General features: G+C 73.5%; 48 protein-coding genes (1 of these 48 cut by a window edge). 27 read left to right on the top strand and 21 right to left on the bottom strand.

What is annotated here, in order from left to right:
• The 4 genes from ACFW3D_RS31185 to ACFW3D_RS31170 all read left to right on the top strand — a co-directional run.
• Window positions 1-606, top strand: partial view of a GTP-binding protein gene (locus ACFW3D_RS31185; protein WP_500509789.1) — the 3' portion only. It extends 39 nt beyond the left edge of the window; 606 of the gene's 645 nt are visible here — the last part of the coding sequence; its start codon lies beyond the left edge, outside the window; it ends in the stop codon at window positions 604-606.
• Window positions 603-1,856, top strand: coding sequence for a cytochrome P450 (locus tag ACFW3D_RS31180; protein ID WP_500509786.1), 1,254 nt, complete (start codon window positions 603-605; stop codon window positions 1,854-1,856). The genes ACFW3D_RS31185 and ACFW3D_RS31180 overlap by 4 nt, the downstream gene beginning before the upstream one ends.
• On the top strand, window positions 1,856-3,100 hold the full coding sequence (locus ACFW3D_RS31175) for a cytochrome P450 family protein (RefSeq protein ID WP_500509783.1): 1,245 nt from the start codon (window positions 1,856-1,858) through the stop codon (window positions 3,098-3,100). Before ACFW3D_RS31180 ends, ACFW3D_RS31175 begins: the two co-directional genes overlap by 1 nt.
• Before the next feature lie 87 nt (window positions 3,101-3,187).
• Window positions 3,188-4,213 carry an LLM class flavin-dependent oxidoreductase gene (locus tag ACFW3D_RS31170; RefSeq protein WP_500509780.1) on the top strand — a complete coding sequence of 342 codons (1,026 nt, stop codon included), beginning with the start codon at window positions 3,188-3,190 and terminating at the stop codon, window positions 4,211-4,213.
• 54 nt (window positions 4,214-4,267) lie between these two features.
• Here ACFW3D_RS31170 and ACFW3D_RS31165 read toward each other — a convergent pair whose 3' ends face one another.
• The 3 genes from ACFW3D_RS31165 to ACFW3D_RS31155 all read right to left on the bottom strand — a co-directional run bounded on the left by ACFW3D_RS31165 (window position 4,268) and on the right by ACFW3D_RS31155 (window position 9,258).
• Window positions 4,268-6,367, bottom strand: coding sequence for a PhoX family protein (locus ACFW3D_RS31165; protein ID WP_500509777.1), 2,100 nt, complete (start codon window positions 6,365-6,367; stop codon window positions 4,268-4,270).
• 705 nt (window positions 6,368-7,072) lie between these two features.
• Window positions 7,073-8,011, bottom strand: a complete 939-nt coding sequence (locus ACFW3D_RS31160; protein WP_500509774.1) for a GNAT family N-acetyltransferase — start codon at window positions 8,009-8,011, stop codon at window positions 7,073-7,075.
• Window positions 8,012-8,091: 80 nt separating this feature from the next.
• On the bottom strand, window positions 8,092-9,258 hold the full coding sequence (locus ACFW3D_RS31155; RefSeq protein WP_500509771.1) for a hypothetical protein: 1,167 nt from the start codon (window positions 9,256-9,258) through the stop codon (window positions 8,092-8,094).
• A 404-nt stretch (window positions 9,259-9,662) separates the two neighbouring features.
• Between ACFW3D_RS31155 and ACFW3D_RS31150 the strand changes: the two genes are divergently transcribed.
• On the top strand, window positions 9,663-9,929 hold the full coding sequence (locus ACFW3D_RS31150) for a hypothetical protein (protein WP_500509768.1): 267 nt from the start codon (window positions 9,663-9,665) through the stop codon (window positions 9,927-9,929).
• 10 nt (window positions 9,930-9,939) lie between these two features.
• Here ACFW3D_RS31150 and ACFW3D_RS31145 read toward each other — a convergent pair whose 3' ends face one another.
• The 3 genes from ACFW3D_RS31145 to ACFW3D_RS31135 all read right to left on the bottom strand — a co-directional run bounded on the left by ACFW3D_RS31145 (window position 9,940) and on the right by ACFW3D_RS31135 (window position 12,322).
• A complete protein-coding gene (locus ACFW3D_RS31145) occupies window positions 9,940-10,899 on the bottom strand; it encodes a GNAT family N-acetyltransferase (RefSeq protein ID WP_500509765.1) in 960 nt (319 codons plus the stop codon).
• Between the two features lie 23 nt (window positions 10,900-10,922).
• The gene (locus ACFW3D_RS31140; protein WP_500509762.1) at window positions 10,923-11,702 is read right to left on the bottom strand and encodes a class I SAM-dependent methyltransferase; all 780 of its coding nucleotides are present in this window, start codon (window positions 11,700-11,702) and stop codon (window positions 10,923-10,925) included.
• Between the two features lie 77 nt (window positions 11,703-11,779).
• A complete protein-coding gene (locus ACFW3D_RS31135) occupies window positions 11,780-12,322 on the bottom strand; it encodes a hypothetical protein (protein WP_500509760.1) in 543 nt (180 codons plus the stop codon).
• Window positions 12,323-12,580: 258 nt separating this feature from the next.
• Between ACFW3D_RS31135 and ACFW3D_RS31130 the strand changes: the two genes are divergently transcribed.
• Together ACFW3D_RS31130 and ACFW3D_RS31125 are read left to right on the top strand one after the other, a co-directional pair.
• A complete protein-coding gene (locus ACFW3D_RS31130; RefSeq protein WP_500509758.1) occupies window positions 12,581-13,606 on the top strand; it encodes a terpene synthase family protein in 1,026 nt (341 codons plus the stop codon).
• Between the two features lie 60 nt (window positions 13,607-13,666).
• Entirely contained in the window at window positions 13,667-16,315 is a 2,649-nt protein-coding gene (locus ACFW3D_RS31125) for a tetratricopeptide repeat protein (protein WP_500509756.1), read from the top strand.
• Window positions 16,316-16,364: 49 nt separating this feature from the next.
• Here ACFW3D_RS31125 and ACFW3D_RS31120 read toward each other — a convergent pair whose 3' ends face one another.
• Together ACFW3D_RS31120 and ACFW3D_RS31115 are read right to left on the bottom strand one after the other, a co-directional pair.
• A complete protein-coding gene (locus ACFW3D_RS31120; RefSeq protein ID WP_500509754.1) occupies window positions 16,365-17,942 on the bottom strand; it encodes an aldehyde dehydrogenase (NADP(+)) in 1,578 nt (525 codons plus the stop codon).
• A 1-nt stretch (window position 17,943) separates the two neighbouring features.
• Window positions 17,944-18,573, bottom strand: coding sequence for a cysteine hydrolase family protein (locus ACFW3D_RS31115; RefSeq protein WP_500509750.1), 630 nt, complete (start codon window positions 18,571-18,573; stop codon window positions 17,944-17,946).
• An 89-nt stretch (window positions 18,574-18,662) separates the two neighbouring features.
• On the opposite strand from ACFW3D_RS31115, the gene ACFW3D_RS31110 reads away from it, so the two are divergent.
• Window positions 18,663-19,121 carry a lipocalin-like domain-containing protein gene (locus tag ACFW3D_RS31110; protein ID WP_500509748.1) on the top strand — a complete coding sequence of 153 codons (459 nt, stop codon included), beginning with the start codon at window positions 18,663-18,665 and terminating at the stop codon, window positions 19,119-19,121.
• Between the two features lie 64 nt (window positions 19,122-19,185).
• Here ACFW3D_RS31110 and ACFW3D_RS31105 read toward each other — a convergent pair whose 3' ends face one another.
• Entirely contained in the window at window positions 19,186-20,466 is a 1,281-nt protein-coding gene (locus tag ACFW3D_RS31105; RefSeq protein ID WP_500509745.1) for an MFS transporter, read from the bottom strand.
• 435 nt (window positions 20,467-20,901) lie between these two features.
• Here ACFW3D_RS31105 and ACFW3D_RS31100 point away from each other — a divergent pair, with 435 nt between their 5' ends.
• On the top strand, window positions 20,902-21,495 hold the full coding sequence (locus ACFW3D_RS31100) for a TetR/AcrR family transcriptional regulator (protein ID WP_500509743.1): 594 nt from the start codon (window positions 20,902-20,904) through the stop codon (window positions 21,493-21,495).
• Window positions 21,496-21,626: 131 nt separating this feature from the next.
• Window positions 21,627-24,380, top strand: coding sequence for a helix-turn-helix transcriptional regulator (locus tag ACFW3D_RS31095; RefSeq protein WP_500509740.1), 2,754 nt, complete (start codon window positions 21,627-21,629; stop codon window positions 24,378-24,380).
• 15 nt (window positions 24,381-24,395) lie between these two features.
• Here the strand turns inward: ACFW3D_RS31095 and ACFW3D_RS31090 are convergent, their stop codons facing one another.
• Window positions 24,396-25,961 (bottom strand): GMC family oxidoreductase, encoded by a 1,566-nt coding sequence (locus ACFW3D_RS31090; RefSeq protein WP_500509737.1) that lies wholly within the window; start codon window positions 25,959-25,961, stop codon window positions 24,396-24,398.
• A gap of 310 nt (window positions 25,962-26,271) precedes the next feature.
• Here ACFW3D_RS31090 and ACFW3D_RS31085 point away from each other — a divergent pair, with 310 nt between their 5' ends.
• The 3 genes from ACFW3D_RS31085 (at window position 26,272) to ACFW3D_RS31075 (ending at window position 28,653) form a co-directional block, all read left to right on the top strand.
• Entirely contained in the window at window positions 26,272-27,627 is a 1,356-nt protein-coding gene (locus ACFW3D_RS31085; RefSeq protein ID WP_500509734.1) for a PP2C family protein-serine/threonine phosphatase, read from the top strand.
• A 93-nt stretch (window positions 27,628-27,720) separates the two neighbouring features.
• Window positions 27,721-28,044 (top strand): hypothetical protein, encoded by a 324-nt coding sequence (locus ACFW3D_RS31080; RefSeq protein ID WP_500509731.1) that lies wholly within the window; start codon window positions 27,721-27,723, stop codon window positions 28,042-28,044.
• A 207-nt stretch (window positions 28,045-28,251) separates the two neighbouring features.
• Entirely contained in the window at window positions 28,252-28,653 is a 402-nt protein-coding gene (locus ACFW3D_RS31075; protein WP_500509729.1) for an SsgA family sporulation/cell division regulator, read from the top strand.
• Between the two features lie 9 nt (window positions 28,654-28,662).
• On the opposite strand, the gene ACFW3D_RS31070 is transcribed toward ACFW3D_RS31075, so the two are convergent.
• Window positions 28,663-29,481, bottom strand: a complete 819-nt coding sequence (locus tag ACFW3D_RS31070) for an SCO6745 family protein (RefSeq protein ID WP_500509810.1) — start codon at window positions 29,479-29,481, stop codon at window positions 28,663-28,665.
• A gap of 44 nt (window positions 29,482-29,525) precedes the next feature.
• Window positions 29,526-30,446 carry an NAD(P)-dependent oxidoreductase gene (locus tag ACFW3D_RS31065; RefSeq protein ID WP_500509727.1) on the bottom strand — a complete coding sequence of 307 codons (921 nt, stop codon included), beginning with the start codon at window positions 30,444-30,446 and terminating at the stop codon, window positions 29,526-29,528.
• Window positions 30,447-30,586: 140 nt separating this feature from the next.
• Between ACFW3D_RS31065 and ACFW3D_RS31060 the strand changes: the two genes are divergently transcribed.
• Window positions 30,587-31,183: a TetR/AcrR family transcriptional regulator gene (locus tag ACFW3D_RS31060; RefSeq protein ID WP_500509724.1), complete on the top strand. Its 597-nt coding sequence runs from the start codon at window positions 30,587-30,589 to the stop codon at window positions 31,181-31,183.
• Between the two features lie 196 nt (window positions 31,184-31,379).
• On the opposite strand, the gene ACFW3D_RS31055 is transcribed toward ACFW3D_RS31060, so the two are convergent.
• The gene (locus tag ACFW3D_RS31055; protein WP_500509722.1) at window positions 31,380-32,222 is read right to left on the bottom strand and encodes an SDR family NAD(P)-dependent oxidoreductase; all 843 of its coding nucleotides are present in this window, start codon (window positions 32,220-32,222) and stop codon (window positions 31,380-31,382) included.
• A gap of 97 nt (window positions 32,223-32,319) precedes the next feature.
• On the opposite strand from ACFW3D_RS31055, the gene ACFW3D_RS31050 reads away from it, so the two are divergent.
• Both ACFW3D_RS31050 and ACFW3D_RS31045 read left to right on the top strand, forming a co-directional pair.
• On the top strand, window positions 32,320-33,054 hold the full coding sequence (locus tag ACFW3D_RS31050) for an SOS response-associated peptidase (RefSeq protein ID WP_500509808.1): 735 nt from the start codon (window positions 32,320-32,322) through the stop codon (window positions 33,052-33,054).
• A gap of 181 nt (window positions 33,055-33,235) precedes the next feature.
• Entirely contained in the window at window positions 33,236-34,063 is an 828-nt protein-coding gene (locus ACFW3D_RS31045) for an alpha/beta fold hydrolase (protein ID WP_500509720.1), read from the top strand.
• A 208-nt stretch (window positions 34,064-34,271) separates the two neighbouring features.
• Here ACFW3D_RS31045 and ACFW3D_RS31040 read toward each other — a convergent pair whose 3' ends face one another.
• From ACFW3D_RS31040 to ACFW3D_RS31030, 3 genes are all read right to left on the bottom strand, one after another.
• Window positions 34,272-34,811 (bottom strand): hypothetical protein, encoded by a 540-nt coding sequence (locus ACFW3D_RS31040; protein WP_500509718.1) that lies wholly within the window; start codon window positions 34,809-34,811, stop codon window positions 34,272-34,274.
• 178 nt (window positions 34,812-34,989) lie between these two features.
• Entirely contained in the window at window positions 34,990-35,550 is a 561-nt protein-coding gene (locus ACFW3D_RS31035) for a hemerythrin domain-containing protein (RefSeq protein WP_500509716.1), read from the bottom strand.
• A 125-nt stretch (window positions 35,551-35,675) separates the two neighbouring features.
• Window positions 35,676-37,769, bottom strand: a complete 2,094-nt coding sequence (locus tag ACFW3D_RS31030) for a SpoIIE family protein phosphatase (protein ID WP_500509714.1) — start codon at window positions 37,767-37,769, stop codon at window positions 35,676-35,678.
• 269 nt (window positions 37,770-38,038) lie between these two features.
• Between ACFW3D_RS31030 and ACFW3D_RS31025 the strand changes: the two genes are divergently transcribed.
• Window positions 38,039-39,295 (top strand): DUF6777 domain-containing protein, encoded by a 1,257-nt coding sequence (locus ACFW3D_RS31025; protein ID WP_500509712.1) that lies wholly within the window; start codon window positions 38,039-38,041, stop codon window positions 39,293-39,295.
• Between the two features lie 33 nt (window positions 39,296-39,328).
• Here the strand turns inward: ACFW3D_RS31025 and ACFW3D_RS31020 are convergent, their stop codons facing one another.
• Both ACFW3D_RS31020 and ACFW3D_RS31015 read right to left on the bottom strand, forming a co-directional pair.
• A complete protein-coding gene (locus ACFW3D_RS31020) occupies window positions 39,329-40,909 on the bottom strand; it encodes a multicopper oxidase family protein (protein WP_500509710.1) in 1,581 nt (526 codons plus the stop codon).
• Window positions 40,910-41,068: 159 nt separating this feature from the next.
• Window positions 41,069-41,350: a DUF3040 domain-containing protein gene (locus ACFW3D_RS31015; RefSeq protein ID WP_500509708.1), complete on the bottom strand. Its 282-nt coding sequence runs from the start codon at window positions 41,348-41,350 to the stop codon at window positions 41,069-41,071.
• Between the two features lie 261 nt (window positions 41,351-41,611).
• Here ACFW3D_RS31015 and ACFW3D_RS31010 point away from each other — a divergent pair, with 261 nt between their 5' ends.
• Both ACFW3D_RS31010 and ACFW3D_RS31005 read left to right on the top strand, forming a co-directional pair.
• A complete protein-coding gene (locus ACFW3D_RS31010; protein ID WP_500509706.1) occupies window positions 41,612-42,610 on the top strand; it encodes a sensor histidine kinase in 999 nt (332 codons plus the stop codon).
• Window positions 42,607-43,266, top strand: a complete 660-nt coding sequence (locus ACFW3D_RS31005; RefSeq protein ID WP_500509704.1) for a response regulator — start codon at window positions 42,607-42,609, stop codon at window positions 43,264-43,266. Before ACFW3D_RS31010 ends, ACFW3D_RS31005 begins: the two co-directional genes overlap by 4 nt.
• 12 nt (window positions 43,267-43,278) lie before the next feature.
• Here the strand turns inward: ACFW3D_RS31005 and ACFW3D_RS31000 are convergent, their stop codons facing one another.
• A complete protein-coding gene (locus ACFW3D_RS31000; protein WP_500509702.1) occupies window positions 43,279-43,845 on the bottom strand; it encodes a type 1 glutamine amidotransferase domain-containing protein in 567 nt (188 codons plus the stop codon).
• A 188-nt stretch (window positions 43,846-44,033) separates the two neighbouring features.
• Here ACFW3D_RS31000 and ACFW3D_RS30995 point away from each other — a divergent pair, with 188 nt between their 5' ends.
• Both ACFW3D_RS30995 and ACFW3D_RS30990 read left to right on the top strand, forming a co-directional pair.
• Window positions 44,034-46,106: a SpoIIE family protein phosphatase gene (locus ACFW3D_RS30995; RefSeq protein WP_500509700.1), complete on the top strand. Its 2,073-nt coding sequence runs from the start codon at window positions 44,034-44,036 to the stop codon at window positions 46,104-46,106.
• A 53-nt stretch (window positions 46,107-46,159) separates the two neighbouring features.
• On the top strand, window positions 46,160-46,948 hold the full coding sequence (locus ACFW3D_RS30990; protein WP_500509698.1) for a hypothetical protein: 789 nt from the start codon (window positions 46,160-46,162) through the stop codon (window positions 46,946-46,948).
• A gap of 63 nt (window positions 46,949-47,011) precedes the next feature.
• On the opposite strand, the gene ACFW3D_RS30985 is transcribed toward ACFW3D_RS30990, so the two are convergent.
• Window positions 47,012-47,713 carry an alpha/beta hydrolase gene (locus tag ACFW3D_RS30985; RefSeq protein WP_500509696.1) on the bottom strand — a complete coding sequence of 234 codons (702 nt, stop codon included), beginning with the start codon at window positions 47,711-47,713 and terminating at the stop codon, window positions 47,012-47,014.
• A 121-nt stretch (window positions 47,714-47,834) separates the two neighbouring features.
• Between ACFW3D_RS30985 and ACFW3D_RS30980 the strand changes: the two genes are divergently transcribed.
• The 3 genes from ACFW3D_RS30980 (at window position 47,835) to ACFW3D_RS30970 (ending at window position 50,992) form a co-directional block, all read left to right on the top strand.
• The gene (locus ACFW3D_RS30980; protein WP_500509693.1) at window positions 47,835-48,722 is read left to right on the top strand and encodes a GNAT family N-acetyltransferase; all 888 of its coding nucleotides are present in this window, start codon (window positions 47,835-47,837) and stop codon (window positions 48,720-48,722) included.
• 255 nt (window positions 48,723-48,977) lie between these two features.
• Window positions 48,978-50,183 (top strand): MFS transporter, encoded by a 1,206-nt coding sequence (locus ACFW3D_RS30975; protein WP_500509690.1) that lies wholly within the window; start codon window positions 48,978-48,980, stop codon window positions 50,181-50,183.
• Window positions 50,184-50,425: 242 nt separating this feature from the next.
• Window positions 50,426-50,992 carry a dihydrofolate reductase family protein gene (locus ACFW3D_RS30970; RefSeq protein WP_500509688.1) on the top strand — a complete coding sequence of 189 codons (567 nt, stop codon included), beginning with the start codon at window positions 50,426-50,428 and terminating at the stop codon, window positions 50,990-50,992.
• 204 nt (window positions 50,993-51,196) lie between these two features.
• Here ACFW3D_RS30970 and ACFW3D_RS30965 read toward each other — a convergent pair whose 3' ends face one another.
• Window positions 51,197-52,558, bottom strand: coding sequence for a glycoside hydrolase family 16 protein (locus ACFW3D_RS30965; RefSeq protein ID WP_500509805.1), 1,362 nt, complete (start codon window positions 52,556-52,558; stop codon window positions 51,197-51,199).
• 646 nt (window positions 52,559-53,204) lie between these two features.
• Between ACFW3D_RS30965 and ACFW3D_RS30960 the strand changes: the two genes are divergently transcribed.
• From ACFW3D_RS30960 to ACFW3D_RS30950, 3 genes are all read left to right on the top strand, one after another.
• Window positions 53,205-53,360 (top strand): DUF6131 family protein, encoded by a 156-nt coding sequence (locus ACFW3D_RS30960; RefSeq protein ID WP_018557825.1) that lies wholly within the window; start codon window positions 53,205-53,207, stop codon window positions 53,358-53,360.
• A gap of 213 nt (window positions 53,361-53,573) precedes the next feature.
• A complete protein-coding gene (locus ACFW3D_RS30955; RefSeq protein WP_500509685.1) occupies window positions 53,574-54,779 on the top strand; it encodes a cytochrome P450 in 1,206 nt (401 codons plus the stop codon).
• Between the two features lie 362 nt (window positions 54,780-55,141).
• Entirely contained in the window at window positions 55,142-56,248 is a 1,107-nt protein-coding gene (locus ACFW3D_RS30950; RefSeq protein WP_500509683.1) for a type III polyketide synthase, read from the top strand.
• The last annotated feature ends 87 nt before the right edge of the window (window positions 56,249-56,335 follow it).

Raw genomic sequence — 56,335 nt, 5'->3', positions numbered from 1 at the left:
CCGCCGGGGCCGCGGGCGCCGCTCGACCCGAGCGCCGACAACGGGCTGAAGATCGTCATCACCGGTGGGTTCGGCGTCGGGAAGACGACCATGGTCCGCTCGGTCAGCGAGATCCGCCCGCTGAACACCGAGGAGACCATGACGCAGGCCGGCGCCGGGGTCGACGACCTCGCGGGTGTGGGGACCAAGACCTCCACCACCGTGGCCTTCGACTTCGGCCGGATCAGCATCAACGCGCGCACCGTGCTCTACCTGTTCGGCGCGCCCGGCCAGGAGCGCTTCTGGTTCCTGTGGGACCGGCTGTTCTCCGGCACCCTCGGCGCGGTGGTGCTGGTCGACACCCGTCGCCTGGACGACTCCTGGTACGCCATCGACCGCCTGGAGCACCACGGCACCCCGTTCGTGGTGGCCCGCAACGACTTCGGCGGGCCCAAGCACTCCGAGGAACAGGTCCGCGACGCCCTGTCGCTGGCGGACGGCGTGCCGCTGGTGGACTGCGACGCGCGGTCCCGGCAGTCCTCCAAGGACGTCCTCATCACCCTCGTCCAGCACCTGCAGACCCTGTCCGCCGCCAACCCGCGCGCCCGGGAGATGACCGCCCCGTGACCAGCCAGCCCTCCGCGGCCGCCGGCACCGACCCGTTCGCCGGGGCGGTGCCGTTCAGCGGTCCCCGCTTCCACGTCGAACCCGCCGCCCTCTACCGGGAACTGCGGCGCGACCACGGCGCCCTGGCCCCCGTGATGCTCGACGGCGGCGTACCGGCCTGGCTCGTGCTGGGCTACCGGGAACTGCTGCACGTCACCGGCGACCCGGTGCTCTTCAGCCGCGACTCGGACCTGTGGAACCAGTGGGACCGCATCCCGGACGACTGGCCGCTCCTGCCCATGATCGGCCGCAAGCAGCCGTCGATCCTCTACACCGTCGGCGAACGCCACCGGCAGCGCGCCGCGATGATGGGCAACGCCATGGAGGCCACCGACCCGGTCGAACTGCGCCGTTACGCCGAGCGCTACGCCGACGCACTCGTCGACACCTTCTGCGGCAGCGGCACGGCCGACATCCTCGAAGAGTTCGCGATGCTGCTCCCGGTCCGCGTGCTGGCCCGGCTGTACGGCTTCCCCGAGGAGCAGGGCCCCCTCCTGGTGAAGGCGGTCAAGGACCTCGTCGACGGAGGCCCGGAAGCCATCGCCGGCCAGACGCACGTCTACTCCGCGATGACCGAACTGCTCCGGGCGAAGAAGGAGCAGCCCGGTGCGGACGTCGTCTCGCGGATGCTCGCCGACCGGTACGACTTCTCCGACGAGGAGATCGTGCAGGACCTGATGGTGATGACGGTGGCCGGGCACCAGCCCACCGCGGACTGGATCGGCAACTCGCTGCGGCTGATGCTCACCGACGACCGCTTCGCCGCCTCGTTCACCGGCGGCCGGCACAGCGTCGGGCAGGCCATGAACGAGGTCCTGTGGGAGGACACCCCCAGCCAGAACATCGCCGGGCGGTGGGCCAGCCGCGACACCCGGCTCGGCGGACGCCAGATCGCCTCCGGTGACCTGCTGATCCTCGGCTTCGCCGCGGCCAACGCCGACCCCCAGGTGCACCTGGAGGCCGGGGCCTCCACCAACGGCAACAACGCCTGGTTCTCCTTCGGGCACGGCGAGCACCGCTGCCCGTTCCCGGCGCAGGAGATCGCCGAGGCCATCGCCCGCACCGGCATCGAGGTGCTGCTGGACCGGCTGCCCGACCTCGAACTGGCCGTCGACCCCACCGGGCTGACGCGCCGTCCGTCCCCGTGGCTGCGGGGCATGACCAAGCTCCCCGTGCGCTTCACACCCACCCCCGTGCTAGGAGAACACTGATGGAATGCCCGGTCACCGGCCACCGCGCGGCCTCCCCGATCGTGCTGGACCCGATGGTGGGCGACCTGGTCGCCGAGAGCACCGCGCTGCGCGAGGCGGGCCCGCTGGCCGCGGTCGTCCTGCCCGGCGGGGTGCCGGTGTGGGCCGTCACGCACCACGCCGAGGCCCGCGCGCTGCTGACCGACCAGCGGCTGGTGAAGGACATCGCCCACTGGGACGCCTTCACGCGTGGTGACATACCCGCCGACTGGGCGCTGATCGGCCTGGCCAACCCCGGCCGCTCGATGCTCACCGTGGACGGTGCCGACCACCGCCGGCTGCGCGCCCTGGTCGCCCAGGCGCTCACACCGCGCCGTGTGGAGCAGATGCGCGCCCGGATCGAGGAGCTGACGGCCGGTCTCCTGGACCGCGTCGAGGAGGCGGCACACGAGGGCGGGACGCTCGACCTCAAGGCCACCTTCGCCTACCCGCTGCCGATGTACGTCGTGCAGGAGCTGATGGGCATCGACGAGGCCCACCTGCCCCGGCTGAAGGTGCTGTTCGAGAAGTTCTTCTCCACCCAGACCCCGCCCGACGAGGTCATCGCGACCCTCGGCGAGCTCGCGGGCCTGATGGCCAAGACCGTCGCCGACCGGCGCGCCGAGCCCGGCGACGACCTCACCAGCGCGCTCATCGCGGCCTCCGAGGACGGTGACCACCTCACCGACGAGGAGATCCAGAGCACCCTGCAGCTGATGATCGCCGCGGGTCACGAGACCACCATCTCCCTCATCGTGAACGCCGTCGTGAACCTGCTCACCCACCCCGACCAGCTCGCGCTGGTGCGGGAGGGCAAGGCGAGCTGGGAGTCGGTGGTGGAGGAGACCCTGCGCCACTCCACGCCCACCTCGCACGTGCTGATCCGCTTCGCCACCGAGGACGTCCCCGTCGGCGACCAGGTCATCGCCAAGGGTGAGGCTCTGATCGTCTCCTACGCGGCGATCGGCGGCGACGAGAAGCAGCACGGCCCGAGCGCCGGCGTCTTCGACATCACCCGCGAGCACCCCATCCGGCACATCGCCTTCGGCCACGGCCCGCACGTGTGCCCGGGCGCGGCCCTGTCCCGGCTGGAGGCCTCGATCGCGCTGCCCGCGCTCTTCGAGCGCTTCCCCAAGCTCGACCTGGCGGTCCCGGCGACGGAGCTGCGGAACAAGCCCGTGGTCACCCAGAACGACCTCTACGAGCTGCCCGTCACCGTGAACTGACCTACCGTCGGTGGTCCGGCACCGCCCCGCGCCGCTCGAGCCGGTGCGGGGCGGTGCCGGTCCCGTCCGACCCCGCGACGAGGAGGTGTGCCGTCGTACGGCAGGCCGCTGCGCAAGCTGGGCTTCCTGACCATCGGGCTGTTCGACGAGGCCGACCCACGCCGCGGGCACGAGGCGACGCTCGAGGTGATCCAGCTGGGCGAGCGGCTCGGCTTCGACAGCGCCTGGGTGCGCCACCGCCACCTGCAGTTCGGCATCTCCTCGCCCGTGGCCGTCCTCGCCGCCGCCTCGCAGCGCACCAGCCGCATCGAACTCGGCACGGCCGTCATCCCCCTCGGGTGGGAGAACCCGCTGCGGCTGGCCGAGGACCTGGCGACGGTGGACCTGCTGTCCGGCGGCCGCCTCAACCCGGGCGTCAGCGTCGGCCCGCCGATGCACTTCGACGAGGTCCGCGACGCCCTGTACCCGGACACCGCCGGCCAGGAGGACTTCTCCTACACCCGGGTGGAACGCCTGCTGGGATTCGTCCGGGGCGAGCCGGCCACCGCCTTCAGCGGGACCGAGGGCTTCGAGGTCTTCTCCGACCGCGTCCAGCCGCACTCCCCGGGGCTCGGCGACCGCATGTGGTACGGCGGCGGGAGCCTGCGCTCGGCGCGGTGGGCCGGGGAGCACGGAATGAACTTCCTGACGAGCAGCGTGGTCAAGGCGGAGGAGTCCGAGGACTTCGCCGCGATCCAGCTGTCCCACATCCGCGCCTTCCGCGCCGTGCACCCCGACGGCGAACGGGCCCGGGTCTCCCAGGGCCTGGTCGTCGTGCCCACCGACAGCGCCTCGGCCGCCCAGCGCGAGAGGTACCTGGAGTACGCCCGCCGGCGGCTGCCGCGCACCACCGGACCGCAGGGGCCGGGGCGGCTGCTGTTCGCCCCCGACCTGGTCGGCAGCTCCGAGGAGATCGCGGAGCGGCTCTCCGCGCACGCGGCCTTCCGCGAGGTCGACGAGGTGGCCTTCGCACTGCCGTTCGCCTTCGAAGCCGAGGACTACGAGCAGATCCTCACCGACATCGCCACCCGGCTCGCACCGGCCCTCGGCCGTCCGGCGGCCCAGGCCCCCTGACGGCCACCGCGGAGCGGCCCCGCCCGGCGCGGCGCGCCGGGCGGGGCCGTCCCGTCACACCCCGATGTCGCGGCCGTCCTTGCGCCACACCACGACCACGGAGGGGCGGGGGATCCGCCCGCCGCCGTCGGGCCAGCGCGAGGACGGGCTCTCGTACGTGGAACCGTCGGTCTCGCCGGGGTGCTGCACCGCGACCAGGACGCGCCGGCCCTGGACGATCGGGCCGCAGGTCTCGGCGCCCTTGGGCACGCTCAGGAACTGGCGGACCTGACCGCGCTTGTCACCCTTGACCGCGACGCCGAACAGGGCGTCGTGGGTGCCGAGGGTGCCCGGCGCGCCGTCGGTGGATATCCACAGGTTGCCGTGCGGGTCGAAGGCCACGTTGTCCGGGCAGGAGATCGGGCTGACGTCGTCCTTCGGGAAGCCCGCGAAGTAGGTGGACGGGTCGGCGGGGTCGCCCGCGACCAGGAACAGCCGCCAGGCGAAGCGGTCGGCGGCCGGGTCGTCGAAGAACTCCGCGAGTTCCAGCACGTGCCCGTGCTTGTTGTTGGCACGCGGGTTCGCCTCGTCGGCGCCCGCGAAGCCGGCCTTCCCGCGGTTGGTGTTGTTGGTCAGCGCCACGTAGACACGACCGGTGCGCGGGCTGGGCTCGACGTCCTCGGGACGGTCCATCTTCGTGGCGCCGGCCTTGTCCGCCGCCATGCGGGTGAAGAGGTAGACCTCCTCGGCGGTCATGCCCTCCACGAAGGAGGTGGTGCCGCTCGCCAGCTTGATCCACTCGCCGGAGCCGTCGAACTCGCCGTCCGAGGGCAGCTTCCCGCTGCCGTCGAACTCGGCGGCCGGGCTGTCGCCCGTCAACCGGGCGACGTAGAGCGTGCCCTCGTCGAGCAGCGACAGGTTGTGCTCGCGGACCGCCCGGCCGCTGCCGTGCCGCATCGCCTTGCTCGCCACGAACTTGTACATGTACTCAAAGCGCTCGTCGTCACCCATGTAGACGACGGGGCGGCCGTCATCGGTGAGCCGGGGCTGCGCCGCCTCGTGCTTGAAGCGGCCGAGCGCGGTGTGCTTGCGCGGCGTCGAGTCCGGGTCGAAGGGGTCGAGTTCCACGATCCAGCCGAAGCGGTTGACCTCGTTGGGCTCCTTGGCCAGGTCGAAGCGGTCGTCGAACCGCTCCCACTTGCGCTCGCTGGCCGCGCCGGCGATGCCGTAGCGCTTCAGCCGCTCCGCGGTGACCGGGTCGGTGACCGAGGCCGCGTTGCCGAAGTACTGGTTGAAGTTCTCCTCGCCGGAGAGCACGGTGCCCCACGGGGTGGTGCCGCCGGCGCAGTTGTTGAGGGTGCCGAGCACCTTCGTGCCGGTGGGGTCGGCCTTGGTGCGCAGCAGGGGGCTGCCCGCGGCGGGGCCGGTCAGGCGGAAGGCGGACGTGGTGTGCAGCCGCCGGTTCAGGCCGTGCCGGCTCACCGGGTACAGGCGGCCGGAGTGCCGCTCCTCCTCGACCACGACCACGCTGAGCCCGTGCGCGGCCCAGGCGATCTCGACCTGCTCGCGGGTGGGGTTCGCCGCGTCGTAGCCCGGGAACATGAGGATCTCGTCGGTGTACTCGTGGTTGGCGACGAGTACCTGACGGCCGCGCTCGCCGGGCAGGTCGAACAGGTGCAGGAAGTCGTTGTTGTAGCCGAACTGGCCGGCCTGCGCCGCGGCGCTCTGCCGCGCCTGGTCGAACGCGGGGGCGCCGCGCAGGACGGGGTCGCCCCAGCGGATCACGACGCTGTGGGCGTAGCCCTCGGGGACGACGACGGCGTCCACGGTGTTCGGCTCGACGGGCCGGAAGCGCAGGCCCTTGGCGGCGTCGGGGTCGACGGTGCCGCCGTGACCGCCGTGACCGCCCTGCCGCGGCTCGGGCGCGGCGGCGGCCACGTCGGTGCCGGACGCCACGGCCACGCCGCCCGCGGCGGCGGCCAGGGTGACCACGGCGCCGGTCCGCAGCATGGTGCGGCGGGAGAGGGCGGCGGCGACGACGTCGCCGAGGTAGGCGTTGCCGCTGGTGTTCGGGGCCTCGTGGGCGCAGGCGTCACCGCACTTGAACCGGCAGGTGAGGGCGGACCTGCCGCCGTCGTGGCGGGGGAGCAGCGGAAGAAGTCTGTGCGGCCGCACAGTGCCTCCAAGTCTATGTTCCGGTATAGCGAGTACCAAGGGACGGTAAAGAGCCCTGTTCTCGGGGGAGTGGCCGGAACGTGAACCACAAATGAACCGGTTGGCGCGGACTGATCCGACCGCCCGGGCCCGTGCGGCCGCGACACCCCCAAAGCGGCGTCACAGGCGGAAGCAGCGCCGCCGGGGGTCACGTCCGCCGGGCTGCGTCGTCGGATGAGCTCCCCCCGGCTACCGCTGGGAGGTGCCCCCGGTGCGGTGCGGTGCGGTGCATCGCGAGGCGGAGAGTCGTGGGGGCACCCCCGGCCGAAGGCCGGGGAAGGGCAGCCGGCGACACGGCCCGGCGCACCCGGCTCTCACAGCCGAGGAGACGGGACTCCCGCCTCAGGACGTCGAGCGCGGCCCGGAGTCCGTCGGCGGCTGCCTGGAACGCCCGCGTCCTCTCCGGCCCCGGGGTCGGAGAGGGCACCGCGCCGACACCGTTCGGGAAGTCGTCCGGAACGGCCGCGACGAACCGTGCCCGGGTGCTCCTGCGGAGCCCCGTGCACCGCTCGAGCCCGGCCCCCGGTCGGAGCCTGCCGATGGGTACCCGCGTGGCGGTGGGTCAGTACGTCGTCGGACACCTGGTGAGGACTCGTGTACCCGTCCACGGCGCCTGACCCCCTCGTTGTTCCTGGCCCGGCGTTGCCGGATCGGCGGCCGCCGCGGTCACGCCGGGGCGGCCGCGGGCAGGGTCACCTCCCAGGTGTCCACCGCGAAGTGGAGGCCCATGCCGTGTGCGGTGTACAGCCGCAGGGCCCCCGTGGCGTTGTCGGTGTCCACCCCGAGGCCGAGGGTGTCGCGGCCGCGGGCGGCGTAGATCCCGAAGGCGTGGCGCAGCAGATGGCCGGCGACGCCCCGGCCCCGCGCCTCCTCGCGCACGCCCAGGCTGCTGATCCACGCCATCGCCGCGCGGTCGTCACGGGTCAGTGCCGCGCCCACGTCCCCCGCGCCCTCCAGCGATGCGATCCACACCAGCGACCAGTCGATGCCCGAGCCGAGGTCGTCGAGCCACTGCCGGTAGGTGCGCCGCTGGTGGTCGAAGTGCTCCGCGAAGGTCTCCTGCAGGAGTTCGTGGGCGCGGCGGCGGTCGGCCTCCGCCGTGCAGTCGCGCAGCGTGAGTCCCGGCGGGAGCTCGGGGACGGTGTCCGCGGCGGCGGACAGCGGGCGGGTGAGGACGTGGTAGCGCCGTACGGTCTTCCAGCCGCGCCGCGTCAGGCGGGCGGTGTCCATCGTGGGCGCGGTGTTGAGGGCGAGGTGGACGACGGCCCGCTCCGCGCCGTTCTCCGCGGCGCGTTCGGCGGCCCGGGCCTGGAGGAGGTCCAGCAGCCGCTCGCCCGCTTGCTGATGTGCGGGCAGGACGTAATGGTCGACGTCGATGCGTTCGGCGCCGGAGTCGTCCCAGAGCAGCCCGAACGCGACGAGCGCGCCGTCCTCTGAGATCAACCAGGAGTTGCGTTCCAGGTCCGCCTCCGGGTGGACCAGCGACGACTCGACCGTGCCCAGGTCGGTTTCCGGCCGCCCGAGTTCCACGACGTCGACGGCGTTGAGCAGGTCGCGGATGACGGGAGCGTCCTCGGGGGCGGCCGGCCGCACGGTGATGGGCATGGCACAACTCTCCGTACCGCTACCGGCCCCGCGCAAACGTTTTTCGCGGCGACGGAGCCGGTCCTGCCCGGACGGGCCCGTCAGGCGTCGGTGTCGGCGTCCGCGTCTTCGTCGGTCCCTGCGTCGCGCCGGGCGGGCACGGTGGCCTCCACGGCCTCGACGGCCCCTTCCGGGGAGTCGGCGCCCTCGGTGGCCGAAGCAGCCGAAGCAGACGAAGCAGACGAAGAGGTGGATGCGGCAGGTACGGCGGTCGCGGCCGACGCGGCGAGTACGGCCGGTACGCCCGCCGCGACACCCGCCGGTACCGCGGGCGCCGCCAAGGGCGGCAGGACGTCGAGGTCGGCGTCGTCGGGTCGGCGGTCGCGGCGGACGTCACCGACGATGAGGGCGACCACAGCCGCGGAACCGACGAACTCCAGCAGGCTCTGCGAGATGTCGACGGCGGTCACGGGCATCGTGCCGACGGCGTAGCCCCACAGCTCCGTGAAGGCCGAAGGCATCATGAAGAGCGACAGGCCCACCGAGAAGCCCGTGGCGGTCGGCCGACGCCGGGCCGCGAGCAGCATGCCGGCGCCGCACAGCACGGTCAGGCACACCCACTGGTACGGCGACGGAACCGCGAGGATCGCCCGCCCGCTCCCCTTGCCGACGATCAGGTCGGTGAGCACACCGGGCCCGACCTGAACGGCCGTCACCGCGTTGCGGCCGATGTAGAAGACGTTGAGCACCGCGAGCAGCAGACCGGAGGCGGTGGCGGTCACCTTCACCGGGCGGACGCCGCCCGACACCGAGTTCGAGGCGGCGGCCTCGTACTCCATGTGCCGGGCGAGCAGCAGGAGACCGCCCAGGACGAGGGAGAGCACCACCGCGAGGACGGCGGTGCTGCCCACCGCGTTGAGCGAGGCGCCCTTCAGGGTGCCGAACCACGGGTCGGAGGGCGAGTCGAGCAGCAGGTACCAGACCGCGGGGAGGCGGAAGCCGAGGGTCACGGTGCAGGAGGTCATCAGCAGGCCGCCCGCGCCGCGGGTGCGGAACAGGGCCGCCAGGCCGGCGCAGAGCTGCAGCGCCGCCAGACCGAGGTCCAGCGAGGAGGTCGCCGACAGGCCCGGCACCCAGCCCGTGGTCCACAGCGACCAGGCGCCGGGCAGACCGCGGACAGCGATGTCGTAGAGCAGCCAGAACGCCGTCTGGGCGAACAGCGCGAGGCTGAGCAAGGCCACGGCTATCCGCACTTGATTGATCGACATCCTCGGACGGTTCATGGCGCGCTGTCCCCTCGACGGCCAAACGTGGTTGAGTTCACAACAATCCCAATGACGGACCAGAGCATAAACGGTCACCCGTGTGCCCGCGCCAATCCACCCCCGGCGTGCCGACCTTGTGGAACCGTGCGGGAACGGCAGGCCAACGGGGTATGAATGACGGCCCATCAGTGCGACCCCGGCGGACCCGTGGAAGGACCGGAGGCGTGATCCAACGGACAGTGCGGTAGCGGGAGTTGAGAGTGCACCTGCACTCGCGTCGACGACGCGGAGCACGACGCCACCGCACCTCGCCGCCCCCGGCGGTGGACCTGGGGGAGGGACTGTCGGCGCCGCATGATGGGATGCCCGGGAACACCACCGCCATCGCCCCCGGGGAGAACACGCCGATGCCTCCGTACCCTTCGCTCACCCACGCCCTGGCGGAGGCCCTCGTGGACCTCACCTGGTTCGTCGAGGACGCGGACGACGAGCGCATGGACCAGGACGACGCACTCAAGGCCCTGGACGGTGTGGCCGCCGTCGTCGGCTGCATGACGGAGGGCCAGCGGGCCGAGTTCCTGGACCTGCTGGGCGCGATGAAGGCGGCCGAGAGGGATCCCCGGCGCCGCGCGTTCCTGGAGGACTTCCCCGAGGACTTCGGCGTGGTGGAGTGACCTGCCCGGCTCAGCTGCGCGCCAGCCGCGGGTCGAGGAGGCGGTGCAGCCGGTGGGCGACGGGACGGAAGCCGCGGCGCGGCCAGAACGCCGACGAGAGCGGGTTCGCCGCCCGCCAGTCCGTCACGCACACGCGGAATCCGCGCCGGGCCGCGTCCGCGAGGGCGTGCTCGGTGAGCCGGCGCCCCACACCGCCGCCCCGGCACCCGGGAACGGTCGCGGCGAGGAGCAGTTCGACCGAGCCGCGCGGCGCCGTGAGCGAGGCCTCGTCCTCGGGCACCGGCCGCATCACGCAGAAGCCGCGGACCCCCTCGGGACCCTCGGAGAGCCAGTACGACACGGTGGGGTCCTCCAGCAGCTCCAAGTGACCCGGCCGCAGGCCCTCGTAGAAGGACGGTTCGATGAGGGCGAAGACCGGTGGGCCCGTGTGCGCGTCGGCGACCAGGCGGAACAGCGGCTCCAGCGCGGGGAGGTCCGGCGGCCCGGCGGCCCGCACGTCGTCGTGGAAGCCGGACGTCCCCGCGGACAGGTCCGTCACCGCGTGGACCTGTTCGTACGCGAAGCACTGCGACAGCCAGACCGGCAGGTCGTCCGCGGCCGCGACCGCGTAGTGGTGCAGCCGCCCCTCGCCGAGCCACGGACCCGACAGGTCCGCGTACAGCGCGCGCAGGACGTCCTCGTCGTGTGCCGCGTAGTGCCCGGGTCCCGTCCACACATGCCGTCCGCGGACGTCGTCGCCGGGTACGGCGAGCAGGTATCCGGCGAGCGAGCCGTCCGCGGACTCCGCGACCGCGCCGCGCGCGCCCTGCTCCCAGGCGCCCCGCAGCAGGGCCGCGCAGGAGGCCGGTGAGACGAAGCCGGTCCCGAGCGCCGCCTCCCGGGCGAGGTCGCGGCGGTGGCGGGCGGCGAGGAGGCCGGCCGCGGCATCGACGTCGGACGCCGCGAACGGCCTGGTCGTCGGCGCGTTCACCAGTGGGTCCTTCCTTCCGGGGGTCAGCCCTTGCGGGCCTCGATCAGATAGCGCTGCGAGTGGGCCACGAAGGGCCCGTGGCGTTCCATGAAGCCGTACAGCTCCGCAAGCCGCTCGCGGTAGGCGTCCACCGTGAAGCCCGGCACGATCCAGATGACCTTGCGCAGGAAGTGGACCACGGCGGCGATGTCGTGGAACTCCATGCGCAGCGCCTCCTGGCGCAGGTCCACGACCTCCAGGCCCGCCGCCTCGGCGCGTGCGGTGGCCTCGACCCCGCTGGAGCCGGCGGTGGTGGTGAAGGGGTCCCGCGTGTGCGCGGCGACCGGTTGCGGCCCCATCAGGTAGTCCGTCAGCTCCCGCACCGAGCCCGCGCCGACCTGCTGGGACAGATAGGTGCCGCCGGGGCGCAGCACCCGGCGCACCTCGTCCCAGCGGGTCACCACCGGATGCCGGCTGACGACGAGGTCGAAGTGGCCGTCGGGGAAGGGGAGGTCGGCCGAGTCCTCGGCCTGGACGACGGTGGCGCCGAAGGGCGCCAGGTTGCGGCGGGCGATCTCCAGGTTGGGTGCCCAGGACTCCGTCGCCGCGACCACCGGCGGGGCGAGGGGCACGGTCGCCAGGACCTCCCCGCCGCCGGTCTGGATGTCGAGGACGGCCTCCGACCTGGCGGCCCGCTCCGCGAGGAGCTTGGCGTAGCCCCAGGCCGGGCGCTGTTCGGTGGCGCGGCCGGTGAACCAGGAGAAGTCCCAGCCCTCGGTCGGGACGGCCTCCCCCTCGGCGAGGAGATCTTGGAATGCGGACATGGGCGCGAGGATGGCAGACGTGCCCGGCGGGGCGCATCCGGATTACGCCGCACCGGGCACCGCCCGGCGCCGGGTCGTCAGCAGCCCCTCGCCAGGGGGGTGAAGGACATCGGCGTGCCCTCGTCGGCGCCGGCGGCTTTGCCGTAGGTGGCCGAGTCGACCTCGTACCAGACGTCGTCGCGGGTGCGTTCGCCGCCGACGTCGTCCAGCTCGACGCACCAGCGCTCCGCCGACACCACGCGGGTGTAGGCCTCGGTGCCCTGCTGGACCTTCCGGCAGTCCTTGTAGTGCTCGGTGGTGTACCAGGTCCGGGTCGACCTGCGCTTTCCGGAACCGCTCGAGGACGTGTGCCGCACCCGGCGGGTGCGGTCGGTGCACCGCTGCACCATGTGCGGGCGCCGCCCGGGGGCCGTCCTGCGCGCCACGTGCCGGTGGTCGTCCAGCAGCCCGGTGACGGCCGGGTCCGCCTTCGCGACCGGGGCGCGGGTGCCGGCGGAAGCGGCGGCCGACGGCCCGGATCCGGCCACGGCGCCGGAGTCCGGGCTCCCGCAGGCGCCCAGCAGGAGGGCCAGGAGCGCGGTGGCCACGGCGGCGGGGTACGGGCGGCGTTGTCTCTGCACTTGTCTCCTCGATGAACGTGAACGTGAAGGTGACCTCGGACGCGGACTGCGTCGCGGGCGGCCGGTGCCCGCCCGGATCATGACGCGATGCGGGCGGACCGGGTTCCCGCGACATCCGCCCGGTTGTGTCGGCGTCCTGACGTCACCCGCCCGTTCCTGGCGTCCGGTGGCCGAACGCTGGGTAGGAACCGGGACGGGGATGGCTGGAAGTCGTAGTCCTTGCCCGGGTCGCCGATGGCCCGGGAAGGGGGGATCTCGGTGGTGAAGACGTCTGCGTTCGTCCGTATCGACGGCCCGGCAGGACGGGCCGCGCACAGCGGGACCGTACGGGAGCGGGCCGGGGGGCCCGTCCGCATACCGGGCCCGTCACTGCTCAATTCCGGCCTGCGGCAGGTGGAGCCGCAGGTCATGGCCTGGGCCCGGCACTCCGGTCTGCTGTCCGCGCTGACCTCCGGTCAGGCCGGCCGGGAACGGCAGGTCGCCATGGCCGGACACGTGTGGCCGTGGGCGGCCCCGGCCCGCCTGACGGAACTGGCCCGGCTCACGCTCTGGATGTTCGCCGTCGACGACGGCAGCGACACCGGCCCCGCCACGGGGACCGGAGCGCAACTCGACGCCATGGCACGTGCCGTCGGCGGCCCGGCGCACGCGGTGCCCGCGTCGGCGCCGCCGGCGGTCCGCGTCCTGGGCGAGCTGGTGCCGCGGGTGACCGGCGCCATGGGACCCGCCTGGGGCGACCGCTTCCGCCGCCACCTGGTCGCGTGGATCCGCACCAACCAGGACATGCTCCGGATCCGCGCCCGCCACGAGGTGCCCACCCCCGAGGCGTACGTGTCCTGGCGGCGGGTCTCCGGTGCGACCGGCTGGTTCTTCGACCTCATCGAGTACGCCCAGGAGTCGGAACTGCCCCCGGCGATCTGGTTCTCGCCGGCCTGCCGCGCGCTGCGCGAGGCCGCCGCCGACGTCATCGGCTGGACCAACGACCTGTTCTCGGTGGAGAAGGAACTGCGCTCCGGGGAGACCGCCAACCTCGTTCTCGTCCTGCGCCACCACCACGGCCTGACGCTGGACGAAGCCCTCGACGAGGCACTGCTGTGGCACGCCCGCCGCGTCGCCACCCTGCGCACCGCGACGCGCGACCTGTACGCCACCGCCCTCGCGACCGACCTCACCCCGGCCCAGCTGGCGGCGGTCTGCCAGTACGCGGACGGCATCCACGCCTGGGCCCGCGGTTTCCTCGACTTCTCGATGGCCTCCGCCCGTTACCGTGCCCCGGGGGGATAGCCGGCGGTACCACCGGGCATGCACCACGGGGGAGCACCGGGGGAACGGGGGAGTGACGCGATGGCTGCCGGGAGGGGCCGCACCGCGGGCGCGGCGGGTTGGCTGCTCAGGATGTTCGGGGGTCTGGCCCGGCCCGCCCTGACCCTGCTGCTCGGCCCGCCCGGGGCGGTGGCCGGGGCGGCGACCGAGACCGTGGCCGCCTCGGGAGGCAGGGCGCTGGAGCAGACGGCCGGCCGCAGGCGGGCGCTGCCCGGTCTGCTGCGGATCTCCCGGCGCGGTACGGCCCCGCTGGTCGCGGACGTGGACGACCCCATCGGCCTCGGCGTCCACCCGGCCGCGCCGGGCGGCGGCGGGACGGCGGGCTTCGGCCGCGTCCCGGTGTTCGTCGGCCGTGACGCGATGCCGCAGGCGGAGGCGGTGCTGAGCGGCGGCCGCGGTTTCCTGCTGCTGGTGGGGGACTCCACGGCCGGCAAGACCCGCCTGGCGTACGAGGTGGTGCGCAAGCACTTCCCGCGCCACCGGCTGGTCGTGCCGGACAGCCGCGAGGCGATGGTCGCGCTGGTCGACCCGGTGTCCCGGTGGCACCGGGCCGTGGTGTGGCTGGACGACCTGGAGAACTACCTCGGCGCGGGCGGGCTGACGGCGGGTCACGTACAGCGGCTGCTGGACGACGGGCCGGCACGGGTGGCCGTGGTGGCGACCATGAGCGCCCGTCAGCACATCCGCTTCGGCGCCCGCTCCGCCGCCGACGACGAGCCCGGCGGCGACGTCCTGCGCTCGGGCCGCGAGGTGCTGCGGCTGGCCTCGGTCGTCCGGGTGGACCGCACCTGGAGCGAGGCGGAGCTGGCCCGGGCCCAGCACCACACCGACGACCCGAGGATCAGGGCCGCCGTCAACGGTGCACGGACCGGCAGCCGAGGCGTCGCCGAGTACCTGGCCGCGGCACCCCAGTTGCTCGACGACTTCCGCAACGCCTGGGCGGCCGGCGCCCGTCCGCGGGCCGCCGCCCTGGTGGCCGGGGCGGTGGACGCACGGCGCGCCGGGCACCACCAGCCACTGCCCGAGGACGTCCTGCGCCGCCTCCACGAGATCCACCTGGAACTGCGCGGCGGCAGCAGCCTGCGGCCGGAGCCGTGGGAGGAGGCGCTGCGCTGGTCCACCGATCCCCTGCACGCCACCTCCAGCCTGCTGCTGCCCCGCGACGACGGCGCGTACCTCGCCTTCGACTACCTGCACCAGACCCTGGACGAGCAGGTGCCCCCGCCGCGCATCCCGGACGCCGTGTGGGAGATCCTCATCGACCACGCGACCCCGGTGCGTGCCCTGGACATCGGCGCGACCGCCTACCAGCGCGGCGACCTGCACCATGCCATGGCCGCCTTCGACAAGGCCGGGGCCGACCCCGGCCAGCTGCCCCGGCAGTGGTACGCCACGTGCGTGGGGGAGGCGGGCGATCCCCGGCGCGCCGCGGACCTCTACCGTGAGCTGGTCGTGGAGGCAGAGCTGCGAGGCGGCCCCGACGCCAAGGAGACGCTGGAGAACCGCAATTCCCACGCCCGCTACGTCGGCATGGCAGGGCACCCCGCCGAGGCCGTCGACCTGCTGCGAGCCGTCATCGAGGACCGCACCCGCGTGCTCGGCCGGGAGAACTCCCACACCCTCAACAGCCGCAACAACCTCGCGCTGTTCCTCGGCGAGACCGGACGGCTCGACGAGGCGGTCGCCGAGTTCCAGTCCGTGCTGGCCGACCGGACCCGGCTGCTGGGCGCCGACCACCCGCACACCCTCAGCAGCCGGTACGGCTACGCCTACCTGCTGGGCGACGCCGGCCGCCCCGGGCAGGCCGCCCGGCTCTTCGACAGCCTGGTGGCCGACCGGACGCGGACCCAGGGCCCGTACCACCCCTACACCCTCAACAACCGGCGCCACCACGCCCACTTCCTCGGCGAGGCAGGGCACGCCGCCCGTGCCGCCGGGCTCTTCGGGGAACTCCTGCAGGACTGCCTGAAGGTCCTCGACCCGCTCCACCCGGACACCCTCGCCTCCCGCCACGGCCGGGCCCGGTTCCTGGGCGAGGCGGGCGACCCCGGCCGCGCGGCGGCCCTGCTGGACGCCCTGATCCAGGACGGCCGCGGAGCCGCCGTGCACGGGCCGGACAGCCCCATCCCGCTGCTGTGGCGGCGTTACCAGGCGGTTTTCCTCAGCGAGGCCGGGGCGGCGGAGGAGGCCGTACGGCTCCTCGACGCGCTGCTGGCCGAGAGCCGCGAGATCCTCGACGCCGGGCACCCCCAGCTGTTCGCGGTCCGTGCCGCCCACGCCCGCTGCGTCCTGCGGGCCGGCCGCACCGCCGAGGCCGCCGGCCGGTACGAACAGCTCGTCGAGGACTGCCGCGACCGGCTGGGCGACGACCACCCCCAGACGCTCACCGCCCGCGGCGGGCGTGCCCGCTGCCTCGTCGCCGCCGGCCGCCACGGGGAGGCCGCGGACCTGCTGGAGATCCTCGTCCAGGACCGCACCCGGGTCCTCGGCGACGACCACCCCTCCACCCTCAACAGCCGCAACGCCCACGCCTGCTCGGTGGGCGCGGCGGGCGACGCCTCGCGCGCCGCCCGCCTGCTGCGCCAGCTCCTCCAGGACCGGGTGCGGCACCTCGGTGAGGAGCACCCCTGGATCGCCCGCACCCGGGAGGAGCTGGCCCGCTTCCCGTGACCGCGCTGCGGATGCGCCCCAGCGCGGGGTCGGTCGCGGTCAGTCGCGGTCAGTCACGCGTGACGTGCCCGTCGACCAGCCGCCACAGGCCCAGCGGGTTGGCCGGGGCCAGCGCCTCGGGGAGCAGCGCGTCCGGGAAGCCCTGGTAGGTGACAGGCCGCAGGAAGCGTTCGATCGCGCTCATGCCGACGGAGGTGAAGCGGCTGTCGGTGGTGGCCGGGAACGGGCCGCCGTGGATGGTGGCGTGGCCGACCTCCTGCGGGTGGGCGAAGGCGTTCACCACGATCCGGCCGGTACGGCGCTCCAGGACCGGCAGCAGGCGGGCGGCCTGCGGGTGGTCCGCCTCCTCCAGGTGCATCGTCGCCGACAGCTGGCCGCGGAAGCCGCGGGCCGCCTCCGTCATCTGCTCCGGACCGTTCAGCCGGACGAGCAGCGCCGCCGGTCCGAAGACCTCCTCGGCCAGCGAGGGGTCCGCCAGGAACCGGTCCCCGTCCACCTCGAGGAGCTGCGCGCGGCCCTCGTGGGCACCGTCGGGCCCGGGGCCGGCCGCCACGGTCGCGGCTCCGGAGTCGCTCAGGCGCCGCACCCCGCGTCCGTAGGCGTCGTGGATGCCGGGGGTGAGCATCGTCCGCGCGCCCATGGCGCTCACCCGCGCCGCGGCCGCCTCGCGCAGCTCGGCGTACCCCGGGCCGTCGACGGCGAGCAGCACGGCCGGCTTCAGGCAGGCCTGGCCGACGTTCACGAGCATGCGCTCGGCGAAGCCGTCGCCGATCTCGCCGCCGCGCGCCGCCAGCGCCGCCGGCAGGACGAAGGTCGGGTTGACGCTGGTCATCTCGGCGAAGACCGGGATCGGGTCGGGGCGCAGCTGCGCCCGCCGGTAGAGGGCCATGCCGCCGCCCTCGGAGCCGGTGAAGGTGACCGCCTTGACCAGGGGGTGGTCCACCAGGGCCTCGCCGATCGCGTTGCCGGCGCCCCGGACCATCGAGAAGACGCCCTCGTGCAGCCCGGAGTCGGCGACGGCGCCCTGGATGACGCGCCCCTGCAGCTCCGAGGCACCGGGGTGGGCGTTGTGGGCCTTGAGGATCACCGGGCAGCCCGCGGCGAGCGCGGCGGCGGTGTCGCCGCCCGCGACCGAGTAGGAGATCGGGAAGTTGCTGGCGCCGAAGACGGCCACCGGTCCGATCGCGATCTTCTGCATGCGGTGGTCCATGCGCGGCCTCGGCTGCCGCTCCGGCTGGGCCGGGTCGACGGCGGCCTGCCGGAACCGGCCCTGCCGGACGACGTCGGCGAACTGCCGGAACTGCCCGGCGGACTTGACCGCCTCGGCCGCCAGCTGCGCGACCGGGAGGCCCGTCTCCAGGGCCGCCCGCTCGGCCAGTTCGTCCTTGACCGCCTCGAGCCGGTCCGCGATCAGCTCGAGGAACGCGGCGCGCTCCTCCAGGCCGGTGCGGTTGTAGGTGTCGTAGGCCTCGTCGGCCAGCCGCGCGGCGCGGTCGACCTCGGCCGCCCCGCCGAGCGCGAACTCCGGTCCGACCGGTGTGCCGGTCGCCGGGTCGAGCGCCTTCATCGTGCCCTCGGACGCGGGGACGGACGACGCGCCTATCAGCATCTCTCCGGTCAGTCGCATGTCAGTGGTCTCCGTTCTCCAGCGTCTTCACCAGGTCGGCGGTGGTCGTGATCGAGTGGGCGTAGGTCGGGCCGTTGAGCTCGTGGGCGGCGTGCATCATCTCGGGGCGGTATGCCGCGGTGGCGTCCCGGACGAGCGTCACGTGGTAGCCGAGCTCCATGGCGTAGCGGCCGGTGGACTCGATGCAGGTGTTGGCGAGCAGCCCGATGACGATCACGTGCGTGATGCCCTGCTGCTTGAGCCGGAAGTCCAGGTCGGTGTTGGCGAACCCGCTCTGCGACCAGTGCTCCTGGATGACCACGTCCCCGTCGGCGGGCCGGAAGTCGGGGTGGAACTCGCCGCCCCAGGTGCCGAGGGCGAAGGTGTGCCGCTCCTGGATGATGCGGTGCGTCGGGTTGGGGTGCTCCCAGTCCTCGTAGTCGCCCTCCTGCCAGCGGCGGTGGGGGACGAAGAAGACCTTCTGGCCCGCCGCGCGCCCCGCGCCGACGACGGCGCGGAGGTTGTCGAGCAGGCCCACTTCGGTGGCGACGGGCTCCAGTACGGGCCAGACCTTGCCGCCCTCGGACAGGAAGTCGTTGTAGGGGTCGACCAGCAGGATCGCCGTGCGGGTGGGGTCGTAGGTGTCGGTCATGACGCGTCCTTTCCCAATCTGGAGTATTTGCATCATCCTCATTCAGGATTACGCTCGTCATCCTGAAAGTCAAGGAACGATGGCGAGGTATGACGATGACCCCTGACGAACTGCGCGAATCCCTGATCGGCGCCTGGCGTCTGGTGTCCTACGCGGCCACGGACGTCAGGACCGGCGAGGTCGTCGAGCCCTTCGGGCCGCGGCCGCGGGGGCTGATCACCTACGGCCCGGACGGGCACATGTCGGCCCAGATCATGCGGGTGGGGCGGCCGGACTTCCGTCACGGGCGGCTCGAGGAGGGCCTGCCAGAGGAACTGGCCGCGGCGGCCGCGGGCTACCTCGCGTACGCCGGCACCTTCGAGGTCCCGGCGGAGAACACCGTCGTGCACCGCGTCGAGATGAGCCTGTTCCCCAACTGGGTGGGCGGTTCCCAGACGCGCATCGCCGACCTGGACGGTCGTGTGCTCCGGCTGAGCCTGCCCGGCGCCGGCAGGATCTGGGGCGCGCTCCGCACCGGCGTCCTGACCTGGGAGCGCGTGGGGCGGTAGCGGTGATCCCCCGCGTGGGGAAGCGGAGCGCGGGCCGCGGGCCCGCGCTCCGCAGGGGGTTCGGTCACGCGCGTGCGGCGGGAGCCGCGGCGATGCCGGTGTCCGTGTCGGTCCCGTCGGTCCCGGCGCCGTCGCCCCGCCCTGTGGCGGTGCGGCGGGCGCGGAGCATGTACCGGGCCAGCGTCAGACCGGCGAGCAGCAGGAAGCCCAGGCCGCCCGCCACCACGCCGTGCCAGCCGTAGGCCGAGAAGAGCACCCCGGCGACGCCCGAACCGACGGCGCCGCCACCGAAGACCGCGAACATGTACACCGTGTTGAGCCGCCCCCGGATGCCCGGCGGCGCGGTGAAGATGCGGGCCTGGTTGGCTATCTGGCCGCTGGTCACCCCGTAGCCGAGGAGGTTGCAGCCGACGGCGAGGACGACGAGGGATCGCCCCGCGACCCCGAAGAGCGCGAAGGCCGCCACGGCCGCGACGACGGAGAGGGTGTTGACCGTCAGTGGCCCCCATCGGTCGGTGAGCCGTCCCGAGTAGCGGGCGGCCAGTGCGCCCGGCACGCTGCACAGACCGAAGAGGCCGACCACGGCCGGGCCCAGCCCGATCGGCGGCGCGGTGAGGTGGAAGGCGAGCGTGGACCAGAAGGCGGAGAAGGAGGCGAAGACCGTGGCCCCCAGTGCGGCCGAAAGGCGCAACGGGGCGTGGTCCACCAGCAGTCGGGGGAGCGAGGCCAGCAACCGCCCGTAACCGCCGGAGGCCGCGGCGCCGGCGGGCCGCCCGGCCGGCATGTAACGGGGGAGGACCAGCAGTAGCGCCGCCGTGGCCGCCGCGGCGACCAGGAAGCCGGCCCGCCAGGTGCCCGCGGCCTCGGCGATGAGCCCGGAGGCGGTGCGGGAGAGCAGGGCGCCCATGGTCAGCCCCGTGCCGACCGCCCCCAGGACGCGTCCGGCCTGGCCCGGGGCGGCCATGGAGGCGACCGTCGGCATGATCACCTGCGGGAGTACGGTGCTCGCCGAGAGCACGAGGGTCGCCAGGCCCAGCAGGGCGACGGACGGGGCGACGGCGCCCGCCAGGAGCGCGACGGCGGTCACCGCCAGCAGGACCCGGGACAGCCGGCGCAGCCGGGCCCGGTCCGCGAGCGGGACGACGGCCACGATGCCCAGCGCGTAGCCGATCTGCCCCGCCGTGGCCACGAGCCCGGCGGCGGAGGCGGAGATGCCGAAGCCGCGGGCGATCTGGTCGAGGAGCGGCTGGGTGAAGTAGATGTTGGCGACCGTGATCGCCGTCGCCGTGGCGAAGACGGGGAGGGTGCCCCGCCTGACGTCCGGCTGGGTTCCTGCGGTGGTCATGGGTGGTCCTCGCGGAGGGTTCGCGGGCGGGCGGGGAGGGGCGGCGGGCCTGCTCCGGTGGAGGCTCGTGCCGGGAGTGATCCTGGATGATTGGTGTCATCTAGATATCCATCAGGATGATGGACGTCATCCTTCGTGTCAAAGATCCATGCGGGGGTTCATGTGGGCGCCGGCCGGCGGACCGGACCTCCGGTGCCCTCCTGGTGGCGGCCTGGACGGTAGGGGTGATGGGCCTGGGTGCTTGTTCCGCCTGGGGTCCCGTCGTGCGGTCCTGTTCGCGCGGAAGGAGCCCGAGGCTCCGGGGGTCCGGCCCGGCGAGGGCGGTTCGGCCGCCGGGCCGGCGGGCGTGCTCCCGGGAGGGGGTCGGGGGAGGTGTATGATGTCCGTCATCCACATGGGTCGGGTCGGTCCGACGCACACCCGGGAGGTCAGGCCATGGGTCACTCACAGGCGGCGAAGGCCGAGTCGCGCGAGAAGGTCCTGCGGATCACCGCCCGGCGGATCCGCGAGGAGGGCATGACCCGTCCCGGCGTCGCGGACCTCATGAAGGAGGCCGGACTGACCCACGGCGGCTTCTACAAGCACTTCACGTCGCGCGAGGACCTGATGGGCCAGGCGGCGGCGCTTGCCCTTGCCGACGGCGAGGGCAAGATGGCCGAGTCCGCCCGAAGGAACCCCGAGGCGCCCCGCTCGGGGCTGATCGACGCCTACCTCAGTGCCCGCCACCGGGACGCTCCCGGTACCGGCTGCGCCCTGGTGACCCTCGGCGCCACCGCCGGTCGCGGCGACGAGGCGTTGAAGCAGGCGTACGAACTGCAGGTGCGCAAGTACCTCGAGCTCATCGGCGAGGCCGCGCAGGGTGACGACCCCGACGCCGCCCGGGCCGACGCGATGGTCACCCTCAGCGCCCTCGTCGGCGCCATGCTGATGTCGCGCGCCGTAGCCGATCCTGAGCTGTCCGACGAGATCCTGGCCACGGTCGCCGGGCGGCTGAAGGACACGGACGCGCACGTGCCCGCCGAGGTCTGACCACACCCCCGCCGGCCGTTACGGCCTCCGGCCGCACGCGTGGTGGTCCTGGGGCGCTCGTGGAATGAACCCTTTCACCCCCTTGTACGGTGGTGAGCGTACGAGTACCGGGAAAGCCGCGAGGGCGGACCATGGCGACACGGATCCCCTCCCTGGTCGGCCGGCAGGCCGAGACCGAGGCGATCGAGGCGCTTCTGCGCCCCGCGGACGGCCACGGCGGCGCCCTGGTGCTGCGGGGCGAGGCGGGGATCGGCAAGACGGCGCTGCTGGCCCTCGCGCAGGAGCGGGCGGCGGAGCAGGGACGACGGGTGCTCGCCCTGGCCGGCGTGCAGGCCGAGTCCCACCTGCCGTTCGCGGGCCTCCACCAACTCCTGCGCCCGGTGCTCCAGGAGACCGGCCGCCTTCCGGAGCGGCAGCGCGAGGCGCTGCTGGCCGCGGTCGGTCTGCGCGACGCAAGCCGCCCCGAACCCTTCCGCATCGCCCTCGCCGTGCTCGGCCTCCTCGCGGAGTGCGGCTCCGACCAGCCGCTGCTCCTGCTCGTCGACGACGTCCAGTGGCTCGACCGGCCCACCGGCGACCTGCTCGCCTTCGTCGCCCGCCGGCTGTCCTCGGACCCCGTGGTGCTGCTGGCAGCCGCCACCCAGGCCGAGACGGAGGCACCGGTCTGGGAAGGAGTCGAGGAGCTTCCGGTGAGCCGGCTGGACGCCGACCACGCGGCGCGGTTGCTGGACGCCGGCGCCCCCGCCCTCGCGCCCTTCGTCCGCGCACGGCTGCTGGAGGAGGCCGACGGCAATCCGCTGGCCCTCGTCGAACTCCCCCTGGCGGTCGAGGGCCTGGAGTCCGTCGCGGTCATCCCGCGCTGGCTGCCGCTGACCGTCGGCCTGCAGCGCGCCTTCGAGACGCGGTTCCGGGACCTCCCGGAACCCACCCGTACCCTGCTGCTCGCCGCCGCGCTCGACACGGAGGGGGCGACGGGCGACGTCCTGACCGCCGCCGGCGCCGTGACCGACGGCCCCGTCACCGTCGACGCCCTCGTACCCGCCGGCGACGCCGGGCTCGTCCGCGTCGACCGGGACGCGGTGCGTTTCCGCCATCCCCTGGTCCGCTCCGCGATCCACCAGGCCGCGTCCGTCACCCGACGCAACGCCGTGCACGCCGCGCTCGCCACGGTCCACGCCGCGCGTCCCGACCGTGCCGTCTGGCACCTGGCAGCGTCCACCGTCCCCCCGGACGGGACGGTCGCCGAGGGGCTGGAGCGGTGCGGGGAGCGCGCGCTGCGCAGGGGCACCGTCGGCGCGGCCGTGCACGCCTTCGAGCACGCCGCCGCCTTCGCCCCCGACGGCGGCCGCCGGGTGGACCTCATGCTGCGCAGCGCGGAACTGGCCGTCGGCCTCGGCCGCCGCGACCTCGTCCGCCGTCTGGTGCGCGGCACCGAGCGGCTGGAGCTGAGCCACAAGGACACGGCCCGCCTGCTGTGGATCTCGGAGTCCCTGACCGTCTGCGGGGGCCGGGAGCCGGTCGCCGTGAGGACGCTGCTGCGCACCGCCGAACGCATGCGCGCCGACGGCGAGACGGCCCTTTCGATCCGGCTCACGAGTGCCGCCGCCGCTCACCTCTACCGCGGCAACGGGGAGCCCGCGCTCCACGAGGAGGTCCTGCGCACCGCCGACCGCCTGGCCGCCGAGCGGGACGGCCGGTGCGACACGGCGGGCGCCGCCATGCTGCTGATCGCCGCGCACGCCGCGCCCGTCGAGCGCGCCGCAGCGGTGCTCCAAGCCGCCCGCGCCGTGGCCCACCGGACGGACGACGCGGCGGCGATGCACATGACGGCCCGCGCGCTGTGGTGCGTGGGCGCGCCCGAACGCGCGGACCCCTTCCTCACCGCGGCCGTCGAACGCTTCCGCCACCAGGGGCGACTGGCGCCGCTCGCGGAGGCGCTGGCCCTGCGCGCCTCGGGACGGGCTGCCATGGGGCGGTGCGATCCGGCGCTCCGGGACGCCGACGAGGCCCGCGGGCTCGCCCGGGAGACCGGCCAGCCCGAATGGGAGGCCACCGCGCTCACCGTGCTCGGCTGCGTCTCCGCCCTGCGCGACGACGCGGCGACCGCCCACCTGCTGATCGGGCAGGCCCGGACCATCGCCGTCCGCCTCAACTCCCCCCTGCTGCACGCGACGGTGGGCATGGCGCGCGGCACGGCCCTGTCCTGCAGCGGGGACCACGCCGAGGCGTACGCCCAGTTGCGGTGGCTGACCGACCCGGCCGACCCCGGGCACCATGTGATGACCGCCCTGTGGACCGTGGGCGACCTCGCCGAGGCCGCCGCGCACTGCGGCGAGAAGGACGAGGCGAGAGCGGTCCTGGAGCGGCTCGCACCGCTGGCCGGCCGGACCTCCGCGGCCCGGGTGCGGCTGGCCGCCCGGCACGCCCGTGCGGTCCTGGCGCCGGGGGACGAGGGGGAGGCCGCCTTCGCGTCCGCCCTCGACGCCGACCTCACGGGCTGGTCCCTGGAACGGGCGCGCCTGCGGCTCGCGTACGGCGAGTGGCTGCGCAGGCAACGCCGCGTCCTGGAGTCCCGCGCCCCGCTGAGGGCCGCCCGCGACACCTTCGACGACCTGGGCGCCACGGCCTGGAGCCGGCGCGCACGGCAGGAACTGGAGGCCACCGGCGAGACCACCCGGCAGCGCTCGCCCCGGGCCGCCGACCGGCTCACGCCGCAGGAGCTGCAGATCGCGATGCTGGCTGCCGAGGGCCTGTCCAACAAGGAGATCGGCGCGCGGCTCTACGTGTCCCACCGCACGGTCAGCACCCACATGTCGCGGATCTTCCCCAAGCTCGGCGTCACCTCGCGCAGCCAGCTCGCGCGCCACTTCCCGCCCGGGGCCTGACACCGGTGGCGCGGTTCAGGCGGCGGCACGTTCGGCCGGGCCGCCGTCCCCACCGCCCTCGTCGCCCGGGCCGCCGTCCCTGATGAGGTCGGCCGCCCGTTCGGCGATTGCCAGCACGGTCGCGTTGGGGTGCGCCGACACGGCGGACGGCATCACCGAGGCGTCGGCGACCCGCAGCCCCGCCACCCCGTTCACCCGGAGTTCGGGGTCGACGACGGCGTGGTCGTCGGACCCCATGCGGCAGGTGCCTCCCGGATGGAAGAAGCTGCCGACGCTGCGCCGTACGTAGCCCTCCAGGAGCCCGTGGCCGAACGCGGCCGGCCCCGGCAGCACCTCCTCCTTCCGCCACACGTTGAGCACCTTCTCGCTGCCGATCTCCCGGGCCATGCGCACCCCCCTGATCAGGCTCTCGACATCGGAACGCGCGGACAGGAAGTTCGGGTCGACCAGCGGCGCGGTACGGGGGTCGGCCCCGGCCAGCCGCACCGTTCCCCGGCTGCGCGGCGTCATCAGCCCCACGCCGAAGCTGTAGCCGTTCCCCGCGCCCACCAGCGTCGGCGGCACGTAGGGCGCGCACAGGAACAGCAGCTGGATGTCGGGAGCGGTGTCGGCGTGCGTGCTGGACAGCGCCGCTGCGGCGTCGAAGGCGGGGCCCGTCGGGGCGGGCACCTCGCGGGACGCGGAGAAGTTGACGACGGTGACGGGGTGGTCGTGCAGATTGCTCCCGACGTCGCGGAGGTCCGCCTCGACGCCGATGCCGTGCGACCGCAACTCGTCGGCCGGCCCGACGCCCGACAGCATGAGCAGGTGCGGTGAGCCGACCGCACCCGCGGCGAGGACGACCTCCCGGTCGGTCCAGGCCCGTTCGAGGACGCCGTCACGGCGGTACTCCACCCCCGTGCACCGACCGTGGCGCAGCAGGAGCCGGTGGACCTGCGCCCCCACGACCACGGTCAGGCCCGACCGGTGCAGGGCCGGCCGCAGGTAGGCGTCGGCGGCGCTCTGCCGGGTTCCGTCGACGATGTTCAGGTCCAGCCAGCCGCCGCCCTGCTGGTGGCGGCCGTTGAGGTCGGTGCTGATGGGGTGCCCCGCCGCCTGCACGGCGCTCAGGCACGCGGGGGACAGCGGGTGGACCCGGTGCGGCGGCGCGACCCGCATGGGTCCCTCGGTGCCGCGGAACGCCGGGTCACGGCCCGCGGCCAGCTCGCTGCGGCGCAGGTAGGGCAGCAGGGTGCCGAAGTTCCAGCCGGTCGCGCCCCCCTTCTCCCACGCGTCGTAGCCGCTCCGGTGCCCCCGCAGATGGACCATGGCGTTGATGCTGCTCGATCCGCCCAGCGCCTTCCCGCGCGGATAGGGCAGCACGGCCCTGCCGGCCCCGCGCTGCGCGACGGTCCGGTCGCCCCAGTCCATCCCGCTGCCGATCAACCGCATCCACCGGGGCGGCGCGGACGAGCCCGTCGCGACCCGGGCCGGCCCGGCCTCCAGGAGCAGCACCCGGGCCCGTCCGTCCTCCGAGAGGCGCGCGGCGAGCACGCACCCCGCGGTCCCGCCACCGACGACGATGTAGTCGTAAGCCGTCATCGCAGACCTCCGAGTCGACGCGTCCGCGGTCGCCGGTCCTCGGCCGCGGACACAGCAAAAACTAGGGCGAAAGCAGATGAAAGGCGTCCGTCAAGCTACGTAACGGCGGCTCCTCCGGCGCCCCGCCATCCGTACCGCCGTACGTCATCGTCCCGGAGGCCGCCACCGCCGCGCCGATGGGTGATGACATTCATCCTTTATGTCGCTTATGTGTGGTGTGCGTACGATGGGAAAAGTCCAGCACGGGGGCCACCCGGCCCGGGCGCGGTCGCCGGAAGGCGGGCCCCGCAACGGGCGGCGAGGAGCAGGGGTGACGGTTCAGGACAGGGATGGGCTGAGTCGCCGGATGCTGGCGGGCCTGCTCGCCGACAGCCACCTGATGCCCCTGGAGCAACTGCCGGGCAAGGTGGCCGAGCACGCCGGACCGGCCGGCCTCGACCACGTCACGATCTACCTGGCCGACCTCCAGCGCCATGTGCTGCGCAACCTCGCCGAGGCGGGCGCGGACGAGTGCCACCGGCGCAACCACAGTTCCGAGCTGAGGATCGAGGGCACGGTGCCCGGCCGCGCCTTCCAGTACGGGCGACTGCTCCCCGCCGCCTCCGCCTGTCCCGGCAAGTGCCGGTGGTGGGCGCCCCTGCTCGGCGGTTCGGAGCGGCTCGGCCTGCTCCGCGTGACCACCGAGGCCGACGACCGCCGCACCCGCGAGGACGTGCAGTCACTGGCCGACGCGGTGGCGCTCATCGTCACCGTCAAGCGCGACTACAGCGACGCGTACGCCCGCACGGTGCGCACAGAGACCATGAACGTCGCCGCCGAGATGCAGTGGCGCCTGCTGCCGCCGCGCTCGTACTCGGACGGCCGGGTGGTGATCTCCGCGGCGCTGGAACCCGCCTACCGGGTCGGAGGCGACGCCTTCGACTACGCGCTCGACGGCCCGCTGGTGCATCTGTCGATCTTCGACGCGATGGGGCACGACACGGCGGCCGGCCTGACCGCGAGCCTCGCCATGGGCGCGAGCCGCAACGCCCGGCGCCGCAAGGCGGAACTGGTCGAGACCACCGAGGAGATCGAGAAGGTGCTGATCGAGCAGTTCGAGGGGACGCGCTACGCCACCGGCGTCGTCGCCCGGCTCGACACCGGCACCGGTCTCTTCGAATGGGTCAACCGCGGCCACCACCCGCCGATCCTCATCCGGGGCGGGCGCTGGGTCGCCGAACTCGCCTGCTCGCCCGGCGACCCCATGGGCCTGGGACTGGGCGTGGCACCGCAGGTGTGCCGCGAGCAACTGGAGCCGGGCGACCGCCTGGTGCTGTACACCGACGGCATTCCGGAGGCCCGCACGGGCACCGGCGGGGAGTTCGGGCTCTCCGGCTTCCTCGACTTCCTCATCCGCCACCACGCCGACCGGCTGCCCCTCCCCGAAACGCTGTGCCGGCTGATGCGCCGGGTGTCGGACCACCAGGTGGGCGAGTTCCAGGACGACGCGACGGTGCTGTTCTGCGCCTGGCTGGGGTGCTCCACGGACAGCACCGAGATGGCGGCGGCCGTGGCCGGGATACCGCTCCCCCAGAGCAGGCCGGACGGAGCCTTCTCCGCGGCCCGCGCGATCGGCGGTGAACTCCCCGGCACCGCCGACGTCATGGCGCCGGACCGGCGCTCCTGACCCGGCACCCGGGTGAACCGCCGTTTCCCCCGCCCCGGGCCCGAACTCCGACCGGGACGCCGTCGCCGTGCCCGTGGTGGAGGGAGGACCGCGATGACCCGCGGTTCCGTCAAGGCGGTCGGCTCGGCCAGGTCCTTCCCGGCGTCGGGCGGAGCGCGCGTAGGCCGCCACCGGACGCGTGAGCACCCCACCGACCTCGACTGGACGGCGGACGCACCCGGCACGGTCGACGACGTGCTGCTCGCCGTGTCGGAACCGGTCACCAACACCCACACCCACGCGCACGGCGCCGCCGGCCTCGTCCTCACCTGGGACGGCGGTTGCCTGCACGTCAGCGTCCGCGACGCCGACGACGAAGTGCCCGTCGGGCGCTTCCCGGGTGGACCGCCACCGCAGGGCGCGGCCCGGCGCTGGTGACCGCCGTCGCGGACCACTGCCACGCCCGCACCCAGGCGAAGGGCAGGACGATCACCGCCTGCTGCACCCCTCCGCGGCGAGCACGCCGAGCCTTCACGAAATCTTCCCCGTCGCCCCGGCCCGGCCCGCCCGTCCCGGGGCAAGCGCAGGGCAACGACATGCTGCTGAACGGCAACACGGCCGAACCGGGCCCACGAGGGGGCGTCCATGCGAGCACTCACGGAGCACCTGTCCCTGCGGCTGATCACCGGGACCCGGCGGGTCCTCGATCTGTCGGCGGACTGCCAGTACCGTCCCGACGACCCCTACACCGTCCGGATGCGCTTCGGCCACGGCAACGGTGCCGACGAGGCGGAATGGGTGCTCTCCCGCGAGCTGCTGCTGGCCGGGCTCGCGGCCGCCGCCGGTGACGGCGACGTCCACGTCGCACCCGGCGACCACGCACACACCCTGATCACCCTCGCCGGCCCCGGCGGCACCGCCGTCCTGCAGATCGCCACCGGGGAGCTCGCCGCGTTCCTGGCCGCCACCGCGGAACTCGTCCCGCTGGGCACCGAGGGCACCCGCATCGACTGGGACGCCTGCATCGCCGGGCTCCTCTCCGCCTGAGACGCGCCTTCAGGACGCGGGCACACCCATCGGGTTCGGGTACGGCAAGGTCCCCGCGCAGGCCCGCGCCACCGGGGACAGCAGCGTGACCAGGTGCTCGACGGCCTCCGGGGCCATCGCCTCCCACGGCCGCCCGGCGGCGCGGTCGGTGGCCTCCTCCAGCGCGCGGTGCGCCTCCCGCCCGGCGGCGGTCGCGGCGCCGTCCGCGCCGAGCAGGCCGCGGGCGGCGAGGCGGGCCGCGGCGGCGCCCCACTGCTCGTCCGTCCAACCGCGGTGCGGCTGCAACTCCGTACGCGGCAGGTCGATGCCGGTGCGCAGTACCAGCGCCTCGCAGCCGTCCAGGCCGGCCGCGACGAGCGCCGCGACATGGCCGTCCCCGCGGTGCTCGCGCAGCAGCGTGGCCTGGTGCCAGAGGGCGTCGACCGGGTCGCCGGGGGAGGGGAGCGCCGTGTTCGCGGCGGCCAGCACCCGCCCCGCGATGTCGAGGCCGCCGGTCACCGGACGCAGCAGTTCCACCGCTTCCGCCACCGCGGAGTCCTGCCCCGCCAGCAGCCGGCGCAGCGCGGCGCCCGCCCCGCGCCGCCGCGCCTCCAGGGCGCGTTCGGGCGGCGCGAGGGCCCAGACGCCGGGCAGCGCCCGGGCCACCATGCCGGGCGCGAAGCCGAAGAAGGCGGCCACGACCGGCTCCGGGCCCACCGCGCCGAGGGGCGCGGCCCGGCCGGCGAAGTAGCCGCGCCAGTAGCCGCGCAGCCCCGCCTCCTCGTACGCGGCGCGCGCCTCGGGCGCGAAGTAGGTGACGGCGTGCACCGGTTCGGCGAGCCGCCACATCCGCCGGGCGGTGACGGCGGCCTCCGCCGGCGTGACGGTCCCGCTCACCGCCGGCCACCTCCCGCCGGCAGCGCGGCCGGCAGGCCGCCGCCGATGTCCGTCCTGGCCTCGATCGCCCGCAGGACGGCCACCATGTCAGCGCGCCCGCCGCCCTGTCGCACAGTCTCGTCGAAGAGGGCGTGGCAGACGTCCAGCAGCGGCGAGGCGAGGCCGGACGCGCGGGCCGCCTCGGCGATGAGGCGGTTGTTGTGCAGCACGTCCGCCGCGGCCGCCTGCGCGGAGAAGTCGCGCTCCCGCAGCTTGGGTGCCTTCGTCCGCGACACGGCGCTGGCCATGGGTCCGGCGTCCAGGACGTCGAGGAACTGCCCGGTGTCCAGGCCCTGCCGTTCCGCGAAGTGGAAGGCCTCGGTGAGCCCGGTGACCATCGTGATCAGGAAGAGGTTCACCGAGAGCTTCATCAGCAGCGCCCCGGGCACCGGCCCGCAGACGAACGACTCCCGGCACACCGGCGCGAGCAGCGGCCGCACCTCCTCCACCGCGTCCGCCTCCCCGGCGAGCATCGCCACGAGCTGCCCCGCCTCGGCGGGTTTGCGGGAGCCGGAGACCGGAGCCTCGACGTAACGGCCGCCCGCCGCGCGGACGTCGGCCTCCAGTCCGCGTGAGTACGCGGGCGAGGTGGTCCCCATGTGCACGACGACGTGTCCGGCCACCCGGGCGGCGAAGTCCGGCGTGCCGCGGCCGAGGACGGCGTCGACGGCGGTGCCGTCGGCGAGCATCAGGACCACCACACGGGCCCGGTCGAACACCCGGTCCGGCCCGTCCGCCACCTCGGCCCCGGCCGCGCGCAGCGGGGCGCACCGCGCCGCCGTGCGGTTCCAGACCACGAGCGGCGTTCCCGAACCAGCCAGCCGGAGCGCCATGGGCTGCCCCATGATCCCCAGGCCGATGAAACCCACGTCCGCCACTGCCCACCGCCGTCCCGGCCGTCCGGCCGCTCGACCCGCGCGTTATGACGGCTGTCATAACGCTATGACAGCCGTCATAATAGACTCCTCCCGTCCGTGGCCGGACGGAAGACGCAAGGGCGGACGGTGGGAGGTCGGCGATGGCCGGTTCGGAGCGGGGCCCCCGCGAGCGCATGGTCTTCAGCGCCGCGCAGCTCGTCCGCCGCGGCGGCGTCACGGCGACGGGCATGCGCGAGGTCGCCGCCCACGCGCAGGCGCCCAGGGGATCGCTGCAGTACTACTTCCCCGGCGGCAAGGAGCAGTTGGTCAACGAGGCCGTCGGCTGGGCCGGCCGCTACGCCGGCAAGCGCGTGGCCCGCTTTCTCGCGGCCCTCCCCGAGCCGACCCCCGCCGGGCTGTTCGCCGCCATGGTCGGCCAGTGGACGGACGAGTTCCTGACCTCCGGATACGACGCCGGCTGCCCCGTCGCGGCGGCCACCGTGGACTGCGCCGGGACCTCCGCCGCCACCCGTACGGCGGCGGCCGCCGCCTTCGCGACCTGGAGCGGACCCGTCGCCGGGGCGCTGGAGGAGATGGGCGTGCCGGCCGAGCGGGCACCGTCACTGGCGACGCTGATGATCAGCGCCATCGAGGGCGCCATCGTCATCGCCAGGGCGGAACGGGACGTACGCGCCCTGACCACCGTGGCCCGGGAACTCGGCCCGCTGCTGGACGCCTCCGTGGCGCCCCCCGGCTGAACCGGCCCGGGCCCGGCCGCCGCGCCGTCCCGGCCGGGCGGACCCGGCAACCTGCCCCGCACGGGTAGGAGCCGTCGCGGCGGCCACGTCGGCGAGTGCCGGGGCCGGCTGCGCCGTGCGTGCGGCCCCGCCGGGCTGTGCCGGGAACTCCTCCGGCGCGTCCGCCTCACCGGAGTGCGCGACCACGGTCCGGCCGTCACGCGTCGACCGCGCGGGTGGTCTCGGCCCAGGCGTCCAGGTCGGCCAGGCGCGCGGTGAGGGCGGCGCGCATGGCGTCCGCGCCGGAGACTCCGAGGGCCAGCCGCAGGGGCGGGGTGTCGCTGGCCGCGGCCGCCCGGATGCCCGCCGCGATGCGTGCCGGTGACGAGAAGGCGGTCACGGGCTGTGCGCCGATGGCCTTCTGGACCTCGCGGACGGTCCGGTCGTAGTCGGGGATGGCGTCCGCGATGTCCAGGTTGCCGAGGAACGCGGTGGCGGTGGGCCCGGGCTGGACCATGGTGACCTTGATGCCGAGCGGGGCGAGTTCGTCGGCGAGGGCGTCCGAGAGGCCCTCGACTGCGTACTTGGTCGCCGCCAGGAGTCCGACGCCGGAATGGGCGCTCTGCCCGTAGAGCGAGGAGCCCTGGAAGACGTGACCGGACCCCTGTGCGCGCAGCACGGGCAGGGCCGCCCGGAGCACGTTCAGGACGCCGAAGACGTTCGTGTCGAAGATGGCGCGGGCCTGCTCGTCGGTGGCCTCCTCGACGGCGCCGAAGAGGCCGTAACCGGCGTTGTTGGAGACCACGTCGAGTCCGCCGAAGCGGTCCACGGCCCGCGCGACCGCCGCCGTGACGGCCGCCGGGTCGCGGACGTCGGTGTCGATCAGGAGCAGCCGGTCGGGGTGGGCAGTACGCAGGTCCTCCAGGGCCGCCGTGCTGCGGGCCAGCGCGGCGACGTTCTCGCCGGCGTCGAGCGCCTGGGTGGCGAGTTCGCGGCCGATGCCCGAGGTGGCCCCGGTGATCAGCCAGGTACGCGGCCGGGTCTGGGTGCTGTCTGTCATGTTTACGACCGTAATGCGGCACTTCGGCTTCCTCGACCGCACTCGCGGCGGCGGGCGCGGCACCCCCGCCGGGGGGCGGCGTGGGAGGCTGGGGGGCATGTGCGGCCGCTATGTCTCCACCCGACGCCCCGAGGACCTGGTCCAGCAGTTCCGGGTCACCGAATGGAATCCGGAAGCCCTCGTGGCGCCGAGCTGGAACGTCGCCCCGACGGACAGCGTGTGGTCGGTCCTGGAAGGCGTCGACCGGGAGACCGGCGCGCTGGAGCGGCAGTTGCGGCCGCTGCGGTGGGGCCTGGTGCCGTCCTGGGCGAAGGACCCGGTGATCGGGGCCAAGATGATCAACGCCCGGATGGAGACCGTCCACGAGAAACCGGCCTACCGGCGCGCGTTCACCCGGCGCCGCTGCCTGCTGCCGGCCGACGGCTTCTACGAGTGGGTCCCGGTCCCCGCCACCGATGACCGGAAGGCCTACAAGCAGCCCTACTTCATCGGCCCCGAGCAGCAGGACCAGGGCATGGCCTTCGCGGGCCTGTACGAGTGGTGGCGGAACAAGGAGGTCGCCGGCGACGACGACCCGGGCGCCTGGCTGGCCACGTGCACGATCATCACCACGGACGCCACCGACGCCGCCGGCCGCGTCCACCCCCGGATGCCGCTGACCATCGCGGCCGCCGACTACGACGCCTGGCTCGACCCCGAGCACCAGGACCCCGGCGAACTCCGCGCCCTCCTGGCCGCGCCGGCCGACGGCCACCTGGCCGTCCGCCCGGTCGGCACGGCGGTGAACAGCGTCCGCAACAACGGACCCCACCTGCTGGACGCGCCCGCCTGACCGGGCCGTCCCGGGCGCAACGCCCCCGGGGACCCGGCCGGGCCCGGTTTCGGCGCGCCGGGACATCGTCGCGACGTTACGGTTTGAGCAACGGCGTACTCGGCCCGGTCCGACGTCCGGCTCGAGTGCGGGCAAGCCCCGGAACCCTGCGTTCCCACCGGAGCGAGGAGGCCTCAGGATCATGCCGTACGCAACAGCCGAGGATGGGACCCGGATCTTCTTCAAGGACTGGGGGACCGGCCGGCCCGTCGTGTTCTCCCACGGGTGGCCGCTGACCGCGGACGCCTGGGACCCGCAGATGCAGTGGATGGTGGACCACGGTTTCCGCGGTGTCGCCCACGACCGCCGTGGCGGCGGGCGCTCCGGGCAGCCGTGGGACGGCAACGACCTCGACACGTACGCCGACGACCTGGCGGCCGTCATCGAGGAACTCGACCTGCGTGACATCGTCCTCGTCGGGCACTCGACCGGTGGCGGTGAGGTCACGCGCTACATGGGGCGGCACGGGACGGGCCGGGTCGCCAAGGCGGTGCTGGTGGGCGCGATCCCGCCGCTGATGCTGAAGACGGAGGCCAATCCCGAGGGCCTTCCGATCGAGGTCTTCGACGAGATCCGTGAGGGCGTGGCCACGGACAGGTCCCAGTACTACCGGGACCTCAGCGGCCCGTTCTACGGTGCGAACCGCGCGGGGTCGACCGTCAGCCAGGGCACCCGCGACGAGTTCTGGCTGTGGAGCATGACGGTGGGCATCAAGGGCGCCTACGACTGCGTCAAGGCGTTCTCCGAGACGGACACCACCGAGGACCTCAAGAAGATCGACGTCCCGACGCTGATCGTGCACGGTGACGACGACCAGATCGTGCCCATCGTGGCGGCGGGCGCCAAGAGCTCGAAGCTGGTCAAGGGAGCGGTCTACAAGGTGTACGAGGGCGCCCCGCACGGACTGGCGATGGTGCCCAAGTTCGCCGAACGCTTCAACGCCGACCTGCTGGAGTTCGCGCGCGGCTGAGCCCGCGGCCCGCTGCGCCTCCCCCGGCCCTGGCCCGCAGGGCGGTGCACTCATCTACCGACGTGCCGGCGATCGCGTCGCCCGGGCGGTCAGGGTGACGACCGGGTCCCGGCTGCGGTCGGCCGGCCGGGTCACGGCATCACGGATGGGCAACTTCTGCCTGCAAAACCGGCGTCCACCCTGCGACCGGTGCCACGGGGGCCGGTGGCTACGCCGGGAAGCGGTCGAGCGGCTCCGCCGCCAGCAGTGCGGTCAGTTCCGCGCGGTGCAGGCCGGCTATCGGGGCCACCAGGTCCGGGTGGCGGAGGAGGGCGGACGCCGCGCGGTCGTGGGCGCCGGGGGAGGTGAGCCGGAGGGCGTCGCCCGCCAGCGAGGGGCCGTGCTCGGTGGCCGCGGCGGCGGTGACCGCGGAGGCGGCCAGGGCCGGGTCGGAGAGCAGGCAGGCCGCCCAGCTCACGACGACCTCGTCCACCCAGGTCCGCCAGCCGGTCCCGGTGTCACCGGCGTCCTCGTCGCCGGCGCCCCCGGCCCCGGCGGCCCGGTCCAGCCGGCCGGCGCCGTCGGGCGCGAGCAGCCCCAGCAGGGCGGCGTCCAGCGCGGTCGGGTAGCGCAGCGCGGCGGCGACCATGGTGGCCTGGCGGGCCTGGGCCTCGGCCAGGGCACGGCTGAGCGCTCCGCCGGTCGCCGGATAGGCGGACAGCAGCCACCGGGTGGCCGCGGCGATGACCGACGAGAACTCACTGTGCATGCCGAACGAACCGTCCTCCGCGTGCGTGGATGCCGCGTCCGTCCGGCGCGCGGCGCGCCCAGCGTACGCAAAACCGCCCTTTCGCGACATGAGCCGCATCACGTCCGCACCCCGCGAGGGCTCGGCGCAGGGTCCCGGAAGGAGCGGGAACCCTGCGCCGCCGCCCCGCGGCCGGACCTCAGGACCGGCCGCGGCCGCTCACGAAGTCACGAGCGCGGTCGACGAGGCCCGCACCCGGGGAGATGATCTTGTTGGCGGGCGGGGTGTCCGGCAGGGCGGGGTGGGGGCGGGTGGGGGCGAGGGACTTCGCGCGGCGCACCTTGTCGCCGAGGTCGTCGAGCGTTTCGGGGGAGCAGGCGCTGCTGAGCCGGGGGAAGAGCGTGCCCTCCTCGTCCTGGACGTGTGCGGTCACCTCGTCCATCAGCCGCATCAGCAGGGGGTGGAACCGGCCGTCGCTCGGTGGCAGGTTCTCCAGCTCCTTCAGGAGTTCCTCGATCCCGGCGTGGTCGGCGATCTCCTTGTCCGCGATGCGGTCCCCGCCCTCGACGTGCTCGCGGACGGCCGGGTAGAGGTACTGCTCCTCCGCCACCGAGTGCCGCACCAGCTCGATGGTCACCTCGTCCACCAGCTCCCGCAGCGCCGGGTCGCCGGTCGACATCGACTGCATGCGGTCGAAGATCTCCTCGACCTCGCGGTGGTCGGCCAGCAGCTCAGCGATCACGTTTCCGCCGTGTCCCATTCCCTCACGCCTTTCGGTGCGGCAGTACGGCCCGGGCGTTCGCCGGGGCCGAACCCCATGCATTCCACCCTCCCGGTGCCGAGCCCACCCGGCGACGCGGTCACCACCCGCCCGGCGGCACCTGATCAGGGGCGTCCCCCGGGCCGGCGGTGCGGGTCCGCGCGGGCGATCAGGAGGGCGACGTCGTCATGGTCGTCCTTGCCGCGCAGCTCGCGCAGCAGCCGGTCACAGGTTTCCTCCACAGAGGGGTCCGGCGTGCCCAGCAGGTCCAGCAGCACGCCGAGGCGCTCGTCGATGGGGTCGTCACGGGTCTCCACCAGCCCGTCGGTGTACAGCACCAGACGGTCGCCCGGCGCGAGCGTGACGCTCGTGCTCTCGAACGGGACGCCGCCGACCCCCAGGGGCGTCCCCGTGGGCAGGTCGAGCAGTTCCGGGGAGCCGTCGCCGTGCACCAGGACCGGGGGCAGGTGCCCCGCGGTCGCCAGGTGGCACTCGGCGTTGCGCGCGTCGTACAGGGCGTACACGCAGGTCGCGATGTACGGGTCGAGGCCGCGCGTGATCTTGTCGAGGTGGCCCAGCACCTTGGCGGGATCGAGGTCCAGTTCGGCCAGCGTGGAGGTGGCGGTGCGCAGCCGGCCCATGGTGGTGGCGGCTTCGATGCCGCTGCCCATCACGTCGCCGACGACGAGCGCGGTCCGCTCGTCGTCGAGCGGGATGACGTCGTACCAGTCGCCGCCCACCTTGCTCCTCGCCTGCGCGGGCCGGTAGCGCGCGGCCACCTCCAGGCCCGGGTGGTACGGCTGCGGCTCGGGGAGGAGGCTTCGCTGCAGGGTCTCGGCGGTGTTGCGCACCTGCTGGTACCAGCGGGCGTTGTCGATGCACACGGCCGCACGCGCGGCCAGTTCGCAGGCGAGGGTGAGGTCGTCCTCGTCGAAGGAGGCGTGCGTACGGGCCCGGCTCATGCCCAGCACGCCCAGGACCTCGCCGCGGGCGATCAGCGGGATCGCCATGCACGAGTGGACCCCGGCGTCGGCCAGGAGCCGCGCGGACTCGGGGTCGGGGCTGATCCGCTCGAGGTCGTGCTGACCGGCGTGGGCGATCATGTGCGGGCGGAGCGTGCGCACGCACAGCGCCGAGAGGTGGTCGGCGTGGTACGTGACGACGTCGCCCGGGGCGGGGACGGCCCGGGCCGCGTCCGTCGGGTAGGCGCTCCTGACCGCGAGCGAGCGGAACACCGGCGCGTCCGGGGGCGGAGCGGGGGCGCGCTGGTCCACGACGACGTCGAGGATGTCGACCGCCGCCAGGTCCGCCAGGTCGGGTACGACGACCTCGACGAGTTCCGCCACCGTCCGTTCCACCTCCAGGGCGGTGCCGATCCGCGCGGAGCCGTCGGCGATCATGGCCAGCCGGCGCCGGGCGCGGTCGGCCTCCGCGGCCGCGCGGTGCCGGTCCGTGATGTCGACGACGACCTCGGCGATGCCCAGCACGTGTCCGCGGTGGTCCTCCAGCCGGTAAAGGGACACCGCCCAGGCCGACTCGCAGCGCGGGCCGGAAGGGGCGCGGCCGACGATGTAGCGGTCGACCATCGGGACCCCCGACGCCAGCACCTGCCGCATCTCCGCCTCCACCGCCCGGAACTCCGGCCCGGGCAGCACGCCGCGGAACGTGTGCCCCATGTGGTCCTGGACCGAGATGCCGTGGAACCGCGCGAGCGCGGGGTTGACGGAGAGGTACCGCAACCCGGTGTCCAGCACCGCGATGCCGATCGGCGACTGCGAGATCAGCCGGGTGGACAGGGCGACCTCCTGCTCCACCTCGCGCATGGTGGACCGGTCGGTCGCGAGCCCGAGGATGTAGTGGTCGCCGAGGCTGTCCATCAGCCGCATGTTGCGGAACTCCACCAGCCGCCGGCTGCCGTCCTTGCGGCGCACCGGGAAGGACCCCGCCCAGCTCTCGCCGGTCTTCATGATCTCGGAGAACAGCCGGACGACGAGTTTGCGGTGGGTCTCGTGCACCAGCAGGTGGGCGGCGTACCGGCCGACCGCCTCTTGTGCCGTGTAGCCGAACAGCTCCTCGGCCTGCGGGCTCCACATGTCCACCCGGCCGTCGCCCTCCAGGAGCACCGCGGCGACCCCCAGGAGGTCCATCAGCCCGCTCGGGTTCGTCGAGACCTCGTCCAGCCGCTCCGGGCCCCTCGTGTACCGGTCCGTGTCGCTCATGGTGGGCGCCTCTTCCGCCTGCCGTTCCGGCCGGTCGGTCGTCCCCTGCCGCCCTTGCCTACGGGATTCCATGGTCTCCCCGAAGCCGCGACGGCGCACCCCTCGCAGGGACCCGGTGCATCGCCGGTACCGCCGTCCCGTACCGGCGCACGTCGGCTTGCGGGGACCGCGAGGGGGGCGCACACAATGGTCGTCAGGTGGGGCTTCTGAAGCGGCCGGCTGCGCCGTCCGTCCTGCGTGCCGGTCCGGGACCAGTGGAGGAAAGCCCTGTGAGCGTTCTACCGCCCTCGCTCTCCCGCCCCGAGGGCCCGCCCGCGGGTCCGTTGTCCGGACCGGACGCAACGGACGGAACCGACGGGACGAGGCCCCCCGGCCAGGAACCGCCCGGCCGGCGGATCCGGACCCCGACGGTCGTCGTGGGGGCACCGCCCCCGCCACCGGGCGAACCGCCGGACGACGGGGGCGGAGGCGGCGGGGGAGGCGGCGACGGGGACGGCGGAGGGCGTGAGGGCCCCTGGTGGCGCTCGGTGCCCAAGGTGGCCGTGATCACCGCGGCCGTGGTGGCCGCGGTGGCCCTCGCCGTGGTCTTCACCCGGCCCGGCGGGGTGTCGGGCGGGAAGCAGGGGGAGCTGTTCCTGCAGACGGCGGGCAGCGCGGGACCCAACCCGTTCACCCGGTCGACGGCCGAGGAGACCGCGGCCCCGTCGGCGACGCCGGCCCTGCCGACCCCGTCGGCGACGGGAGGCACCGTCCGGCAGGTCTACAGCGGCGGCATGCCCGGCCTCTACGGCGGTACGCGCCACGCGGCGAGCTGCGACGTGGAGAAGCAGATCGGCGCCCTGTCGTCGGACCCGTCGAAGAACCGGGCGTTCGCCGATGTGCTGGGCCTCGAGCCGTCCGGCGTGCCGGCGTACCTGCGGGACCTGACCCCGCTCCGGCTGCGCGCGGACACCCGGGTCACCAACCACGGCTACCGCGACGGCCGGCCCACGGCCTTCCAGTCGGTGCTGCAGGCCGGGACCGCGGTCCTGGTCGACGACCGGGGCCTGCCCCGGGTGCGCTGCGCCTGCGGCAACCCGCTGACCCGGCCGGTGGAGCAGAAGGGCGGCGCCACGACCGTCGGCAGCGCGTGGCCCGGTTACCAGCCGTCGAGGACGGTGGTGGTGGCCCCGGCCTCCGAACCGGTGAAGGAGTTCGTGGTCCGCGACCCGGAAACCGGACAGTGGTTTACCCGGGACATCGGCGACGGCAAGGCCACCGGTGACGAGCCGACGACGCCTCCGCGGGAGGCGCCGGACGGGAGCCCGTCCGGATCGCCACGGGACGGCGCAACGGCCGCTCCGGAGGAGGGCCCCGCCACGCCGACGGGGGAACCGGGCGGGACCGCCCCGCAGTCCCGGCCGCCCGGCACGGGGCCCGCCCCGCGCAGCCCCGAACCCGGAACGCCCGGACCGCCGGGAGGGGAGAGTCCGCCGCCCTCCGGTCCGGGCCCCGGACAGCCGTCCGGCCCGGCCGCGTCACAGTGACGCCGCACCGGGCCGGAACGCGGCCGCCGTGGCTCAGTACGTGGTGAAGTCGGCCATCATCGCCATGTCCTCGTGCTCGAGGTTGTGGCAGTGGATCATGAAATTGCCCGTGTAGTCGGTGAAGCGGACCGCCACCTCGACGGTCTCGCCCGGGCCCGTCGCCACCGTGTCCTTCCAGCCCGCGTCGAACGCGCCCGGCTTCTTGCCGTTGCGGGACAGCACCCGGAACGCGTCGAGGTGCACGTGCACCGAATGGAAGAACACCGAGGTGAACTTCCAGATCTCGATCGTCCCCAGCTTCGGCCGCGCCAGTGCGCGGCCGGGCTTGTACATCAGGCCGTTGATCGTCCAGCCCTCGCGCGAGGGCCGGAAGGCGAAGGTCCGGTGCGCCACGGCCTTGCTCGGGTCGAGGACGGTGGCCGGGTAGTGCGACAGCCGCTTGGGGATGTGGGTGTCGTCGTACGGCTTCCGGGAGGACGGCGAGACGTCGAAGCGCATGACGTGCGAGGTGCTGCCACTGCCGAACCGATTGACCAGGCGCACCTTGGTGCCGGGCCGGTAACGGGCGAAGTCCACGATGACGTCGAAGCGTTCGGCGGGCGCGATGCGCAGGCTGTCGTGGGGGAACGGGCTGCCCAGCAGTCCGCCGTCACTGCCGATCTGCACCAGGCCCTTGCCGCCCGGCGGCGGGGGGTCCAGCTCCAGCCGGAAGTCCCGGACGTTGCAGCCGTTGAGGAAGCGCAGCCGGTAGCGCTGCCGCCTGACCCGGTGCACGGGCCACGGGGCGCCGTTGACCAGGATGACGTCGCCCATCACGCCGAAGTGGTGCGCGTGCACGACGCCCGGCTTGTGCATGCCCGAGTCGACCGCGGGGTACATCAGCGCCCCGTTCTCGGCGAACGCCCGGTCCGCGAGGAGCAGCGGGATGTCGCGGGAGCCGCGCGGGAGGTCGAGCCCGTCCTCCTCGTCGTCGGTCAGCAGGTGGAAACCGGCCAGTCCGCGGTACACCGCCGGGCCGGTGTAGCCCATGCGGTGGTCGTGGTACCAGAGCGTCGACGCGCGCTGCAGCATCGGATAGGTGTAGCTGCGCGTGCCGTGGCTGATCTGCCCGGACGAGCCGTGCATCTCCGGCATGCCCGCCATCGCGTCGTCGTACGACATGCGGCTGCCCACGGGCATCGTCAGGTCGATCGGGTAGCCGTCGCTCTCGGCGGGGGTGTGGCCGCCGTGCAGGTGGACCACGGTCGGCTGGGCCAGCTCGTTGCGGTGAGTGACGACCGTACGGCGCCCCGAGCGGGAGAGCAGCGTGGGCCCGGGGAAGAGGCCGTCGTACGTCCAGCAACTGGTGCGCAGCCCCGGGAGGATCTCCAGTTTCGCGGCGCGCTGAGTCAGGTTGTAGTAGTCGGTCGTCGCGGTCCGCAGCGTGGGCTCGAGGACCGGCGGGACCGGCAGGGGCACCTGGTACGGGCGGGGGAGCCGGGCCTTGCTCCGCAGGACCCCGCCTGGTGGTACATCGGCCAGCGGTGTGCCCGCCCAGGCCCTGCTCGCCGCGCTCGCCCCGACGACGGCCGCCCCCGCGGCGAGAAGGCGGCGCCTGCCGATGCCTTCGATCACGTAGGTCTCCCAAATGTGACGATTTGCGCAATTTTACGGTCGGCGACACAATAGCCCGCCCGAGCCGTGCGCAAACGGCGCCACACGCGGGCTCCGCGAACAACCTTCGGACCGGCCCGACGTCCGTCCGTTCCCGGATCCCACCGACCGGTGCCCCGATCAGGCCCGGCGGCGGCCCCGCCCCGCAGCGCCGTGCCGGGGGTCCAGGACCGCCGTGCCGACGCCGGCCAGGACCAGCCCGGCCGCCAGCAGCAACCCTTGTGGCAGCACGATGCCGATCAAGATCCAGGCGAGCGCGACCAGCTGCAGGAACCAGCCCATCCGCCGCCGGTACTCGCGCGGCGCGCAGGGGCGACCGGTCCGCAGTCCTTCGGCGAAGCGTGGGTCCGTGCGCCTCATCTCGGCCTCGATGTCCTCGATGGCCCTGTGCGGGTGCGGCATGGCGTCCTCCTTCCGGAGCCGGGGCCCCGACACCTCCAGCGTCGCCGGTGCCCGCCCGCGGAACCATCGGGGCCGGCACCCAATCCCGTGGGGCGTAAATGGGTGCCGGCCCCGATGGCGGCGACCCCCCGGCCCGGGGCAGGCTGGAAGCGGGACCCGGGTGCCCGCCACCCGCGGCGGGAAGGAGCGTGGCAGCCCGCGCAGGACGGCACGGCGGTGTCGGCGGACAGTGGAGGTGCGGGCCCCCGAGGAAGGCTTGACATGTCGCTGTACTGGCGGATCTTCCTGCTGAACGGCGCGGTGCTGGTCGTCGCCGCGGTGCTGCTGCTCGGCCCCGTCACGGTCTCCACCCCCGTGCTGCTGGGCGAGGCACTGGTGCTGGGAGTGGGACTGGTCGCGATGCTCGTCGCCAACGCCCTGCTGCTGCGCGTCGGCCTCGCGCCCCTGCAGCGGCTGAGCCGGGCGATGAACTCCGCCGACCTGCTCCGCCCCGGCGGCCGCCCCGCCGTCACCGGCTCGGGTGAGGTGTCCGCGCTGATCACGACGTTCAACACCATGCTCGACCGGCTGGAGTCCGAACGCGCCACCACCAGCGCCCGCGTGCTGTCCGCGCAGGAGGCCGAACGGCAGCGCATCGCCCAGGAGCTCCACGACGAGGTCGGCCAGACCCTCACCGCCGTCGTCCTGCAACTGGGGCGCAGCGCGGACATGGCCCCCGGCCCCCTCGGGGACGACCTGCGGCAGGTGCAGGAGACCACACGTGCCGGGCTGGACGAGATCCGCCGCATCGCGCGCCGGCTGCGCCCCGGCGTGCTCGAGGAACTCGGCCTGCACAGTGCCCTGCGCGCCCTGGCCGGTGAGTTCACCAGCCCCGGACTCACGGTCGTGGACGACTCCGGGCCCGGGCTCCCCGCGTTCGACCACGAGACCGAGCTGGTGCTCTACCGGGTGGCCCAGGAGGCGGTCACCAACGCGGCCCGGCACTCGGGCGCGGACCGGGTGGAGATCCACCTGGACGCCGCCCCCGGAGGCGGGGCCGAACTCCTCGTCCGGGACAACGGCAAGGGCGTCGGCGAGGTGCCCGAGGGCGCCGGGATGCGCGGCATGCGCGAACGGGCCCTGCTCATCGGCGCCGCACTGACCGTCGGTGCCGCGCCCGGCGGCGGCACCGACGTGCGTCTCGACGTGCCGGAACCGCCCGGTGGACCCGGCGCACCGGACGCCCCCGTACCCGCGCCGGCGGCGGACCGTCCGCGATGACCGCCCCGCCCCCCACCCGCATCCTCCTCGCCGACGACCACGCGCTGGTGCGGCGGGGCGTCCGGCTGATCCTCGACGGCGAACCCGACCTGACCGTCGTCGCCGAGGCCGGTGACGGCGCCGAGGCCGTCGCCAAGGCCCGCGAGGAGCCCGTGGACCTGGCCGTGCTGGACATCGCGATGCCCCGCATGACCGGCCTGCAGGCCGCCCGGGAACTGAGCAGGATCCGCCCCGGCCTGCGCATCCTCATCCTGACGATGTACGACAACGAGCAGTACTTCTTCGAGGCCCTCAAGGCCGGGGCCAGCGGCTACGTCCTCAAGTCCGTCGCCGACCGCGACCTGGTCGAGGCCTGCCGGGCCGCCGTGCGCGACGAGCCCTTCATCTACCCCGGAGCCGTCACCACGCTGATCCGCAGCTATCTCGAACGCGCCCGCCAGGGGGAGTCCCTGCCGGCCCGCGCCATCACCGAACGCGAGGAGGAGATCCTCAAGCTCGTCGCCGAGGGCCACACGTCGCAGGAGATCGCCGACCTGCTCTTCATCAGCATCAAGACGGTCGAGCGCCACCGCGCCAACCTGCTGCAGAAGCTCGGTCTGCGCGACCGCCTGGAACTCACGCGCTACGCGATCCGGGCCGGGCTCATCGAGCCGTGACCGCGACGGTGCTCAGGCTCCGACGAGGACCTTGTCGACCTCGCCCAGGAACGCGTCCAGGTCCGCCGGCGTGCGCGAGGTGACCAGCGGGTACCCGGCGGAGGCGTCGCTCACCACCGGTTCGTCCACCCAGGACGCGGCACCGGCGTTGAGCAGGTCGGTCCGCACCGAGGCGTACGACGTGAGCGTCTTGCCCCGTGCGACGCCCGCCTCGACCAGTGCCCACGGGCCGTGGCAGATCGCCGCGATCGGCCGCCCGGACGAGGCGAACGCCCGTACGACGTCCATCGCCTTCGCCTGGAGGCGGAGGTTGTCGGCGTTGATCGTGCCGCCGGGGATGAGCAGCAGGTCGAAACCGGCGGGATCCACCTCGTCGAGGGTGATGTCCGGCTCCACGACCTTGCCGGGGTCCTTGTCCCCGACCAGGGTCCGCACGGCGTCACTGCGCGTGGCGGCGACGGTGACGTCGGCGCCCTTGTCGCGGAGGTGTTCGACGGGGACGACGAGCTCGTCCTGCTCGACCCCGTAGTTGGTGACGACCGCCAGGACGCGGCGGCCGCCCGGGAACTCTGCAGCCATGGGTTTTCCCTCTTCCGTGTACTTCTGGTGCGATATGGGCACCTGCCCGTGAGCACGCCCGGGAAACGTGCTCACGCCGTCGGCCGGAGGTGCCGGCGGAGCAGGACTCACTTGCCGCAGCCGGGGTAGGCGGACGGTCGGAAAGCGAGGAAGGGATCGGCGAAGGGGCGGGCGAAGAGGAGCCTGCGATGAGCGAAGCGCGGCCGCCGCTCGGCGCCGATCAGCTCGAGGCCAGGGCACTCGGCCCCAGCGGACTCATGGACCTGCTGGGAGTCGCCGCGGTCCTGCTCGAGTCGGACGGGCGCATCGACATGTGGAGCCCGCAGGCGGAGCAACTGTTCGGCTACACCGCGGGCGAGGCGGTCGGCCGGTACGCGGCGCCCCTGCTCGTCCGGCACGAGCACCGCGGCGACGCCATGAGGCTGTTCGCCGAGGTGCTGGAAACCGGTCGCAGCTGGTCGGGGGCGTTCCCCGTGCGCCACAAGGACGGCAGCACCCGGCTGGCGGAGTTCCGCAACGTCCGGCTGACGGACAGCCGCGGCCGCGTCTACGCCCTCGGGATAGCCACCGACCGGCCCGTGCTGCAGCGCCTGGAGCGCGGCCTCGCCCTCTCCCTCCAGCTCGTCGCCCAGTCCCCGATCGGGCTCGCGGTGCTCGACACGGAACTGCGCTACCTCTCCGTCAATCCCGCCCTGGCCAGGATGCACGGCATGAGCGAGGGCGACCACATCGGGCGCCCCTTCCGGGAGGTGCTGCCCGGTGCCAGGTTCCGCATGGCCGAGGACACCCTCCGGCAGGTCCTGCGCACGGGCACACCGATCGTCGACCGGTACGTCGTCGGCCGCACGCCCGCCGATCCGACCGCCGACCGGGCCTGGTCGGTGTCGTACTTCCGGCTGGAGGACCGCAACGGGCACGTCCTGGGCATCGCGACCTCCGTGGTGGACGTCACCGACCGGCACCGCTCGGCCCAGGAGGCCGACCGCGCCCGGCAGCGGCTGGCGGTGATCGCCGACAGCTCCGCCCGCATCGGCAACTCCCTGGAGGTGGAGGACACCGCCCGGGAGCTCGTCGACGTCGTCGTCCCCGAACTGGCCGACTTCGCCGCGGTCGACGTCCTCGACTCCGCGCTGCGCGACGACGGCGGCGAGCCCGGCCTCGACCGCCCCCGCTTCCGCGCGCTCTCCGCCAAGTGCACCGAGACGAGCGAGGCGGCCGGTGCCTTCGGCAGGCCCGGCCGCCTCGTCAGCTACGCCCCCGACCACCTGGCCGCACGGTGCCTGGACACCGGCCGCCCCGGCCTGATCGCCCACGCCGACGAGCGGAGCCTGGTCCGCGTCGCCCGCGACCCCGACGCCGCCTCGCTGCTGGCCCGGGCGGGCGTCCACACGGCCATGGCCGTCCCGCTCATCGCCCGCGGCCGGATCCTCGGCGTCCTCGGCCTGGCCCGCGCCCGCACCCCCCAGCCCTTCGACGAGGACGACCAGACCCTCGCCTGCGAACTGGCCTCCCGCGCCGCGGTGTCCATCGACAACGCCCGCCTCCACCAGCAGCTGCGCAGCACCGCCGAGACCCTGCAGCGCAGCCTCCTGCCGCAACTCCCGCCCGCCCACCCCCGCCTCGAACTCGCCGCCCGCTACTGCGCGGCCCAGGCCAGCAGCGAGGTGGGGGGCGACTGGTACGACGTGATCCCCTTCGACGACGGCCGGGTCGCCCTCGTCGTCGGCGACGTCATGGGCAGCGGCGTCCCCGCGGCCACCACCATGGGGCGGCTCCGCACCGCCACCTCCACCCTCGCGGGCCTCGACCTCGACCCCGCCCAGGTCCTCGGCCACCTCGACCGGATCACCCACGGGCTGGACCCCTACATCGCGACCTGCGTCTACGCGGTGTACGACCCCGCGCGCGGCGTCTGCCACCTCGCCAACGCCGGCCACCTGCCGCCGGTCGTCGTACGCGCCGGCAAACGCCCCGAACTGCTCGACCTGCCGACCGGCACCCCGCTGGGCGTGGTCGGCGGCGTGCCCTTCGAAAGCACCACCGTCGACCTCGTCCCGGGGGACCGCCTCGTCCTCTACACCGACGGCCTGGTCGAGACCCGAGACCGCGCCATCGACGAGCGCCTCGACGACCTGCTCCGCCTCCTCGACGCCCCCGACGAACCCGTCGAGGAGACCTGCGACCGCCTCCTCGCCGCGCTCCGCCACCCCGCCGACCGCGACGACGTCGCCCTCCTCATCGCCCGCCCGAGGGACGTGTGACGGAGGCGGCGCCCTGCCTCCGGGCGTGATCGTCGGTGCGGTTGAATTCCAGGGTGACGAACTGGGCACGCTTGTACGACTCATACGGGACGGCCGAGCGCGTGCCGGTGCTCCTCGGGCAGGTGGAATCGGAAACGGAAGCCGGAAGCCGGAAGGAGGCATGGGCCGAACTGTGGGACCGGTTGTGCCTCGAAGGCGAGGCCACCTTCTCCGCCAGCTTTGCCGCGCTGCCCCGCCTGGTGACGCTTGCCCGCAGGAACCCCGCGGCCCTCGACCTCGCCGAGGCGATCGTGCGCAGTGCGAAGCGGGACCACCACCGGGCTCAGCAGGTCTTGGTGAACCACGCCGATGTCGTCGCACAACTGCGGGACTTGGTGGACCGGCGCCTGCGGTCGCGGCCTTCCGACTACCTCTGGGGCTTTCGTTCCCTCCTCGCGATCAAGGGACAGTTCCACTGGAGCGCCGTACTCGACGACTTCAGCGACGACTTCTACCACGTTCCGTGTCCCCACTGCGCCGTACCGGTGACCGTCGCCATCGGCGGATACGGCCACTACTCGGCCTTCCGCGACTGGGACCGCGGCGATGTGGACCGGCGTCCCCTGAGACCGGCATCGCCCGCGGAACTGGACGGCATCGGGCGGTGGATGCACGACACGGCGGTCCGTGACGGGCAGGACCGACTGGCTGACGGGATCAGGTACCTCTTCGGCCGGGCCGAGTGCCCCCGTTGCGCCGGCGTGTTCTGCACAGCGGACGAGTACACCGCTGCCCATCTCCCTCCAGCGCCGTGCAGACTGCGCAACACTCGCCATGGCCTGGTGGGTCCGTCCCCGTCGTGATCGCCGGATGCGTGACGAACGGGAGACGGCACTTATCACGGGCGACTGCCCTCACCGCCGCCGTCAACGAGTGGACGTGCGCCCGGGACTCGCCCGGCCCGGCGGGTCCGGGGCGCCGAGCAGTTCCAGGACCAGGTCGACGACCAGCCCCGGGCGGCCCACAAACGGGGAGTGCCCCGTCGGCCACTCGCGGACCGAGCCGCAGCGTGCGGCCATGACCCGTTGAAGCGCGGGGTCGATGGCCCGGTCCTGGCCGCAGACGACATAGACGGAAGGCGTCCGCTTCCAGCTCTGGCGCTCCGGTACCCCGCGCCCGCAGCCGGCGGCCTGGGGTCGCAGGAGTCCCGTCGCCCAGGCGGCCAGGTGCTCGGGGCAGTCCGCGTACAGCGCGTCCACGGCCCGGTTCGGGTCCAGGCGGGTGGAGCCGTCGTCCTGCGCCTCGACGGCGGATCTCAACCGGGCCGATGCGCCACCCAGGCCGGCCGCGCTCTCACCCGCGTCCGGCACGAACGCCGCCAGGAACACCAGGCGTGCGACGCCGCGCAGACCGGTGATCACGGATCCTCCGTAGGAGTGGCCCAGAACCAGGGGAGCTTCCGCCAGCCGGTCGACGGCGCGCTGCACCGCCGCCGTGTCCGCGGCCAGCGAGCCCCGATGCAGTTCCGGGGCGACCACGTCCACCCCGGCCGCGCGCAGGCCCGCGGCTACCGGGTCGAAGTGCCGAGGCTGGTGATACAGGCCGTGAACCAGGACCGCGCGGGTCACCTGAATCGCCTCCTCGTGGTCCGCCGAAGGAGGTGATCCTAGAGGCCGGGTCCCGCGTAGCGCAGCGCGCCGGAGGGAAACCGGGTGCGGGAGCGCCGCGCGGTGGTGTGGGATCGGGGGCATGGCGATCGTGTTGGGCAAGCCGGGGGTCGAGGGGTTGGGCGCGGCCGTGGGCGTGCTGCGCGAGTGGCAGTACGACGGGGCTCCGATGCAACTGCATCCGGGGGATCTGGGCTGGTTCTGGCGGTTCGGCGCGGAGGCGACGGCCGCGGCGGTACGGACCTGGAGCCGGGGCGGGCGGATTCTCGGCGTCGGGCTGCTGGACGGCACCGACCTGCTGCGCCTGACGATCGCGCCGGACGCCCAGCGGGACGAGGAACTGGCCCGGCACCTGGTCGCGGACGTGACCGAACCCGAGCGCGGCGTGCTGCCGGCCGGGAAGGCGTACGTCGAGGCACCCGCGGGCGCGCTGGTCCAGGATCTGCTGGCCGAGGCCGGCTGGGACGCCGACGAGCCGTGGACCCCGCTGCGCCGCGACCTCACGGAGCCGGTGGAGGACCCGGGCGTGCGGATCGAGGTGGTCGGGCCGGAGCAGGCGCACGTGCGGGCCGCCGTGCAGCGGGCGGCGTTCGACGGGTCGACGTTCGCGGAGGAGCGCTGGCACGCGATGGCGGCCGGGCCGCCGTACGCCGACGCCCGGTGCCTGGTCGCGTACGGCGACCATGGCGACGCGGTGGCGGCGGTGACGGTGTGGTCCGCCGGTCCGGGGCGGCCCGGGCTGCTCGAGCCGATGGGCGTGCACCGAGAGCATCGCGGCAACGGCTACGGCAAGGCGATCAGTGTCGCCGCCGCGGCCGCACTCCGGGACCTGGGCTCGTCGAGCGCGGTCGTCTGCACCCCGAGCTCCAATGCCGCCGCCGTCGCCACCTACGCCTCAGCCGGCTTCCGGCCACGCCCCGAGGTCCGGGACCGGCGCCGGGACGTCGAGGAGCCTCGTCGACCGGCATGACCGCAGGGCGGACTCGGCTGGGGAAGGACCCCTCCGCGTCGGGATGGACATCGCACGCCCCGGCGGCGAGAATCTCCGCGATCACAAATCACCAACAACACATCAAGACTTCTGCCCGGTGATGGAGTCGGTGCGGGGCGCGTGCCCCCTCTCCGCGCCAACACTGGACGGTTCCAGGCGGCGACCACAGGTCGGTACATCCGGGCACCGACGACCCAGGTGGGCCGTCCCGCCGGGCAGCGAAAGGGACTCGCCGTGTCGTCGGCGAACTACCGTTCCCTGCTGCGTACCCCGGGCGCCGCAGCATTCTTCCTGCCGGCATCGCTCGGACGCGTCGGCATCGCCATGACCGGCCTCAGCATCGTCTGGCTGGTGCACAGCCACACCGGCACATTCGCCGTGGCCGGCCTGGTCAGCGCCGGGTTCGCGGTGACCGACGCGCTCGTGGCACCTCAACTCGCCCGGCTGGTGGACCGTTTCGGGCAGACCCGGGTCCTGCCGCCCGCACTGCTCGCCCACGCCCTCGCGGTCGCATTCCTGGTGTCCCTGGTCGCCGCGGATGCCTCCGACCCGCTCCTGATCCTCGGCGGTGCGCTGGTCGGGGCCAGTGTTCTGCAGCTCGGCGCGATGTCCGCGGCACGCTGGGCGGCATTGCTGCGGACGGGCCGGTCGGCGGAACTGCCCACCGCGTTCGCGCTGGAGTCTCTCGGCAACGCGGTGGCCTACCTTCTGGGCCCGACGTTGGTCAGCGCCCTCGCCGCGGCCGGACATCCCGCGGTCGCCACGGTTCTGGCCGCCTCCTTGTCGGTGGCAGGCGGCCTGGTCTTCGCGGCGCAACGCGGCAGCGAGCCCCCACCGGTGGCCGACAGGGCCGCCCGCGCCCATGCGGGCCGGTCGCTCCTGCGGGGTGCGGTCTTCGTACTGATGGGCCTCAATCTCGCCCTCGGGATCTTCTTCGGCGCCATGCAGGTCTCGGTGACCGCGTTCGTCGTCGAGCACGGGACACCGAGCGCCGCTGCACCCATCTTCGCCGTCTCCAGCTGCAGCGGACTGCTGGCCGGGTGGCTGTACGGGCTGCGCCGGTGGAAGGCAACCCCGCCGGTACAACTGCTGACGGCGACGAGCGTGATGATGCTCGGCACCCTGATGTTGCTCACCGTCCGCTCACCCCTCGGGCTCGGCCTGGTCGTGGTGATGACCGGCGCCATGGTCCCAGCCCTCCTGGTGCTCTGCCCCGTGCTCACCGAGGCGACCGTCCACCAGGCCGTCCTGACCCAGGCGTTCTCCTGGCTCGGCTCCGCCGGCGCCGCAGGCACGGCCGCCGCCGCGGCACTCTCCGGCTGGGCGATCGACTCACTCGGGCCACGCGGTGGCTTCGCGGTCACCGCCACGGCCGCCGCCGCGATGACACTCCAGAGCCTGGCCGGTCTGCGGCTGCTGCGCGGTCCGACGGGGCAGTAGCCGGACGCGGAGCCGACGGCGACGTGAGGCCGCCGTCGGGCTGCAGAAAGGGTGCCGTGGGGGAGGAGTACCGGTGCATTGCCGGACGTAGACATGGGGCCCACACGGCTTGCCCGCGTCGGCCGAGTGCACCACGCTGAGCCCCGAGCACGAGGACGTCCGGCGAGCTCGGATCGCGCACCGATGAGTTTCCCGCGCCGCGCCGGTCCATACGCCGGACACCCACGACGGAAGGCCGGCCCATGCGGAAACTGATCTACGGCATGAACCTGACCCTGGACGGTTATATCGCCGCGCCCGGCGACGACATCGGGTGGAGCGGACCGCCGAGCCACGAGCTGTTCCAGTGGTGGCTCGACCACGAGCGGGCGAGTGGCCTGTCGCTGTACGGGCGCAAGCTGTGGGAGGCGATGAGCTCCTACTGGCCGACCGGCGACCAGCAACCCGACGCCACCCCGGCGGAGATCGAGTTCGCCCGGAACTGGCGGGACACGCCGAAGGTGGTGTTCTCCTCGACGATCGACAAGGTCGACTGGAACAGCCGCCTGGTCACCGGCGACGCGATCGCCGAGATCATCCGGCTCAAGGCCGAGGACGGCGGCCCGATGAACATCGGCGGCGCGACGCTCGCCGGGGCGGCCATGCGCGCCGGGCTGATCGACGAGTACGCGATCGTCACCCATCCGGTCCTGGTGGGCGGCGGCACGCCGTTCTTCACCGCGCTGGACGGCTGGGTGAACCTGAACAGGGTGGAGACGCGGACGTTCCCCGGCGGCGTGGTCCTGACCAGGTACGAGACGAGGCGCTGAGCGGCGGCGCACACCACGCTGCGGTGTCACGGTGATGTCGGGTACGACGTCGGTACGACACGGCCCGTGAGCCCACGGCATCAGCGGCGGAGACGCTGCAACGGAGGCCCGGGGAGGCCCGGGCGGGCGAAAGCCGGGAGGTGCCGCCCGCGGCGGCCGGGCCGGGGAGGGTCCGGCCTGGGGCACCGCGGGCGGCGGGGGGTGTCAGGTCGTGCTGAAGGTGAACCAGTTGACGTTCACGAAGTCGGCCGGCTGGCCGCTGCTGAAGGTCAGGTACACGTCGTGCTTACCGGTGACGCCCGAGATGTTGGCCGGGATGGTCGTCCAGCTCTGCCAGCCGCCCGTGTTGGCGACGGAGAAGCTGCCGATCGGGGCGTTGCTCCGGCTGTCCAGCCGGACCTCGACCAGACCGCTGACGCCTCCCGAGGCCCCGGAGGCGACCCGGGCCTTGAACTGCCGGGCCGCGGTCGTCCCGAAGTCGACGCCGGAGTAGAGCGCCCAGTCGCCGTTCGCGAGCGACGCGAGGTTCTTGCCGCCGCCGCTGTCCGTCGTGGTCTCCACGGTGGTGCCGGACTGCTGCGTGTACGACTCGGCCTGGAGCGTGCCGTACGCGCTGCCGGTGCCCCCGGTCGGCGGGGGATCGGTCGGGGGCTGCGTGCCGCCACCGCCGGAGCTGTAGACGGCGACGTAGTCGACCAGCATCGGCACGCCCGAGACGGTGGAGGCCGTCGGCGTCTTGTAGCCGGCCACCGGGTCGGGGAAGGCCCCGCCCATCGCGACGTTGAGCAGGATGAAGTGGCCGTGGGCGGTGGCCGCGTTCCAGGTCGAGGCGTCCATCTGGCCCGCGTTCACCGAGTGGAACTGGACGCCGTCGACGTACCAGCGCAGCTGCTGGGGGCTCACGCTGCGGTCCCACTCGAAGGCGTAGGTGTGGAAGTTGCCCTGGCAGGCGCTGCCGGGGCAGGCCCGGGTGGCGCCGAGGCCGCTGGTCTCGTTGCAGTAGCCGCCCGGGTTGGTGCCGCAGTGCAGGGTGCCCCAGACCTGGTTGACACCGTTCACGTTCTCCATCAGGTCGAACTCGCCGATGGAGGGCCAGTTCCAGTAGTTGCCCCGGTACGGCGCGCCCAGCGTCCAGAAGGCCGGCCAGTAGCCCGCCGCGGCCGCGCCGGTGACGTTCGGCATCTGGATGCGTGACTCGATGCGGAGCTTGCCGCCCGACGGGGGCTCGAAGTCGCTGCGGCGGGTCTCGACGCGCCCGGAGGTCCAGTTGCCCGCGGAGTCCCGGATCGGGGTGATGCGCAGGTTGCCCGAGCCGTCCTGGCGGAGGTTGGCGGTGCTGGAGGTGTACGTCTGCACCTCGCCGGTGCCCCAGTTGGCGGCGCCGCCGGGGTAGCTGGTGCCGGTGTCGATGATCCAGTTGTCGCTCGACGGGAGGGTGTTGGCGGCCCCGCTGAAGTCGTCGCTCCAGACGGTGGTCCAGCCGGAGGGTGCCGACGGGACGGCGGCCCTGGCCGAGCCGAGCAGGCCCAGGCAGAGCGCGGTCACGGTGGCTGCAGCGGCCACCATCAGGGTGAGGGGTCTGGCGGCGTACCGCCTGCCGGTGGTCGTTCGCGCGGACACGGGTGTGATGCCTCCTCGGGATCGGTGCCGGGGAAGGGTGCGGTTCAGGTACGAGCGCTGAGAGCGCTCTCATCTGGCGGGAACACCTTCCCGCCAGGGCGAACCGCGGTCAATACATGGAACGGAAGAAGTCGTATGCGGTTTCCTGCCTTCACTGCTTGGAGTCAGTGAGGCCGCGCCGGGGCGGCGCGGGCTGCGCCGGAGAGAGCAAGTGACCTTCATGAGCCGTGCGTTCCCGGTCGGGCGCTAGATGATCGAGGTGTCTCGCCAAGCACGTTCAGGCTGCTGAGAGCGCTCTCTCACCTGATCCCGAGATCCCGGCCGACCGCGGCCGGCGCCACTCCGGGTGAATCCAGCGGTCATGAACCGCGAGGAGCTGGGTAGCCGATCCCTGTACGAATGGGGGTGAAATGCGAAGCCGGCAGGTCCACGCCCGCAGGCGTGGACGGCGGGCGACGTCGAGGGCCGGCCCCGTCCGAGCGGGGCCCGGTCCGACCGCGCACCACGCGGTCAACGCCCCGGGGCCCGCCCCCGCGGCGCGTCCGGCCCGGTACGCGGCAACGGCGACCAGGGCCGAGCAAGGGAGTGCATCATGATCATCCTCGGCATCATCCTGCTCATCATCGGATTCCTGACCGGAATCTCCATCCTGTGGACCCTGGGAGTCATCCTCGTGGTCATCGGCCTCGTGCTCTGGGTGCTGGGTGCCATGGGGCACGCCGTCGCGGGGCGCCGCCACTACTACTGACGGCCGGTGAGCCCGAGTGCGTGCCGCGCCCCGTGTCCGAGGGTGCGGCACCCTCGTGGGCGCGGGTGGGGTCGCGGGGCGCGGCCCCACCCGGTCGTCCGGGCGGCCGGGAGCGGGGATCGCCCGGATGGGCCGCCTGCAGTGGTCACCGGCGCGCGCTGGGGATTGGTTGTGATATGTCCCCCCGACGCCCAGGTGCACTGGAGTATTCGCATGGAATCCGGTTCCTCCGCGCACAACTGCCCCTTCGACTTCGCCGAGGCCCTCGAATTCGACCCGCAGCTGAAGCAATTCATGGAGAGCGAGCAGATCTCCCGCATCAAGCTGCCGCACGGCGAGGGTGAGGCCTGGCTCGTCACGCGGTACGAGGACGTGCGGACGGTGACGACCGACCGGCGTTTCAGCCGTGCCGCCGTCGTCGGCAAGGACTTCCCCCGTATGACGCCGGAGCCGATCGTCCAGGACGAGGCCATCAACGTGATGGACCCGCCGGACAGCAGCCGGCTGCGCTCGCTCGTCTCCAAGGGCTTCACCCCCCGGAACGTCGAGCACATGCGCCCCAGCATCGAGCGGGTCGTCGCCGAACTGCTCGACGGCATGGAGGAGAGCGGCTCCCCGGCCGACCTCGTGGAGCACCTGGCGGCGCCGCTCCCGCTGGCCGCCATCTGCGAGGTGCTCGACATCCCCGACGAGGACAGCTGGGAGCTGCGCGGCCACGCCCGCACCATGATGGACTTCAGCCCCGACAACCGGGACAACGCCGTCCACTCCAAGGCCTACCTGCGGGAGTACTTCACGAAGCTCACCGCGGAGCGGCGCGCCCGCCCGGGCGACGACCTGGTCAGCGTGCTGGCCACGGCCCGTGACGGGGACGAGATCCTCAACGACAAGGAACTCGCCGTCATGGCCATGGTCCTGCTCATCACGGGCCAGGACACCACCTCGAACGAGATCGGCAACATCGCCTACACCCTGCTCACCCGGCCCCGCGAGCTGGCCGTGCTGCGCGAGCAGCCGGACCGCATCCCGCAGGCCATCGAGGAGATGCTGCGGTACATCCCGTTCCGCAAGGGCGTCGGCATCCCGCGGATCGCCATCGAGGACGTGGAGATGGGCGGCGTGCTGATCCGGGCCGGCGACGTCGTCCACGTCTCCTACCTGACCGCGAACCGCGACCCCGAGAAGTTCGAGCGCCCCGACGAGCTGGACCTGGACCGGACCGGCACGCCCCACATGACCTTCGGCTGGGGCGGCCACCACTGCCTGGGCGCGCCCCTGGCGACCATGGAGCTCCAGGTGGCCTTCAGGGAGCTGCTGCGCCGCTTCCCCGACCTGAGGCTGGCCAAGCCGGCCGACGAGGTGCGGTGGAGCGCCACGTCGATCTGGCGCTACCCGGTGGCCCTGCACGTCGCCTGGTGACCTGTCCGCCCAGGGCCCCGTTCCGGCCCCGCACCCCGTACGGGTGCGGGGCCGGTTCCGTCACGTCGTCCCTCGTGACGGCGGGTGCGCGCCGCTCCGACATGCGGAATCCGCCCAAGTGACGTACGTTTTCCTGGTGGACGCAAATCTGAACAGGCCATGAATCCACTTCGACAGCGGCCGGTCCCTTTTTGTGAACCGACTTTTGCCGGGACCTCCTGAAAGTCCCCTGTGGGTGCGCCGATGAATGCGCCCGTACCCCCTACCGCATTTTCGTGACAGGTACGGGCCTGCTCCGGAAATCCCGGAGCAGCGCACCACATGGACCATAGCCCGCCGAGGGGCAGGAAATGGAGCCACCCATGGCTGTTCTGTGCAAGCCGGTGATTTCGGTCCCCGACAACGTTATCACCTGCGAACAAACGCTCGAGCTGGCACGGCGGCTGCACAAGGACCACCCGCAACTCGGCCTGACCCTCAGGCTCATTGAGAACACGGGCGTTCAGAAGCGGCACCTGATCCAGCCGATCGAAGAGGTGCTCAAACATCCCGGTTTCGACGTGCGCAGCCAGATCTACGAGGCGGAGTCGAAGGCGCGGGTACCGGCCGTCATACGAAAGGCCCTCGACCAGGCCGAGTTGGAGCCCGAGGACATCGACATCATCGTGTACGTCTCGTGCACGGGCTTCATGATGCCCTCGCTCACCGCGTGGCTCATCAACAAGATGGGCTTCCGTCACGACACCCGGCAACTGCCCATAGCCCAGCTCGGTTGTGCGGCGGGCGGCGCGGCCATCAACCGCGCCCACGACTTCTGCACGGCGTACCCCGAGTCCAACGCCCTCATCGTGGCATGCGAGTTCTGCTCGCTGTGCTACCAGCCCACGGACCTCAGCGTCGGAACGCTGCTGTCCAACGGCCTGTTCGGCGACGGCATTGCGGCCGCCGTCGTCCGGGGCAGCGGCGGAACCGGGATGCGGCTGGAGCGCAACGCCTCCTACCTCATTCCGAACACCGAGGAGTGGATCTCCTACGCGGTGCGCCAGACGGGCTTCCACTTCCAGCTCGACAAGCGCGTACCCGGCACCATGGAGCCGCTGGCGCCGGTGCTGCGCCAGGTCGCCGAGGACCACGCGTGGAACGCCGCCAAGCTGGACTACTACATCATCCACGCCGGCGGCCCCCGGATCCTCGACGACCTGTGCCGCTTCCTCGGCGTCCCGCCCGAGTCGTTCCGGTTCAGCCGGGCCACGCTGACCGAGTACGGCAACATCGCGAGCGCCGTCGTCCTCGACGCCCTGTACCGGATGTTCGAGGAGGGCTCCGCCCTCGACGGGCACCGCGGCCTGCTGGCCGGCTTCGGCCCGGGCATCACCGCGGAGATGGTCCTCGGGACATGGGTCACCAACGGGCTGGACTCCACGATGACGCCCCAGCACTCCTACCGGGAGTACGACGTCATCACCTGAGCCGTCTGCCACGGGCGGTGGCACCGGCGGGTGACCGTCCGGGCCGGCGGTGGCCGGGGACACCACAGTGTCCCCGCCACCTGACGG

It is taken from the genome of Streptomyces sp. NPDC058864, from assembly GCF_042742985.1.
Lineage (GTDB): Bacteria > Actinomycetota > Actinomycetes > Streptomycetales > Streptomycetaceae > Actinacidiphila.
The sequence above is the reverse complement of the archived record's forward strand: the minus strand, read 5'-3'. Positions and strand labels throughout refer to the sequence as shown.

Coding starts and splice junctions, on each gene's coding strand:
- ACFW3D_RS31155 (WP_500509771.1), bottom strand. CDS start 9,258: ATGTCGATCAATCAAGTGCGGATAGCCGTGGCCTTGCTCAGCCTCGCG.
- ACFW3D_RS31000 (WP_500509702.1), bottom strand. CDS start 43,845: ATGGCTGCAGAGTTCCCGGGCGGCCGCCGCGTCCTGGCGGTCGTCACC.
- ACFW3D_RS31060 (WP_500509724.1), top strand. CDS start 30,587: ATGGCCGGTTCGGAGCGGGGCCCCCGCGAGCGCATGGTCTTCAGCGCC.
- ACFW3D_RS31030 (WP_500509714.1), bottom strand. CDS start 37,769: ATGAGCGACACGGACCGGTACACGAGGGGCCCGGAGCGGCTGGACGAG.
- ACFW3D_RS31110 (WP_500509748.1), top strand. CDS start 18,663: ATGACGATGACCCCTGACGAACTGCGCGAATCCCTGATCGGCGCCTGG.
- ACFW3D_RS31100 (WP_500509743.1), top strand. CDS start 20,902: ATGGGTCACTCACAGGCGGCGAAGGCCGAGTCGCGCGAGAAGGTCCTG.
- ACFW3D_RS30995 (WP_500509700.1), top strand. CDS start 44,034: ATGAGCGAAGCGCGGCCGCCGCTCGGCGCCGATCAGCTCGAGGCCAGG.
- ACFW3D_RS31175 (WP_500509783.1), top strand. CDS start 1,856: ATGGAATGCCCGGTCACCGGCCACCGCGCGGCCTCCCCGATCGTGCTG.
- ACFW3D_RS30980 (WP_500509693.1), top strand. CDS start 47,835: ATGGCGATCGTGTTGGGCAAGCCGGGGGTCGAGGGGTTGGGCGCGGCC.
- ACFW3D_RS30960 (WP_018557825.1), top strand. CDS start 53,205: ATGATCATCCTCGGCATCATCCTGCTCATCATCGGATTCCTGACCGGA.
- ACFW3D_RS31090 (WP_500509737.1), bottom strand. CDS start 25,961: ATGACGGCTTACGACTACATCGTCGTCGGTGGCGGGACCGCGGGGTGC.
- ACFW3D_RS31150 (WP_500509768.1), top strand. CDS start 9,663: ATGCCTCCGTACCCTTCGCTCACCCACGCCCTGGCGGAGGCCCTCGTG.
- ACFW3D_RS31105 (WP_500509745.1), bottom strand. CDS start 20,466: ATGACCACCGCAGGAACCCAGCCGGACGTCAGGCGGGGCACCCTCCCC.
- ACFW3D_RS30950 (WP_500509683.1), top strand. CDS start 55,142: ATGGCTGTTCTGTGCAAGCCGGTGATTTCGGTCCCCGACAACGTTATC.
- ACFW3D_RS31050 (WP_500509808.1), top strand. CDS start 32,320: ATGTGCGGCCGCTATGTCTCCACCCGACGCCCCGAGGACCTGGTCCAG.
- ACFW3D_RS31080 (WP_500509731.1), top strand. CDS start 27,721: ATGACCCGCGGTTCCGTCAAGGCGGTCGGCTCGGCCAGGTCCTTCCCG.
- ACFW3D_RS31125 (WP_500509756.1), top strand. CDS start 13,667: ATGGCTGCCGGGAGGGGCCGCACCGCGGGCGCGGCGGGTTGGCTGCTC.
- ACFW3D_RS31140 (WP_500509762.1), bottom strand. CDS start 11,702: ATGTCCGCATTCCAAGATCTCCTCGCCGAGGGGGAGGCCGTCCCGACC.
- ACFW3D_RS31095 (WP_500509740.1), top strand. CDS start 21,627: ATGGCGACACGGATCCCCTCCCTGGTCGGCCGGCAGGCCGAGACCGAG.
- ACFW3D_RS30965 (WP_500509805.1), bottom strand. CDS start 52,558: ATGGTGGCCGCTGCAGCCACCGTGACCGCGCTCTGCCTGGGCCTGCTC.
- ACFW3D_RS31055 (WP_500509722.1), bottom strand. CDS start 32,222: ATGACAGACAGCACCCAGACCCGGCCGCGTACCTGGCTGATCACCGGG.
- ACFW3D_RS31040 (WP_500509718.1), bottom strand. CDS start 34,811: ATGCACAGTGAGTTCTCGTCGGTCATCGCCGCGGCCACCCGGTGGCTG.
- ACFW3D_RS31160 (WP_500509774.1), bottom strand. CDS start 8,011: ATGCCCATCACCGTGCGGCCGGCCGCCCCCGAGGACGCTCCCGTCATC.
- ACFW3D_RS31120 (WP_500509754.1), bottom strand. CDS start 17,942: ATGCGACTGACCGGAGAGATGCTGATAGGCGCGTCGTCCGTCCCCGCG.
- ACFW3D_RS30955 (WP_500509685.1), top strand. CDS start 53,574: ATGGAATCCGGTTCCTCCGCGCACAACTGCCCCTTCGACTTCGCCGAG.
- ACFW3D_RS31015 (WP_500509708.1), bottom strand. CDS start 41,350: ATGCCGCACCCGCACAGGGCCATCGAGGACATCGAGGCCGAGATGAGG.
- ACFW3D_RS31010 (WP_500509706.1), top strand. CDS start 41,612: ATGTCGCTGTACTGGCGGATCTTCCTGCTGAACGGCGCGGTGCTGGTC.
- ACFW3D_RS31070 (WP_500509810.1), bottom strand. CDS start 29,481: ATGTGGCGGCTCGCCGAACCGGTGCACGCCGTCACCTACTTCGCGCCC.
- ACFW3D_RS31045 (WP_500509720.1), top strand. CDS start 33,236: ATGCCGTACGCAACAGCCGAGGATGGGACCCGGATCTTCTTCAAGGAC.
- ACFW3D_RS31075 (WP_500509729.1), top strand. CDS start 28,252: ATGCGAGCACTCACGGAGCACCTGTCCCTGCGGCTGATCACCGGGACC.
- ACFW3D_RS30970 (WP_500509688.1), top strand. CDS start 50,426: ATGCGGAAACTGATCTACGGCATGAACCTGACCCTGGACGGTTATATC.
- ACFW3D_RS31005 (WP_500509704.1), top strand. CDS start 42,607: ATGACCGCCCCGCCCCCCACCCGCATCCTCCTCGCCGACGACCACGCG.
- ACFW3D_RS31035 (WP_500509716.1), bottom strand. CDS start 35,550: ATGGGACACGGCGGAAACGTGATCGCTGAGCTGCTGGCCGACCACCGC.
- ACFW3D_RS31115 (WP_500509750.1), bottom strand. CDS start 18,573: ATGACCGACACCTACGACCCCACCCGCACGGCGATCCTGCTGGTCGAC.